39 protein-coding genes and 1 tRNA gene (1 of these 40 running past the window's edge) are annotated in these 46,009 nt (G+C 68.0%); 21 read left to right on the forward strand and 19 right to left on the reverse strand.

Annotated elements, in window-relative coordinates; all coding sequences use genetic code 11:
* Positions 1-428, reverse strand: partial view of a MaoC family dehydratase gene (locus PGN37_RS21305; protein ID WP_335332988.1) — the 5' portion only. It extends 25 nt beyond the left edge of the window; the window shows 428 of its 453 coding nt (coding positions 1-428); the start codon lies at positions 426-428; its stop codon lies beyond the left edge, outside the window.
* 1,189 nt (positions 429-1,617) lie between these two features.
* On the opposite strand from PGN37_RS21305, the gene PGN37_RS27365 reads away from it, so the two are divergent.
* The 3 genes from PGN37_RS27365 (at position 1,618) to PGN37_RS21320 (ending at position 6,089) form a co-directional block, all read left to right on the forward strand.
* Positions 1,618-2,016 carry a hypothetical protein gene (locus PGN37_RS27365; protein ID WP_442932982.1) on the forward strand — a complete coding sequence of 133 codons (399 nt, stop codon included), beginning with the start codon at positions 1,618-1,620 and terminating at the stop codon, positions 2,014-2,016.
* A gap of 26 nt (positions 2,017-2,042) precedes the next feature.
* On the forward strand, positions 2,043-4,238 hold the full coding sequence (locus PGN37_RS21315; protein ID WP_335332990.1) for an Rv1355c family protein: 2,196 nt from the start codon (positions 2,043-2,045) through the stop codon (positions 4,236-4,238).
* 69 nt (positions 4,239-4,307) lie between these two features.
* Entirely contained in the window at positions 4,308-6,089 is a 1,782-nt protein-coding gene (locus PGN37_RS21320) for a putative bifunctional diguanylate cyclase/phosphodiesterase (RefSeq protein WP_442932986.1), read from the forward strand.
* Between the two features lie 9 nt (positions 6,090-6,098).
* Here PGN37_RS21320 and PGN37_RS21325 read toward each other — a convergent pair whose 3' ends face one another.
* Positions 6,099-6,854 carry a hypothetical protein gene (locus PGN37_RS21325; RefSeq protein ID WP_335332992.1) on the reverse strand — a complete coding sequence of 252 codons (756 nt, stop codon included), beginning with the start codon at positions 6,852-6,854 and terminating at the stop codon, positions 6,099-6,101.
* 204 nt (positions 6,855-7,058) lie between these two features.
* On the opposite strand from PGN37_RS21325, the gene PGN37_RS21330 reads away from it, so the two are divergent.
* A complete protein-coding gene (locus PGN37_RS21330) occupies positions 7,059-8,291 on the forward strand; it encodes an acyl-CoA dehydrogenase family protein (protein WP_335332993.1) in 1,233 nt (410 codons plus the stop codon).
* A gap of 17 nt (positions 8,292-8,308) precedes the next feature.
* The gene (locus tag PGN37_RS21335) at positions 8,309-9,454 is read left to right on the forward strand and encodes an acyl-CoA dehydrogenase family protein (protein ID WP_335332994.1); all 1,146 of its coding nucleotides are present in this window, start codon (positions 8,309-8,311) and stop codon (positions 9,452-9,454) included.
* On the opposite strand, the gene PGN37_RS21340 is transcribed toward PGN37_RS21335, so the two are convergent.
* Both PGN37_RS21340 and PGN37_RS21345 read right to left on the reverse strand, forming a co-directional pair.
* Positions 9,451-10,332 carry a universal stress protein gene (locus PGN37_RS21340; RefSeq protein ID WP_335332995.1) on the reverse strand — a complete coding sequence of 294 codons (882 nt, stop codon included), beginning with the start codon at positions 10,330-10,332 and terminating at the stop codon, positions 9,451-9,453. The genes PGN37_RS21335 and PGN37_RS21340 overlap by 4 nt on opposite strands.
* Before the next feature lie 118 nt (positions 10,333-10,450).
* Complete coding sequence (locus PGN37_RS21345; protein ID WP_335332996.1) at positions 10,451-11,215, reverse strand: endonuclease/exonuclease/phosphatase family protein; 765 nt, start codon at positions 11,213-11,215, stop codon at positions 10,451-10,453.
* A gap of 46 nt (positions 11,216-11,261) precedes the next feature.
* On the opposite strand from PGN37_RS21345, the gene PGN37_RS21350 reads away from it, so the two are divergent.
* Together PGN37_RS21350 and PGN37_RS21355 are read left to right on the forward strand one after the other, a co-directional pair.
* Positions 11,262-11,846, forward strand: coding sequence for a hypothetical protein (locus PGN37_RS21350; RefSeq protein ID WP_335332997.1), 585 nt, complete (start codon positions 11,262-11,264; stop codon positions 11,844-11,846).
* 77 nt (positions 11,847-11,923) lie between these two features.
* Positions 11,924-12,706: a PE-PPE domain-containing protein gene (locus PGN37_RS21355; RefSeq protein ID WP_335332998.1), complete on the forward strand. Its 783-nt coding sequence runs from the start codon at positions 11,924-11,926 to the stop codon at positions 12,704-12,706.
* A gap of 1 nt (position 12,707) precedes the next feature.
* Here the strand turns inward: PGN37_RS21355 and PGN37_RS21360 are convergent, their stop codons facing one another.
* Positions 12,708-13,316: a TetR/AcrR family transcriptional regulator gene (locus PGN37_RS21360; protein ID WP_335332999.1), complete on the reverse strand. Its 609-nt coding sequence runs from the start codon at positions 13,314-13,316 to the stop codon at positions 12,708-12,710.
* Positions 13,317-13,428: 112 nt separating this feature from the next.
* On the opposite strand from PGN37_RS21360, the gene PGN37_RS21365 reads away from it, so the two are divergent.
* The gene (locus PGN37_RS21365; RefSeq protein WP_335333000.1) at positions 13,429-14,529 is read left to right on the forward strand and encodes a DmpA family aminopeptidase; all 1,101 of its coding nucleotides are present in this window, start codon (positions 13,429-13,431) and stop codon (positions 14,527-14,529) included.
* A complete protein-coding gene (locus PGN37_RS21370; RefSeq protein WP_335333001.1) occupies positions 14,526-15,932 on the forward strand; it encodes an APC family permease in 1,407 nt (468 codons plus the stop codon). The genes PGN37_RS21365 and PGN37_RS21370 overlap by 4 nt, the downstream gene beginning before the upstream one ends.
* On the opposite strand, the gene PGN37_RS21375 is transcribed toward PGN37_RS21370, so the two are convergent.
* Positions 15,921-17,519 carry a PucR family transcriptional regulator gene (locus PGN37_RS21375; RefSeq protein ID WP_335333002.1) on the reverse strand — a complete coding sequence of 533 codons (1,599 nt, stop codon included), beginning with the start codon at positions 17,517-17,519 and terminating at the stop codon, positions 15,921-15,923. The genes PGN37_RS21370 and PGN37_RS21375 overlap by 12 nt on opposite strands.
* 80 nt (positions 17,520-17,599) lie before the next feature.
* On the opposite strand from PGN37_RS21375, the gene PGN37_RS21380 reads away from it, so the two are divergent.
* Entirely contained in the window at positions 17,600-19,090 is a 1,491-nt protein-coding gene (locus tag PGN37_RS21380; RefSeq protein WP_335333003.1) for a CoA-acylating methylmalonate-semialdehyde dehydrogenase, read from the forward strand.
* 88 nt (positions 19,091-19,178) lie between these two features.
* The gene (locus PGN37_RS21385) at positions 19,179-20,558 is read left to right on the forward strand and encodes an aspartate aminotransferase family protein (RefSeq protein WP_335333004.1); all 1,380 of its coding nucleotides are present in this window, start codon (positions 19,179-19,181) and stop codon (positions 20,556-20,558) included.
* A gap of 9 nt (positions 20,559-20,567) precedes the next feature.
* On the opposite strand, the gene PGN37_RS21390 is transcribed toward PGN37_RS21385, so the two are convergent.
* The gene (locus PGN37_RS21390; RefSeq protein ID WP_335333005.1) at positions 20,568-22,109 is read right to left on the reverse strand and encodes a hypothetical protein; all 1,542 of its coding nucleotides are present in this window, start codon (positions 22,107-22,109) and stop codon (positions 20,568-20,570) included.
* A 458-nt stretch (positions 22,110-22,567) separates the two neighbouring features.
* Between PGN37_RS21390 and PGN37_RS21395 the strand changes: the two genes are divergently transcribed.
* Positions 22,568-24,064: an HNH endonuclease signature motif containing protein gene (locus PGN37_RS21395; RefSeq protein WP_335333006.1), complete on the forward strand. Its 1,497-nt coding sequence runs from the start codon at positions 22,568-22,570 to the stop codon at positions 24,062-24,064.
* A gap of 196 nt (positions 24,065-24,260) precedes the next feature.
* Positions 24,261-24,911, forward strand: a complete 651-nt coding sequence (locus tag PGN37_RS21400) for a hypothetical protein (RefSeq protein WP_335333007.1) — start codon at positions 24,261-24,263, stop codon at positions 24,909-24,911.
* Between the two features lie 8 nt (positions 24,912-24,919).
* Here PGN37_RS21400 and PGN37_RS21405 read toward each other — a convergent pair whose 3' ends face one another.
* The 5 genes from PGN37_RS21405 to pgm form a co-directional block, all read right to left on the reverse strand.
* Positions 24,920-26,935 carry a heavy metal translocating P-type ATPase gene (locus PGN37_RS21405; RefSeq protein ID WP_335333008.1) on the reverse strand — a complete coding sequence of 672 codons (2,016 nt, stop codon included), beginning with the start codon at positions 26,933-26,935 and terminating at the stop codon, positions 24,920-24,922.
* Between the two features lie 83 nt (positions 26,936-27,018).
* Positions 27,019-27,276: a DUF3297 family protein gene (locus PGN37_RS21410; RefSeq protein WP_335333009.1), complete on the reverse strand. Its 258-nt coding sequence runs from the start codon at positions 27,274-27,276 to the stop codon at positions 27,019-27,021.
* A 100-nt stretch (positions 27,277-27,376) separates the two neighbouring features.
* Positions 27,377-27,449: transfer RNA gene (locus PGN37_RS21415), tRNA-Ala, on the reverse strand.
* A gap of 56 nt (positions 27,450-27,505) precedes the next feature.
* Positions 27,506-28,768: an MFS transporter gene (locus PGN37_RS21420; RefSeq protein WP_335333010.1), complete on the reverse strand. Its 1,263-nt coding sequence runs from the start codon at positions 28,766-28,768 to the stop codon at positions 27,506-27,508.
* Positions 28,765-30,399 (reverse strand): phosphoglucomutase (alpha-D-glucose-1,6-bisphosphate-dependent), encoded by a 1,635-nt coding sequence (gene pgm, locus PGN37_RS21425; RefSeq protein WP_335333011.1) that lies wholly within the window; start codon positions 30,397-30,399, stop codon positions 28,765-28,767. The genes PGN37_RS21420 and pgm overlap by 4 nt, the downstream gene beginning before the upstream one ends.
* A gap of 71 nt (positions 30,400-30,470) precedes the next feature.
* Between pgm and crcB (PGN37_RS21430) the strand changes: the two genes are divergently transcribed.
* Genes crcB (PGN37_RS21430) through PGN37_RS21440 form a run of 3 tightly spaced genes read left to right on the forward strand, consistent with a single transcriptional unit; the run spans position 30,471 to position 32,181 of the window.
* Positions 30,471-30,866 (forward strand): fluoride efflux transporter CrcB, encoded by a 396-nt coding sequence (gene crcB / locus PGN37_RS21430; RefSeq protein ID WP_335333012.1) that lies wholly within the window; start codon positions 30,471-30,473, stop codon positions 30,864-30,866.
* Positions 30,863-31,228, forward strand: coding sequence for a fluoride efflux transporter CrcB (gene crcB, locus PGN37_RS21435; RefSeq protein WP_335333013.1), 366 nt, complete (start codon positions 30,863-30,865; stop codon positions 31,226-31,228). The genes crcB (PGN37_RS21430) and crcB (PGN37_RS21435) overlap by 4 nt, the downstream gene beginning before the upstream one ends.
* Positions 31,225-32,181, forward strand: coding sequence for a DUF190 domain-containing protein (locus PGN37_RS21440; RefSeq protein ID WP_335333014.1), 957 nt, complete (start codon positions 31,225-31,227; stop codon positions 32,179-32,181). Before crcB (PGN37_RS21435) ends, PGN37_RS21440 begins: the two co-directional genes overlap by 4 nt.
* A 64-nt stretch (positions 32,182-32,245) precedes the next feature.
* On the opposite strand, the gene PGN37_RS21445 is transcribed toward PGN37_RS21440, so the two are convergent.
* Positions 32,246-32,671 (reverse strand): hypothetical protein, encoded by a 426-nt coding sequence (locus PGN37_RS21445; RefSeq protein WP_335333028.1) that lies wholly within the window; start codon positions 32,669-32,671, stop codon positions 32,246-32,248.
* Between the two features lie 33 nt (positions 32,672-32,704).
* On the opposite strand from PGN37_RS21445, the gene PGN37_RS21450 reads away from it, so the two are divergent.
* Positions 32,705-32,893 carry a hypothetical protein gene (locus PGN37_RS21450; protein WP_335333015.1) on the forward strand — a complete coding sequence of 63 codons (189 nt, stop codon included), beginning with the start codon at positions 32,705-32,707 and terminating at the stop codon, positions 32,891-32,893.
* Positions 32,894-32,897: 4 nt separating this feature from the next.
* Here the strand turns inward: PGN37_RS21450 and PGN37_RS21455 are convergent, their stop codons facing one another.
* Entirely contained in the window at positions 32,898-33,836 is a 939-nt protein-coding gene (locus PGN37_RS21455) for a DUF808 domain-containing protein (protein ID WP_335333016.1), read from the reverse strand.
* A gap of 179 nt (positions 33,837-34,015) precedes the next feature.
* Here PGN37_RS21455 and PGN37_RS21460 point away from each other — a divergent pair, with 179 nt between their 5' ends.
* The 3 genes from PGN37_RS21460 (at position 34,016) to PGN37_RS21470 (ending at position 36,213) form a co-directional block, all read left to right on the forward strand.
* On the forward strand, positions 34,016-34,984 hold the full coding sequence (locus tag PGN37_RS21460) for a hypothetical protein (RefSeq protein ID WP_335333017.1): 969 nt from the start codon (positions 34,016-34,018) through the stop codon (positions 34,982-34,984).
* A 66-nt stretch (positions 34,985-35,050) separates the two neighbouring features.
* Positions 35,051-35,521, forward strand: a complete 471-nt coding sequence (locus PGN37_RS21465; RefSeq protein WP_335333018.1) for a hypothetical protein — start codon at positions 35,051-35,053, stop codon at positions 35,519-35,521.
* Positions 35,522-35,529: 8 nt separating this feature from the next.
* Complete coding sequence (locus tag PGN37_RS21470; protein WP_335333019.1) at positions 35,530-36,213, forward strand: HAD family hydrolase; 684 nt, start codon at positions 35,530-35,532, stop codon at positions 36,211-36,213.
* Here the strand turns inward: PGN37_RS21470 and PGN37_RS21475 are convergent.
* On the reverse strand, positions 36,203-39,025 hold the full coding sequence (locus tag PGN37_RS21475; protein WP_335333020.1) for an MMPL/RND family transporter: 2,823 nt from the start codon (positions 39,023-39,025) through the stop codon (positions 36,203-36,205). The genes PGN37_RS21470 and PGN37_RS21475 overlap by 11 nt on opposite strands.
* Positions 39,026-39,278: 253 nt before the next feature.
* Between PGN37_RS21475 and PGN37_RS21480 the strand changes: the two genes are divergently transcribed.
* Positions 39,279-40,244, forward strand: coding sequence for a DNA polymerase domain-containing protein (locus PGN37_RS21480; RefSeq protein ID WP_442932983.1), 966 nt, complete (start codon positions 39,279-39,281; stop codon positions 40,242-40,244).
* An 18-nt stretch (positions 40,245-40,262) separates the two neighbouring features.
* Here the strand turns inward: PGN37_RS21480 and PGN37_RS21485 are convergent, their stop codons facing one another.
* From PGN37_RS21485 to PGN37_RS21500, 4 genes are all read right to left on the reverse strand, one after another.
* Positions 40,263-40,580, reverse strand: coding sequence for an STAS domain-containing protein (locus PGN37_RS21485; protein ID WP_335333021.1), 318 nt, complete (start codon positions 40,578-40,580; stop codon positions 40,263-40,265).
* Complete coding sequence (locus tag PGN37_RS21490) at positions 40,580-43,852, reverse strand: SpoIIE family protein phosphatase (RefSeq protein ID WP_442932987.1); 3,273 nt, start codon at positions 43,850-43,852, stop codon at positions 40,580-40,582. Before PGN37_RS21490 ends, PGN37_RS21485 begins: the two co-directional genes overlap by 1 nt.
* Before the next feature lie 854 nt (positions 43,853-44,706).
* Positions 44,707-45,072 (reverse strand): STAS domain-containing protein, encoded by a 366-nt coding sequence (locus PGN37_RS21495; RefSeq protein WP_335333023.1) that lies wholly within the window; start codon positions 45,070-45,072, stop codon positions 44,707-44,709.
* 42 nt (positions 45,073-45,114) lie between these two features.
* Positions 45,115-45,813: a PAS and ANTAR domain-containing protein gene (locus PGN37_RS21500; RefSeq protein WP_335333024.1), complete on the reverse strand. Its 699-nt coding sequence runs from the start codon at positions 45,811-45,813 to the stop codon at positions 45,115-45,117.
* Positions 45,814-46,009 lie beyond the last annotated feature (196 nt).

Consider the following 46,009-nt stretch of genomic DNA (forward strand, 5'->3'; position numbering starts at 1 on the left):
TCGGCGATCGCCGCGGGCTTCTCGGACCCGTCGATCTCCACCGTGACCGCGAGTGTCGCCTGAACGGCGTTGTCGAGTCGACTGATCGTCGAGATCTGCGCGCGTGCCCGTAACCGCGCACCGACCCGCACCGGGGTGATGAACCGGACCTTGTTGTAGCCGTAGTTGATGGCCATCGCGACGTTGTCGACGGTGTAGAGCTGGTGGGTGAAGTACGGCAGCAGTGACAGCGTGAGCAGCCCGTGCGCGATCGTGCCGCCGAACGGACCGGTGGCCGCCCGCTCGGGGTCGACGTGGATCCACTGATGGTCGTCGGTCGCATCGGCGAAAAGATTCACCCGGTCCTGCGTGATCTCCAGCCAGCCGGTCGGCCCGAGCTGCGAACCCTCCGCGTCGACGAACTCGGCCAGATCCTTGAACTTCTTCACCTGCGTCTCCTTTGACTCACAGCCCTGACACCGTTCCCAACAGTGCCATAACGGGGTGCCACGAAACGTCGCGGGACGGATGCCCAAAAATTGTGTCAGCGAGTGCCGAAATATTCTCAGCGTGCGCCATGAGGCGAATTGGGGTGTATTCGTAATTCGTTTTCTGGATTATTTAAGTGCGACAACAAAGTGCGCCCTCGCACCGGCATTATTTCTATCGCAAGGGTCAATAACATGTGCGGCGCCGATGCGCCGATATCGCGATTTGCGAGTTTGGCAAACACCGCCGAGCTGCGGAATCAGGGCCGCATCCGCGTGTCGTCGCGCCCGTGCGGCACCACCGGCACGTGGGCGCGTCGTTCACGCAACGCTGACCCCCTACACCGGCAGCGGATGGCGAGCCGCGTTGCCACCCCCGGGGTCGGTGGCCTCGAAACAGGGTCGTTACTGGACGGTAACCGCACTGACGGTGCCGTCAGCGCGCCGATGTGCAGCGAGGATTCGTCCCTGAGTCTGCAAAAAGAGCAAAGGACTCAGGAGGGCCACCCGGCGCCTCTTGCGATCGAAACCATCTGGGGCTGAATCTTCGCCACGGCTACGTCGTGGCCGTCTGAGCTGCGCCGACTCCGATCCTGGCAATTGCCACGAACACGCGTGTCGCGATCGTGACCTGATCGTGACCTTTACCGGATTCAGATTTAGTGCGTGACTTCTTCCGGCTAGCTGGAATTTGACTGTGCTTGAGCGAGATACTCGAGAATGAACGTGTTTTTCCGCGTTCTGCGCACTACCCGCCCCCACCATTGCGCCGCCGGACGAATGGATCGAAATGACGCGACCCGACTTTGCCTTTGCTGACCTAGATGTCGACAGGCTGAGCGCCAGTCCGCGATATTGGGACCCCGTCACTGAATGCACCGTCGTCTACGCGCGGCCGTCGACGGAACCCGAGTTGTGGTCCGACTTCGTCACAGGAGCGTCACACAGCTATCAACAACATGGCATCGGTGCGGCGATCGACACAGACGCCTTACACCGCGGTGACGACACCGCCTTATTCGCCGCATGCGTCAATCAGCGCGGTCGAGTTGTCGGTGGACTGCGCGCAAAGGGGCCCTATAGGTCGATAGCCGAATGCCACGCGATCGAGGAATGGGCGGGACAGGATGGCGAGGACGCCGTCCGAAAGATGGTTGCTGACCGTCTGCCGTTCGGCGTGGCGGAGATGAAGACGGCGTGGGTCGCCGACGACCCCGAGTTGAGCCGCCGACTGACCACGAGCATCGCTCGTACACCTCTGCACGCCATGGACTTGCTGGGCATCCAGTTCGTCGTCGCGACCGCTGCGTCCTATGTGCTGAAAAGGTGGCTGACCTCGGGTGGAGTGCTCGCTGCGAAGATCCCGCCGACGCCGTATCCCGACGTGCGGTACCAGACCAGGATCGCCTGGTGGGACCGCCTCACGTTCGCCAATCACGCCCAGCCGCGCCAGCTCGCCGCATTCCTGGCCGACAAGCGCGCCATGACGCCAGGGGCGGACTTCGCCGTAGACGCAGCTGTCGCGGCCGCGCCGCGCCGGCTGGGATGAACGCGGCTCGAATAAACTCGGCCGGAATGAACGCGGCTGGAAAGAACGACGCTCAAGAGAACCATCCTGTCGATCCGCCCCACGCCGCATCGGTGCTCGACCCCGACGATCCCGGGGACGCGCAGCGATGGGCAGCTCTGCGCGACGATCCCCTCATCGAGGTGGTCGACACGGTGTCTGCGCAGCGTGCGGAGCTGGCCGCAGTCCGCCCGGCCGTACCGGCCGACATCTTGGACGAGCCTGACCGCTGGGCGTACTACCCGTGGCGTCGCGTGCTGGCCCGTGTGCTGGGCCCCCGCGGGTACCGCCGGTTGCGATTGGACCGCAATCGCAATCTGATCTCCGGCGACGAGATGGCGACGCTGGGGCGGCTTCGAATCGGCGTGGTGGGGCTCAGCGTCGGGCACGCGATCGCCCACACCCTGGCCACCCAGGGGCTGTGCGGTGAAGTCCGACTCGCCGACTTCGATGCGATCGACGTGTCGAATCTGAATCGGGTGCCCGCCACCCTTCTCGACGTCGGGGTGAACAAGGCGGTGGTGTGCGCGCGGCGGCTCGCCGAACTCGACCCCTACCTCCCCGTCGTCGTGCAGCGCGACGGGTTGACGCCCGACACGGTCGACGCATTCCTCGACGGGCTCGACGTTCTGGTGGAGGAGTGCGATTCGTTGGACGCCAAGGTGCTCGTCCGCGCGGCGGCACGAGCCCGGGGCATCCCGGTGCTGATGGCCACGAGCAGCGGCGGACTGTTGGACGTCGAACGCTTCGACACCGAACGCGACCGACCACTGCTGCACGGGATGCTGGGCGACCTCGCAGAGATGGACGCCGCTGCGCTGGCCGGCCTCAGCACCAAGGAGAAGGTGCCGCGGGTTCTTCGCATCATCGAGGCCTCTGGTCTCCCGTCGCGGATGGCGGCCTCGCTACTCGAGGTCGGCGCCACCCTGACGACGTGGCCGCAGCTGTCCTCCGAAGTGGCCGTCGGCGCCGCGTCGGTGGCCGAGGCGGTCCGGCGGATCGGGCTGGGCGAACCGCTGGCCTCGGGCCGGGTCAAGGTGGACGTGCCCGCGTTGCTCGACCAGATGCGTGAACCGAGCCCGGGGTTCGACGTCGGCGGTTCGGACGAACGGCCGCAGGGTGAGACAGCGGTCGAGCCGGCCGGGGAGGTCATCGACGTGGTCGCCGCGGCGGCTGCGCGGGCGCCGTCGGGCGGCAACACCCAACCGTGGATCATCGAGAAGCGGATCGAAGCGCCGGGCGGCAGCCTGTCCATCCATCTCGACCCGGACCTCACCTCGGCCATGGACGTCGGTTTCCGCGGGAGCGCGGTGGCCGTCGGCGCAGCCACGTTCAACGCGCGCGTAGCCGCCGCGGCCCGGGGATTCGGGGCGCGCGTCGACTTCCGAGTCGGCGATGAACGGTTCCCGCTCAGTGCCGTGGTGCACCTCGGCGGCACCGAACCTGATGGCGCGCTGGCCGAGCTCTATCCCGCGATGATGCGGCGGGAGACCAATCGTCGGCAGGGCACGCGCGTCGAGCTCGATGATGCACTCGTCCGCGAGCTGAGTGAGGCGGCCGATCTGGAGGGCGCGCGGCTGTGTCTGCTGACCGATCCGTCGGACCTCGAACGCGCCGCCGCGATCCTGGCCACAGCAGACCGGATCCGTTACCTGACACCGCGTTTGCACGCACAGATGATCGATGAACTGCGATGGCCCGGGCATCCCTCGCCGGACACCGGGATCGAGGTGCGCAGCCTCGATCTCGACGACGCCGATGTGGTCCTGCTCGACATCCTGCGTCGCGGTGACGTCATGGCTCATCTCGCGGCGTGGGACGCCGGTACCGCCCTCGGCGATGACAGCCGGACCAAGGTGTCGGCGGCCGCCGGTGTGGCGATCGTCACGGTCGCGGGCCACACGCTCGTCGACTACGCCCGCGCCGGAGCGGCGGTGGAGTCGGTGTGGATATGCGCCCAGCAGCATGGATTAGCCGTGCAACCGGTGTCGCCGGCATTTCTGTACGCCGCCGACGGGGACGACTTTGCCGCGCTGTCGCCGCGCTTCGCCAATACGTTGGCTGAGCTGCAATACACTTTCCGGACGTTGGTATCCGCGAATCCCGCTGAGTCACTGGCGTTGGTGCTGAGGCTGTCCCGAGCGCCGAAGCCGTCGGTCATCAGCCGGCGTCGCGGCCGGGGAGACAGCTCGTCGCCGAACTGACGCGGATACGGAGAGGGTCGCTTGCCCGAGAGCCTGGACCTGGTGGTGACATCGGTCGCGACGCAACTCATGGGTGCGACGTCCGCGACGGCAAAAGACCTCTACCAGAACGTGTTGGCCGACCTGGTGGCGTACTTCGGCGTCGACGTCAGCTTCCTCCGGCGCAACGATCACACGGTTCGGGCGTCGGTGTTGGTGGCCGAGTGGCCGGTGCGGCCGGGCATCCCCGATCCGGATCCGCTCGCCGTCGTGTACTTCCAAGACGCCGATCCCGTCTTCGCCATGGCCGAGCACCAGAAGGAACCGGTGGTCTTTCGGCCCGAGCCGGCCACCGACGACTACCAGCGCACCATCAACGAGGGCCGGCAGGTGGCGGCGACCTCCATGGCGTGCGTGCCGCTGCTCTCCGGCGAGGTGACCTCCGGGGTGCTGGGTTTCGTGAAGTTCGGGGACCGCGATTGGACCGGTGCCGAGCTCAACGCGCTCAAAGCCATCGCCTCCCTGCTGGCGCAGGTGCAAGCGCGCGTAGACGCCGAAGAACAGTTGCGCTATCTCGCGGACCACGACGACCTCACGGGTCTCTTCAACCGGCGCGCGCTGCTCAGCCATCTGGACGCGCGCCTGACCGATGGCCAACCCGGGCCGGTGTCGGCGCTCTTCTTCGATCTCGACCGGCTCAAGGCGATCAACGACTATCTGGGCCACACGGCCGGCGACTGGTTCATCAGGGTGCTCGCCGAACGGCTCCGCCGCAGCGCCGACGGCCCCACTCTGATCGCGCGGCTCGGCGGAGACGAGTTCGTGGTGGTGCCTGCCACTCCGATGGACGCCGAGTCGGCGGAGGCGCTGGCGCTGCGCTTGCAGGCGGCCCTGCGCGAGCGGGTGTCCATCGACGGGGAGATGCTGACGCGCACCGTGAGCATCGGGGTGGCGTTGGGCGCGCCCGGCCATGACAGCACCTCCGATCTGCTGCGCAAGGCCGACCAGGCCGTACTGACCGCCAAGAACTCCGGCGGCAATCAGGTGACGGTGTTCACCGAGGACATGTCGCTGGAGAACGAGTTCCGCAACGACATCGAGCTGCATCTTCAGACCGTGGTCGAAAGTGGCGCACTGCTGCTGCACTACCTGCCCGAGGTCGACATGCGGACCGGCGACATCGTCGCCATGGAAGCACTGGTGCGGTGGCAACACCCCACGCGAGGCCTGCTGACCCCGGACTCGTTCATCGGCGTCGCCGAGTCGATCAACATGGCCGGCGAGCTGGGTCGGTGGGTGCTGCGCACCGCATGCGCGGAGTTCGCCGCCTGGCGGTCCCGCGGCCACGGCAACGACTCCGTGATGCGGATCAACGTGTCGCCGGTCCAGTTGGTCACCGAGGGCTTCGTGGAGAGCGTCAAAGGTGCGATGGCGGACAACGGCCTGCCCCCGGGTTCGGTGTGTCTGGAGATCACCGAGACGGTCGTGGTCCAGGACATCGAGACCACACGCATCACGCTCGCCGGCCTGAAGGAGGCCGGTGTGCTGGTCGCCATCGACGACTTCGGCACCGGGTACAGCGCCCTGTCGCAGTTGAAGTCGCTGCCGGTGGACACCCTCAAGATCGACCGCAGCTTCGTGACCGAATTAGGTTCTGATCCAGGCGATCTGGCGATCGTGCGAGCCATCATCGCGCTGGCCGAGGCGTTCGGCCTCGAATTGGTCGCCGAGGGTGTGGAGACCACGGCCGCCGCGCTGACGCTTCTGCGCCACGGGTGCCACCGCGCTCAGGGCTTCCTGCTGTCGCGGCCCATTGCCGCCGGGCCGATGGAGTCACTGCTGGCCAAGGGTCGCATCGACGTCGACTTCTGAGCCGGCGCCTCAGCCGTCGGTCAGGAGTTCGACCCGGCCGAAACGACTGGCCGACCTGCCGACCAGTGCCACCTTCCCGGTACGCGCCGGCGCCTGCAGCGCGACGCCGGGCTGACCGCACAGCAGCACACCGTGGCGCGCGCGGACGGCCAGTGGTCCGTCTGCGGTGGCGAAGACCACCCCGACCACCGTGGAGTCGTCGAACACCAACCGGTCGATGGCGTCGACAGGTTCGGCCACGAGGCGATGTTCTCGGGCCTGCGCGGTCAACCACGCATCCAGTCCCCCGGGTTCGCCGATCGCGCTCGCGGGAACGTCGGCGGTCATCACCTCCACGATGTCCCCGTCGGCGGACTGCACCTGCGACGACGGCCAGGGGGTGACCCGGGTGTAGAGGTAACCCATCGGGGAGGCGAGACACTCCCCTGTCCAGCGTCGGAGCCGGCCACCGTCGAACGGCGGAACCATCCGCCGTTTGCGGCCGGCAGGCGCGGCCTCGACGGGTTTCACGGCACGGACGGGAAGGGCATCGGGGTGGTCGGGCAGCTTCTTGACGTCGATGTCGTCGATCAGCGCGGAGGCGTATCCCGTGGTGGCGGTATCACCGCGCAGCGTGTCGAACCAGGTTCGGGTGTGGCGCGGTTGCGCGGCCACCAGCACGGCGCCGCCCCGGGTCGATGCCGCGAGAGCGCACAACAGACCCGCAGGACCGACATCGGTACACACGACGTCGACTTCGTCCTGCCACACCACGTCGGGGTACACCGTTGTCTGCCTCTGATTTGCCGAATGTGTCAGCCAGTTCGCATAGTCCTGTCAGCGAGATCGCGACAAGCCCATCCGGGCGTTGCTGAAGTTTGCCATGACTGGACGTGGCAACACAGTCAACCTACCACCGGCACTGACGGGGTCCGCGCCGCAGACACCCGGGTGGTTTTCCACTTAACTAACTAGGTTTACTCTCTTGGCATGAACCTGACGTGGTCGCCTGCCGATCTCGCTTTCCGCGACGAAGTGCGTTCCTTTCTCGACGAGCACCTCACTCCGCAGCTGCGGCGCGCCGGCAAGTTGATGACCAGCGTGTATGCCGACCACGACGCCAGCATGGAGTGGCAGCGCATCCTGCACGAGAAGGGCTGGGCCGCGCCGGCCTGGCCCGTCGCCCACGGAGGCTGCGACTGGTCGTTGACTCAGCACTACATCTTCACCAGGGAGTCGACGCTGGCCGGTGCGCCGTCGCTGTCACCGATGGGCATCCGCATGGTCGCGCACGCGATCATCGAGTTCGGTACGGATGCCCAGAAGGACTACTTCCTGCCCGGAATCCTCACCGGTGAGGTGTTCTTCTGCCAGGGCTACTCGGAGCCGGAAGCGGGTTCGGATCTGGCCGCGCTGTCGATGGCCGCCCGTGACGACGGCGACCACCTGGTGTGCACGGGCAGCAAGATCTGGACGACCCACGCCCGGGAAGCCAACTGGATGTTCGCACTGGTGCGCACCACGCGGTCGGACAAGAAGCAGCGGGGAATCACGTTCGTGCTGATCGATCTGTCGTCGCCGGGCATCGAGATCCGCCCGCTGGTGATGACCTCCGGTGAGGAGGTGCAGAACCAGGTGTTCTTCGACGAGGTGCGCGTCCCGAAGTCCAACGTCATCGGGCAGATCGACGACGGGTGGACGGTGGCCAAGTACCTGCTCGAGTTCGAGCGGGGCGGCGGGGCGGCGGCGCCCGGCCTGCAGGTGATGGTCGAGGACATCGCCGCGGCCGCCGCCGAGCAACCCGGTCCGGCGGGTGGGCGACTCTCCGAGCACCCGGCCTTCGCCCGTAAGCTCGCCGACGTGCGAATCCGCACGGAGGTGCTGGAGATCCTCGAGTACCAGGTGCTCGCGGTGGTGTCCGCGGGCGGGAACCCCGGCGCCAAGTCGTCGATGCTCAAGGTGCTCGGCACCGAGTTGAGCCAGCACATCACCGAATTGGCCATGGAGGCCGCCGGGCCGCGGGGTCGCGCCTACCAACCGCACGCCACGTGTCCAGGTGGCCCGATCGCCCACTTCGAGCCGCCCGCAGACGGTTACGTCAGCGGCGAGCCGTGGCAGGCGGCGGCCCCCCTGCGGTACCTCAACGATCGCGCGGGCTCGATCTACGCCGGCAGCAACGAGATTCAACGCAACATCCTGGCCAAAGCGGCATTGGGACTCTAGAGGGGCTGTAGAGGGACATGGACTTCACGTTCGACGACGAGCAGGATCTGTTGCGCGCCGGGTTGACCCGGTTCCTGGCAACTCGGTATGACCTCGAGAAGAGCCGCGCCGCAGCGAAATCCGGAGCAGGCTGGCAGCCCGAGATCTGGCGCGCATTCGCCGAGGAGCTGGGCATCCTGGGTGCGACGCTGCCCGAAGAACTCGGCGGGATCGGCGGGGGTCCGGTCGAGATGATGCTGATCTGCGAGGCGCTCGGCCATGCACTGGTCGTCGAGCCCTATGTCGACACCGCGGTGGTCGCGGCCGGGTTGCTGCGTCGGGCCGGGGGCCCGCTGGCCGCGACACTGCTCGACGGAATCGTCTCGGGGGCAACGGTGGTGACGGTGGCGGCCACTGAACCCACCTCGGGTGAGAACTGGCAGGACGTGACGACCGCGGCCGAACGCGACGGTGACGGGTGGGTCCTGACGGGAACCAAGATCGTCTCGGCGAGCACACCGCTGGCTGACCACGTGCTCGTCGTCGCCCGGACCTCGGGCGCCCGCGCGGACAGCGACGGCATCTCCCTGTTCGCCATCGAGATCAGTTCGGCCATCGCCGCCGCGCCCGCGGGATTGGAGATGCATCACTACCACACCATCGACGACAGGCTCGCCTCGGACATCACGCTGACACGGGTGCCGGCAACGCTTCTGGGCGACGAGGGCCGCGCCTGGTCGTCGGTCTCCCGTGCCCGCGACGAGGGAGCCGCAGCGGTGTGCGCAGAAGCGGTCGGCGCTATGCGCAAGGTCCTCGCCGACACCGTCGATTACGCCAAGCAGCGCAAGCAATTCGGGCAGCCGATCGGCGCTTTCCAGGTGCTGCAGCACCGCATGGTCGACATGTACATGGAGGTCGAACAGGCCGCCGCAGCCGTCTATCTGGCGGTGCTGCACCTCGACGACGATGACGATGTCTCTCGCGCCAAGGCGGTGTCAGCAGCCAAGGCGACCGTCGGCCGGGCCGCCCGCTTCGTGGGCCAGCAGGCAGTCCAATTGCATGGCGGGATGGGAATGACCGAGGAATTGGCGATAGGCCACTATTTCAAGAGGCTCACCGCCCTGCAGTACGAGTTCGGCTCCACCGACTTCCACGTCGACCGGTACGCGGCCCTGACGACCTAGCGGCGGGCGACGATCACCGGCGTGCGCGCCGACTGGACCACCTGGGTGCTGACCGACCCGAGCAGCATGCCCGCGAAGCCACCGCGACCGTGACTTCCGACGACCACCAACTGAGCCGTCGCCGCCTCGTCGAGCAACCGGCGGGCGGGCTGGTCGCGGCAGACCACCCTGCGCACCGTGACGTCGGGGTAGCGCTCCTGCCAGCCGGCGAGCCGCTCGGCCAGCAGCATGTTCTCCTCCGGCTGCACCTCGGTCCAGGGCTCGCTGGGCAATTCGTATCCCGCGTCGCTCCAGGTGTGCACCGCCACGAGGTCGACTCCGCGCCGTGACGCCTCGTCGAAGGCGATCGCCGTGGCGTGCTCGCTGGCCGGGGACCCGTCGATGCCCACCACCACGGGCGCCTGATCCGGATGCGCGATGAGGGGATCTTCGTCGCGGATCACGGCGACCGGACATCTGGCGTGATGCACGAGACCCGTGCTGACCGAGCCCAGGAGTCGCCGTTCCCACGTGCCGAGACCCCGGCTGCCGACGACGATCATGTCGGCATCGGCGCTCAGGTCGGCCAGGGCCGCGACGGGCTGACCGGAGAGGATCTTCTGGCCGAGCCCGCCCAGGTTCTCGCCGGCGGCCGCCCGGGCGACCCCGGCCGCGTTGTCGAGGATCTCGCGTGCCGCGTCCTGCTCGTCCTGCAGGAACGCCGGCGGGAGTGGCACCTGGACCCATGACTGCATGCCGGCCGAGGGCAGCACGTGAGCCAGGGTCAGAGTCTTGCGCCGACGCGCCGCGGTCCGCGCGGCCCAGTCGACGGCGACCCGGGATGCCGGGGAACCGTCGACGCAGACGACGATGCCCAGCGATGCGGCTGGTTCGCTCATGAGGTTCGCCTCCTGACCGGGCAGCGTCGTTGCCGCCCACCTCGACGCTACCCCCGCCGATCCCGCAGGTCAGGGGTCTGCAGACACCCCGGCGCGAGGACCAAAGTCCTTCCTCGGATCACCCGCGATGCAGATCGACCACGAGCGGGCGGTGATCGGAGATGGCGACTGCCGGCGTCCGGCACGCACGCGCCTGCAGGCCCGGATCGTCGGTCAGGACATGGTCGAGTTGCTGGGTGGGCACGTCGGCGGGGAAGGTGGCCGCCGACGCGAGCGCGCGCAGACCCGTGTGGCGGCGCACCGCTGCAGGCGACATGTTCAGGTCACCGGTCACGATGCGCGGTCCCGGCATCCCGTCGACGTCGCGCAACAACCGGCGCAGCTGTAGCCGGTTCCACCCCGGCACGAAGGACAGATGCGTGTTCGCCACGGTCAGGCCGCCGAGAGGGGTGTCGAAATGTCCGATCACCGCAGCCCTGGGCTCCTCGTGGATGATCTGCACCCCTCCGGGCGAGCCGAAGTACATGGGGAATCGGACCGGAATCCGAGGCAGCCGAACCACCTGCCAGTTGGCCGCCGGGTACCGCGAGAGCAGGGCCACGCCGTAGGCGGCGGTGCCCGGCTGCTCCTCCCCCGTCGCGGCCATCCACGTGGCGCCCGGCGTTCCGGAGATCGCAGCGACGAACCTGTGGCTACGGGCGCCCATGGCCTCGGCGGCCAGTGCTGTCAGGTCGGCCATGCCGGACCGCTGCTGGACCGAGTCCACTTCCTGCAGCGCGAGGATGTCGGCGTCCAACCCCTCGATGCAATCGGCGAAGCGGTCGAGATCAACATCGCCACCCACGGTGCGCCCATGGAGGATGTTGAAGGTCACCAACTTCATGGGTATTGCACTACCCACCCTGCAGTCGAAACCCACGGCGGTGCGCATGTCCCCTGAAGATCTGCCCGAGGCGTTGCGCCGGGCGGCGTCGGCGCTCAAAGCCGACGGCCCGCCGTTTGCGCTGGCCGGAAGTTTCGCGCTCTGGGCGTACGGCGCGCCAGAACCTACCCATGACGTGGATTTCGTCGTCGCGGAGCCGGACGTGGAGGCGGCGGCCGCAACGCTGTCCAAAGCAGGCTTCGACATCCGACGCCCGCCGGAGGACTGGCTGTTCAAAGCGGCGCTCTCCGTCGACGGGCCGGCAGTCATCGATGTGCTGCATCAGATCAACAGGGTGCCGGTCGATCCCGCGATGATCGCCGGCGCACCGGTCCTCGACGTTCTCGCGTTGTCGATGCCGGTGCTGACGCCCGGCGAAGTGATCCTGCAGAAATTGCACTCGCTGCACGAGCACCACTGCGATTTCGCGAAACTGCTTCCGGTGGTGCGGGGGGTCCGCGAACAGCTCGACTGGGCGGCCCTGCGCGCAGAGACCAGCGGCAATCACTTCGCGACGACGTTCCTCGATCTGTGTGCCCGATTGGGCATCGACATGGAGTGCGCGGCGGACTCACAGCCGGCGTCCAGCTGAGAACTGTTGTGCCAGAGGTATCCTCGCGGAGGCCCGGTGGCGGAACGGACGAAAGCGGGGCTTCTGTGAATCGTCATGTGAAACGACGCGCTGTCCTCGTGATCGTCCTTGCGCTGCTCTGCTCGGGATGCCTCGGGCACCGGTTCGCGGCTCGCCAGGACGGCTCTGCGACGACCGGCCTGTCGGCCGCGGCCGCCACCCGGCTGGGCATCCCCTCGGCGGGCACCGTTCTCGCGCTGCCCGGGGCGGATCTCCACGTCCGCGACACCATGGCCGAGGAGTTCCGCGGGGTGTTCAGCACGGGGCCCTACACGATGAGAGTCGTCGACTACCCGCGTGATCTGGCGCTGGATTCGATTCCGACCGGGGTCGCAAATCTCGACGCCGCGATACGCGACACGCAGGGCCCCATCATCGTGCTGGCGTACAGCCAAGGGGCCCAGGTGGCCTCGGAATGGATGCGCCAGCACGCGCAGGACCCGACGGCGCCGGGACCCGACCGCATGACGTTCGTGCTGTTCGGCAATCCGTTGCGCGCCTCGGGAGGCGCGAAGGTCGGCGATCCCACCGCGCGCACCACCGGGCTCGCCACCCCGACCGACACCCCGTGGCACATCGTGGACGTCGCCCGCCGCTACGACGGCTGGGCCGATTCACCGACCGACAAGAGCAACGCCGATGCGGTGCGCAACGCCGATCTGGGCAAGCTGTTCATCCACCCGCACTACGAGGGTGTGGATCTTGACGACCCCTCGCTCACAGTATGGCAGCGCGGGAACACCACGTTCGTCCTGACGAACGAGCCGCCGTTGCTGCGCAACAACGCCGCTCAGATCGAATCCGCTTACCGCCGAACGTGATTCACAGCTCTGGAAGAGTTGCTGCCGTGGCAGATTGCGCGTACTGCCGCATGAGACGCAGCGCCGTCGCGCGATCCATCTCCGGATCGCGCGCCACGATGCGGTAGCCGAGGTAGTCCTCCATCGCCATCAGCGTCATCGCGATGTCGCGCGCCGGCGCGGAGAGGGTGAACACGCCCGCGTCGGCACCGGCGGTCAGCAGATCCCGGTACAGGCCGACCTGGCGGTGATAGATCCCTTGGACGTCGCGACGCTGGTCGAGCTCGAACCCCGCGGCGAGCACAGCCCGCCAGATGGCCCGCCACTCGGCGTCTTCGGCCCCGGTGGGCAGGCCCGCCGCGATCGTCATCGCCAGCTGCTGCGAGAGGTCGTCGGTCCGCTCCCCGAGACGGCGGCGTTCTTCGTAGAAGCGCACGTCCGAACGGAGCGCCAGCTGGGAAAGCAGCTCGGCCATGTCCTTGAAGTAGTAGCGCACCGCGTTCGCGGTCAGACCGAGCTCGGCGGCCACGTCGGCGAGCTTGAGAGTGGCCAGGTCGTGGCGTTCGATGAGGCCGATCGCCGCATCCATGATGTCGGCGCGTCGCTGCGCCTGGGTGTTCGGCCGACCCATCTGTCTGCACCCCCCTCTCCGGTGTCGTGAGATTGATTCTGCCTTTCCGGTTGCGTGATCCACGACACGGGCGCATAGTTCTTTTCCAATCCGGAAAACAATGGAGCGTGTCATGAGGGCAAGAGACCTCGGCGTCATCATCGGCGACCACCCCACCGGTGCGCACAACGCCATCACCGATGTGCCCGGGGTGCGCGTCGGGCACGTCACCTTGAACGCCGAGGGGCCACCCGCGGTGCACACCGGCGTCACGATGGTCGTGCCACACGACGACATCTGGACCGAGCCCGTGTTCGCCGGTGCGCACCGCCTCAACGGCAGCGGCGAGCTCACCGGTCTGGAATGGATCCGCGAATCCGGCGAGCTGACATCGGTCATCGGGCTGACCAACACCCACAGCGTCGGCGTCGTGCGCGACGAGTTGGTCGCCGCGCAGGTGCGCGCCCGCGGAGACGGCGTCTACTGGTCACTGCCTGTGGTCGGCGAAACCTACGACGGGCTGCTCAACGACATCAACGGTTTTCACGTCCGGCCCGAACACGCCCGCGCCGCGCTGGAGAACGCGTCGGCGCAGCCACCCGCCGAAGGCAACGTGGGCGGCGGCACCGGGATGATCTGCCACGGCTTCAAAGGCGGCATCGGGACGTCGTCACGTGTCACCGAGACCGCAACAGGTCGCTACACGGTCGGCGTCCTCGTTCAAGCGAATCACGGTCGCCGGGAACGCCTGCGCATCAACGGAGTTCACGTCGGCGAGCTCATCGGACCGCAGGCTGTACCGCTGCCCGACCTGCCGCCGCGGTACGAACCCGGATCGGGCTCGATCATCGTCGTCGTCGCGACCGATGCGCCCCTGCTCCCCCACCAGTGCACTCGCCTGGCGCAGCGTGCGGCTCTGGCCGTCGGCCGGCTCGGCGGCACCGGCGAACAGTACAGCGGCGATCTCATGCTGGCGTTCTCGACCGGAAACCGCGGCATCCCCCCGTATGCGTGGGACGAGGACGTGAACACCGCTGCACCGGAGATCGGCGTCCGCATGGTGGCGCCGCAGCTGATGACCCGACTCTTCGACCTGACTATCGACGCCACCGAGGAGGCCATCGTCAACGCGATGGTCGCCGCCACCACGATGACCGGCCGCCACGGCTTCACCGCCCACGCGATCGACCACGACCTGCTCCGCACCGCATTTTCCCTCGAGGAGACCCGATGACCGCCACGACCACTACCGAATCTCGGCGCCTGACAGGACAACTCGGACCCGTCGGAATCGTCTTCATGGTGGTGGCCGCGGCCGCCCCACTGACGGTGATCGGCGGCAACATGCCGTTGGCGATGGGCCTGGGCAACGGTGCGGGCGCACCCGTCGGGTTCGTGATCGCCGCGCTCGTGCTGCTGGTCTTCAGCATCGGATTCGTGACGATGACTCCCCACGTGCCCGAGGCCGGCGCCTTCTTCTCCTACGTCACCGTCGGCCTCGGCGAACGGATGGGCAAGGGCATCGCGGTGGTGGCCCTGATCGCCTACACCGCGATCCAGATCGGCATCTACGGCTACATCGGCTGGGCCATCGCCGACACCGTCGCGCACTATAACGGGCCGGCAATCCCCTGGCCCGCTTACTCTTTCGCCATCCTGGCGATCGTCGCCGTCCTCGGCTACCGGCACATCGACCTGAGCGCCAAGGTCCTCGGCGTCGCGCTGGCGCTCGAGATCGGCATCGTGGTGGTCCTCGACGTCGTGATGGTCGCCACACCCGGGCCGGCCGGCATCACGTTCACCTCGTTCGCCCCGTCGACGTTCACCCAGGGCACCATCGGGATCGCGATCCTGTTCGCGCTGACCGGGTTCATCGGATTCGAGGCCACGGCGGTGTTCCGGGACGAGGCTCGCAACCCCGAGCGGACGATCCCGCGCGCCACGTACGCGGCGGTCATCATCATCGGCGCGTTCTACGCGATCACCGTGTGGGCGTTCGTGGTGGCGCTGGGGCCCGATCAGGTGACCGGCGTGGCACAGAAGACCCTCGACGGCGACGGCAACATGCTGCTGGACACCACCGGCGACATGCTCGGGACCGTGGGCCGCGACATTATCAACGTCCTGCTGCTGAGCAGCCTGTTCGCCTGCGTGCTGTCGTTCCACAACGTGATCGCGCGCTATCAGTTCGTCCTGGCCGGCAAGGGATTGCTGCCGTCGCGACTGGCCACAGTGCACGACGACCATGCATCCCCGTCGTTCTCGTCGCTCGTCCAGACCGTGACAGCAGCGGTCATCGTCGCGGTCCTCGCGCTGCTCGGCATCGACCCGCTGGTCGGCGTGTTCGGTTCGATGGCGGGCGTCGCGACGGTCGGCATGGTGGTGCTGATGTTGACGACGTCTGTTGCGGTGCTGGTGTTCTTCCTTCGTCATCGCGAGCACGGCGGCCTGTGGACGACCCGGATCGCGCCCGCCCTGGCGGTGCTCGGACTGTTGGCAAGCCTGTGGCTGGTGCTGTCGAACTTCACGCTGGTGACCGGAGGCAGCGTCACGCTGAGCACCGTGCTGGCCGCGATCCCGTTCGTCGGCCTCGCGGTCGGCTTCCTGGCGTGGCGGCCGTCGCGATCACTCGCGTGACCCGGTGGCCCCGTCGACGATCATCAGCGCGACGTGCAGGGACGTCATCGATTCCCCGTCGTCGAGGTCGACGCCCACGGCGGCACGGATAGCGGCCAGCCGTTTGTACAGGGCCGGTCTGCTCATGTGCAGACGTTCTGCGAGCGCCGCCTTGTTGCCCGCGAGCCGCAGGTACTCCCGCAGCACCGTCAGGTTGGTGGGCGTGTTCGGGAGGTCCTCGGAGAGCAGGCTTTTGAGTTCGGTCTCGGCGAACTGCTGGACACGCCGATCGTCACGCAGCAGGGACAGCAGGCCGCGTAGCCGGACGTCGGCGGCCCGAAAGTAGGGGCGGTGCCGATCCCCCTGCGCCAGAGCCACTTCGGCAATGTGCGCCGCCTCGGCCAACCCGGATACCGCGTCGGCGATCTGCTCGGCCGGCGGCCCCAGCGCGAGCACCGACGCCGTCGCACCGTCGACTCGTCGCACCTCCTCCCGTAGGCGGGCACCCAAAGCCGCGAGTGCAGCGTCTGTGGCACGAGAGTCCTTGAGGGCGAGGATCATGACGACTTCCGAATCACCCCGCAGCGCGAACAGGCCGGTGTGCCCGGAAGCGTTGACGGTGTGGGCGACAGCCTCGAGGAACGCGATGGCTCGCCGGTGACCGGCCACGGGATCCGATGACGGGGACGGCCGTTCCGCGCGCACCGTGGCCGGAAGATATCGGGAGACCCGCCGCAGCCCCAACGCCTGGGCGCGCGCCGCCAATTCGCGCTCATCGGTGAGGCGCCCGCGCAGAACGTCGTCGATGAGCCCGCTCTGCGCCTGATGCTGCAGGCCCGTTCGGTCCTGCTCGATCATCCGGTGCATGGCCAATGCCGCGGCGGCCCGTTCGAGCACCATCTTCGCGCGGTGCTCGTCGGCTGGTGCGCGCGGCACGACCAGCCGCCCCCACTGCTGGGTGCGAGGTCCGACACCGGTGACCGCCCAGGGCTCCGCTTGCCCGGTGCGTCCCGGACTGCGGCGGGAGCGCCGCTCCCAGTTGTCGAGCAGGTCTGCGGGTATTCCGGCCGATACAGCGAGTGCCTGGTGCGAAAGATCCTCCAGCACAACGGGCTCGGCGAGGATCTGTGCTGCCGCATCGACGATTCCGCCCAGCGAGGCGCGCTTCATGGACAGCTCGGTGAAGGTCTCGTGCACGCGGCGGTCGAAGGCCACCTCGTCGTACTGTTCGGCGACGATGCGGCGGTGCACGGCTTCGGTGATCTCCACGAACCGGACAGTGCGATGCAGGACGACCAGGGCGAGTGCGAGTTCTTCGGCGATGGCGCCGACGCCGGCCGGCAGGGCGGGCACCTGCGTGCCCACCTCCACGATGACGCCGAGTGCACCCGCGTCGGCGAGGCCGCGCAGGTACTTTCGCGGATGGCGGGCCAGCGCCTTACCCGTGGTCAGTACCAGTTCTCCGCCCTGAAGCAGGCTGGAGAGGTCGGCCAGATCGCTGCCGTGGACCCAGCGGATGGTCTCGGCCCACCGCTGATCGCTGAGCACCTCGGGATCGCCCTGCTGCACCACAGGTAGAGCGACGACCTCACTCACGGTCAACGGCATTGACACAGTGTATTCCGGCGGTGCCATTTGGTGACAGTGTGTATCTGCTCTGACCTCGTTCCGCGCGCGAGACTCTCGGTATGGCTGCGCAGATTTCGCATTGGGTCAACGGTGAGGTGTTCGAGGGTGCGTCGGGTGCGTCGGCGCCGGTGACGAATCCGGCGACGGGTGAGGTGACCGGTCAGGTCGCGTTGGCCTCGGTCGCCGACGCCCGCACCGTCATCGACGCCGCCGCCGCGGCGTTCCCCGCCTGGCGCGACACGTCGCTGGCCAAACGCACCCAGGTGCTGTTCCGGTTCCGCGAACTCCTCAACGAGCGCAAAGGCGAACTCGCCGAAATCATCACCAGCGAGCACGGCAAAGTCGTCTCCGACGCCCTCGGCGAAGTCGCCCGCGGCCAGGAAGTCGTCGAGTTCGCCTGCGGTATCCCCCACCTCCTCAAAGGCGGCTTCACCGAAAACGCCTCGACCAACATCGACGTCCACTCCATCCGCCAGCCCCTCGGACCCGTCGGCATCATCTCCCCCTTCAACTTCCCCGCCATGGTCCCCATGTGGTTCTTCCCGCTGGCCATCGCCTGCGGGAACACCGTCGTCCTCAAACCCTCCGAGAAAGACCCCTCAGCAGCACTGTGGCTGGCCCGCCTCTGGGCCGAGGCTGGCCTACCCGCCGGAGTGTTCAACGTCCTCCACGGCGACAAGACCGCCGTCGACGAACTCCTCACCAACCCCAAGATCAAGAGTGTGTCGTTCGTCGGGTCCACCCCGATCGCCCAATACGTCTACGCCACCGGCACCGCCGCCGGCAAACGCGTCCAAGCCCTCGGCGGCGCCAAGAACCACGCCGTGATCCTGCCCGACGCCGACCTCGACCTCGCCGCCGACGCGATGGTCAACGCCGGCTTCGGCTCCGCCGGGGAACGCTGCATGGCCATCTCCGCGGCCGTCGCCGTCGGACCCATCGCCGACGACCTCGTCGCCAAGATCGCCGAACGCGCCGCCACCATCAAAACCGGCGACGGCACCAAAGACTCCGACATGGGGCCCCTGGTCACCCAAGCCCACCGCGACAAAGTCGCGTCCTACATCGACGCCGGCGAAAGTGCCGGAGCGAAGGTCGTCCTCGACGGCCGCACCGTCACCCCTGACGGTGGGCAGGACGGGTTCTGGCTCGGGCCGACCCTGCTCGACAACGTCACCCCCGACATGACCGTCTACACCGACGAGATCTTCGGTCCCGTCCTGTCCGTCGTGCGCGTCGACACCTACGACCAAGCCCTCGACCTCATCAACTCGAACCCCTACGGCAACGGCACCGCGATCTTCACCAACGACGGCGGCGCCGCCCGCCGCTTCCAGAACGAGGTGGAGGTCGGCATGGTCGGCATCAACGTCCCCATCCCCGTCCCCATGGCCTACTACAGCTTCGGCGGCTGGAAAGCCTCCCTCTTCGGTGACAGCCACGCCCACGGCCTCGACGGCGTGCAGTTCTTCACCCGCCAAAAAGCCATCACCACCCGCTGGCTCGACCCATCACACGGCGGCATCAACCTCGGCTTCCCCACCAACTAGCCCCCTCCCCGCGAGCGCGCGTGTCTGCACACGACACACCGGTGTCATACGTGCATTCGCGCGCGCTCGCCACGATCGAAAGAACGCAATGACGTCAACAGTGAGCGCCCTGCCCACCGGCGAAGACCTCGACACGGCTATCGCCCGCGGGCAGCGTGCCTATGATCTGGACCGCCAGCACGTCTTCCACTCGTGGTCGGCGCAGGCTCAGATCAAGCCGATGACCGTGCTCGCGGCGCAGGGTTCCTACGTGTGGGACGGCGAGGGCAACCGCCTCCTCGACTTCTCGTCGCAGCTGGTGAACACGAACATCGGCCACCAGCACCCGAAAGTCGTTGCGGCCATTGCTGAGCAGGCGGCCAAGCTGTGCACGATCGCGCCTCAGCACGTCAACGACGCGCGCTCGGAGGCGGCCCGGTTGGTCGCCGAGCGTACTCCGGGCGACTTGAACCGCATCTTCTTCACCAACGGCGGCGCCGACGCCGTCGAGCACGCGGTGCGCATGGCCCGCCTGCACACCGGTCGCTACAAGGTGCTCTCGCGCTATCGCTCGTACCACGGCGGGACCGAGACGGCGATCAACCTGACGGGCGACCCGCGCCGCTGGCCCAACGACCACGGCAACGCCGGCATCGTGCACTTCGACGGACCGTTCCTGTACCGCTCGACGTTCCACGCCGAGACCGAGGAGCAGGAGACTCAGCGCGCGCTCGAGCACCTCGACCGACTGGTCCGTATGGAGGGCCCGTCGACCATCGCCGCGATCATCCTGGAATCGGTGCCGGGCACCGCGGGCATCATGGTGCCCCCGCCGGGGTACATGGCCGGTGTGCGCGAGATCTGCGATCGCCACGGCATCGTGTTCATCGCCGACGAGGTGATGGCCGGTTTCGGTCGGACCGGACGTTGGTTCGCGATCGAGAACTTCGACGTCGTCCCGGATCTGATCACGTTCGCCAAAGGTGTTACCTCAGGCTATGTTCCGCTCGGCGGCGTGGCGATCAACGACGCGATCTACGCGACGTTCGCCGACCGCGCCTACCCGGGCGGCCTCACGTACTCGGGCCATCCGCTGGCGACCGCTTGCGCCGTCGCGACCATCACCGCGATGGAGGACGAGGGCATGGTGGCCAATGCCGCGCGCATCGGCTCCGACGTGCTCGGCCCCGGCCTGCGTGAGCTAGCCGCTCGGCACCGCAGCGTCGGCGAGGTCCGCGGGCTCGGCGTGTTCTGGGCGATCGAGTTGGTGGCAGACCAGCAGACCCGCGAACCGCTGGCCCCCTATGGCGGTTCCAGCCCGGCAATGAACGCCGTGATCGCGGCGTGCAAGTCCGGTGGGTTGCTGCCGTTCGCGAACTTCAACCGCATCCATGCGGTGCCGCCGTGCAACGTGACCGACGACGAGATCGCCGAGGGATTGCGCATTCTCGACGCCGCGCTGGACGTCGCCGACGAGCACGCGCGCTGAGGGTCGTTCTCAGACAGTCACCGTCGCGTAGGAGACGTCGACGCGATCAGGCACCCACGTGCGGGCCCGGAACACCGGGATGTTGCCCAGCGGCGTGGTGATCCATGATCGCTTGACGTCGACTCTGCCGTCGGGCATGACGAACTGCGTTGTGCCGAATCGGCTGTCGCCCAGCGTCACGATGTTGATGACGGAGCCGACGAGCGGGACGTCACCCTTGGCGGTTCCGCCGTCACCGTCGACGATGTTGGTGACGAGCACCGCCTCGCTGCGGATTCCGTACAGGTCGTCTTGCGTCATCACGTCGGCGTCGACACGACCAATGCGAGTGCCCTTGGCGTCGTAGACGTCGAACTGCTGATAGCCCTGGTACTGGATCTCCCTGGGCGGCAGACCGTTCACGCCGACGGGTTGCAATGCCGAGACCGGAACCAGCGTCAGGCCGCGTGACACCTTCAGCGGTTGCGTCGACGGTGGCTCCGATGCGTCGATGAAGGTCTTGGTGCTCGTCTGCACCCCGCTCGGGCCGACCTGTTGGACGATGACCACGTCACCCGCCGGCGACGGAAGGGATTGGTAGAGAACGTAGTTGTCATCGTTGCCCGCATAGACGACGTTGTAGACCGAACCCACCGGAGGAATCTGGCCGTCGCCGGTGCCGACGTCGACACCGTCGTTGGCGGTGACCAGGATCGCCTGGGTGTACGTGCCCAGGATGTCCGAGGTGGTCGTGAAGACGCCCTCGAAGGTCCCGACCTGGGTGCCCGTCGAATCGAAGATCCCGAAGACCTGTCGGCCTTGGATGCTGGTGAACAGCGGCTGAATTCCGCTTGTGCCCGTGATGGTTTCACCGTCGGGATCAGCGGGTGCGATGCTGTAACCGTTGGTCAGCTTCACAGGTCTGTTGTCGAAAGTGTGGTCGGCGATGCCGGCGGCGCCGTCGAACGTCAGAGGCAGCGGGATGCTGCCGAACGGGGTGACGATCTTGAAGGAGATCACGTCTCCGGTTGCCGTCGGCATCGACGAATAGGCCCATCCGACGGGACCGACCGTGAACGTGGCGATCAGCGATCCGACCGGTGGGACCTGCCCCGGCCCGGTTCCGACGTTCGCTCCCCCGTTGTCGGTGACGAGCAGCGAGGTGTAGTTGTAGCCCAGCCCGCGCCCGACCAGCGCGTCGAATTCACCGACCGATTCTTTGGTGCGCGGATCGACGATGTCGAACTTCTGTTGGCCCTGAACGAGACTCGGCGCGCCGGGCAGGTAGGTCCAGCGGCCGTAGAACGATGTGATGTCCTCCGTGGAGTCGGGCAGCAGGCTGTAGCCGTTCAACTTCAATCGCGGTGGCGCGGCAGTGGGGCTCGGCATGCCGATGTTGAGCACCGACACCGCGACCGCGAGGCCGACCTCGAGCACCGATGTGAGCGCAAGGCTCACCACACCAGGCGGCACATCGCCTGCTGCGCGCATCTCCGCTCGCTTGACCAGCGGTGTGGATGCGACGGTGACGGTCTCCGTCTCGGCCTTCCAGCGGGGTTGGCGAGCCGTCATCGGACGGCTTGTATCATTTCGCCTTTCGCTCAATGCTGGCCGCGGTTGACGCTCCGTGGCGGGCATCCGCGTGCGCGGTGCGGCGTCGCCCGCCGGCGTATCAGCCGCGTCGTCGGCGGCGCTCTGGCGCGCCTCCCGGCGAGCTGCCAGACTGCTGCGCCGAGGCTGGTGCGACTCGGCCTTGTCGTCACCGCGCTCCCGCAGCGGTCGCGCGCCACCGGATCGTGGCGCTTCTTTGGCAGCCGTCTGCGAGGAGTCGGCCGACGACGAATCCGGCGCCGCAGATGCCATGGGACAACTCGTCATCACCGCGGCGCCCATCCCGAAGAAGACCGCCAGCGCGCCCACCCGTCCGATAACCCGCGAAGCATTCATCGCGTCGAAAGTAACCGGTGATTAGCTGGTCCGCGCGGTTTCTCGCCGCGGCATTCCAGCGGCCCGGAAATGTCGGTGGTCGAATGTATGTTCGAGTCATGTCGGAGGTGCGGGAGGCGGTGGCGGTCCTACGGTCCGCGGTCGATGGCGTGCTCGCTGCCGATCTGGACCTCGCGACCGCCGCGGACGTGGTGGAGCTGCTCGACGAGATCGAAGCGGCCGGGTGTCGGCTGCCGGCGGCCCGCAATCGTGGGTTGGCGCGGCTGCAGGCCGAGACGACTCCGCAGAAGATGGGCGCCAAGAACTGGAAAGACGTCCTGGCTGTGCGCTACCGGATCAGCGGTCCGGAAGCGAATCGCCGGTTGACCGAGGCCGCGCTGCTCGCCCCGCGGCAGTCGATGACCGGAGCGCTCCTGCCCCCGGTGCTGGAGGCGACCGCGGCCGCGCAAGCCGAGGGCCGGATCACCCCCGAACACGTGGAGGTGATCCGTAAAGCGGTCAAGAAACTGCCCGGGTTCGTCGACGCCGCGACGCGGGAGCAGTTCGAGGCTGATGTAGCGCGTATCGCCTGTGGTGCCGGCCCGAAGGCCACCGACGATGCCGCGGAGTTGGAGTTGTTCCTGCTCGATCAGGACGGCCCCGAACCCGACGACACCGAACGCACCCGCAAACGGAGTCTCAAGAAATCTCGGCAGGGTCGCGAAGGGATGACGGCGTGGCAGGGAGATCTGACCCCGGAAGCCGCCGCGGTGTGGGAAGCGATCTTCGCCCGCTACGCCGCCCCCGGCATGTGCAACCCCGACGACCCCGAACCCTGCATCTCCGGCACCCCCACCCAAGAGCAGATCGACAACGATCACCGCAGCCTCGCCCAACGCCAACACGACGCCCTGCTGGCGGTGGGGCGCATCGCGTTGATGAGCGGCGAGTTGGGTCAGCTCAACGGATTACCGGTGACCGTGATCGTGCGCACCACCCTCCAAGACCTCGAATCCCGCGCCGGGATCGGCGTGACCGGTGGCGGCACCCGCCTGCCCATCAAAGATGTGATCCGGATGGGCGCGCACGCGAGCCACTATCTGGCAATTTTCGACCGCGCCACCGGCGCGGCGCTGGACCTGTTCCGGGCGCGGCGAACGGCATCAGCGGCGCAGCGGATCATGCTGATCGGCCGCGAGGGCGGCTGCACCAAACCCGGCTGCCCTGTCGGTGCGTACGGCTGCCAGGTCCACCACGTCACACAGGATTGGGCCGATGGCGGGCTCACCAACATCGACGACCTCGGCCTGGCCTGCCCACCCGACAACCGCTCCGTCACACCCGGCGGCTGGACCACATCCATGAACGCCCGCCACGAAGTCGAATGGACCCCACCACCCGAGCTCGACACCGGACAAACCCGCATCAACACCCACCACACCCCCGAACGCCTCCTCCGCCCTGACGAGGTGGACGAGCCCGAAACGTCCACCGCGAAACCAGCCGATCCGGTCGCCGATATGGAGGCTTACCCATCGACCCCATCAGGCGACCCCGCAGAACCCGGCGGACCCGCACCACCCGACAACCAAGTGGCCTGAGGGTCGGGCATGAACAACCGACGCGTCCCATGGCGCGGAGCGGTTCTCGAGGAATGCCCTACGGCTTGCTCGAATCCGACGGCGACACCGCCAAGGTGACGGGGCCGTCTCGTTCGGGTGGCGAAGTGGTGTCACAGAGTTTCTGACGGGTCCGCCTGCTGACATCATCGGACGAGTGGCGCCGTACACCGTCAGGATGACGGACAGCAGACTGGCAGTTCGCCTTGCGGCGTTGGCGTCGCTGGGCGCTGCCATCATTCACATCGCAGTCGTTCCCACGCACTGGCAGGAGTGGGCTCCTTCCGGCGCGTTCTTCTTCCTGCTGGCCCTCTTCCAAGTGATCTGGGCTCGATCGGTTCTGGTGCACACCACCATTTCGGTACTGACGGCCGGAGTTCTGATCAACGCCGGCGCACTTGTCTTGTGGGCGGTTTCCCGCACCGCGGGAGCTCCCTTCGGCCCGAATGCCGGACACGTCGAACTGATTGCCGGCGCTGACGTGTGCGCCGCGCTGCTCCAGATATATGTCGTGATGGGCGCGGGCTGGGTGTGGTACCGCGGCCTGCGCGGAGCGCCCGTGCCGGCGTTCGCCGGCGCCGCGATCCTCGTCGGCGCCGTCGGCGTTGTCGCGATGGCATCGACAGTGGGCGCGGCCTCCGGCCTCCAGCACGGCAGTCATCACACCGGCGACCATGGACCGGCCGGTCACACCGACGGCGGTGGCGCTCCCGAGGCAGCGACTCCCCCGCCGGCCCTGCGCCCCGTCCAGTCACCCTCGGCCACAACCGAACCGATCCCCTCGGCGGTACCCCTGAGCGGTCACGCGGCTCACAACCACGCGCACTGACCGGCCGGTCACCCGGTACTGAGAACGGCGCGCGTGCTGGACTCCGGGCGCAGGTCGAGTCGACGCAGCAGCTGCGCGTTCAACGCCACCACGACCGTCGACAACGACATCAGGACCGCGCCGACCGACATGGGCAGGACGAACCCGACGGGCGCCAGCACCCCAGCAGCCAACGGCACTGCGATGAGGTTGTATCCCGCTCCCCACCAAAGGTTCTGCTTCATCTTGCGGTAGCTCGCGCGGGACAGCTCGATCACCGACAGCACCGAGCGTGGGTCGGAGCTGGCCAGGATCACCCCTGCCGAGGCGATCGCCACGTCGGTGCCGGCCCCGATCGCGATGCCGACGTCGGCAGCGGCCAGCGCGGGTGCGTCGTTGACCCCGTCGCCGACCATGGCAACGCTTCTGGCTTCACGCTGCAGGTCAGAAACCCTGGCGGCCTTGTCTTCTGGACGCACACCCGCGAACACCCGGTCGATACCGAGCTCCCGCCCGACGGCCTCCGCAACGGCTTCGGCATCCCCGGTGATCATCACCACTTCGATCCCGAGCTGGTGGAGAGCGTCGACGGCATCGCGGGATTCCGGCCGGATGTCGTCAGCGAGGCGAAGGCCGCCGATCACCACGCCGTCGCGAACCACGTGCAGGATGATCGCGCCGTCGACACGCCACGTGGTGGCGGCGGCGATCTCCGTGGCACCGACCTCGTCGAGCAAGCGAGGCCCACCTACACGGATTTCGCGACCGTCGACGGTCGCCGTGACCCCGACTGCAGGAGATGACGAAAACGCAACCGCCGAGGGCACTTCGAGGCCGCGATCGCGAGCAGCCCGCACGATGGCCTTTGCCAGGGGATGCTCGCTGTCAGCCTCGGCCGCGGCAGCCAGCGCGAGCACCGTATCGTCATCGAGACCGGCCTCGGAGTCGATGGCGGTCACCGTGGGCTCGCCCGTGGTGAGGGTGCCCGTCTTGTCGAACAGCACCGCGTCGACGGTGCGCATCCCTTCCAATGCCAGCCGGTCCTTGACGAGGACACCGCCACGCGCAGCCCGCTCGGTGGCGATCGACACCACCAGGGGAATCGCCAATCCCAACGCGTGCGGGCAGGCGATGACGAGCACGGTGATCGCTCGCACCACCGATGCATCCGGATCCCCGACAAGTGCCCACACGACTGCCGTGACAGCAGCGGTCAGCAAGGCGAACCAGAACAACCAACCGGCGGCTCTGTCGGCGAGGCGCTGGGCGCGCGACGACGAATTCTGCGCCTCGGCGACCAGGCGCTGGATACCTGCCAGGGCGGTGTCGTCGCCGGTGGCGGTGACCTCGACGCGCAGGCCGGAATCGGTGGCGACGGTGCCCGCCGTGACCGCGTCACCCACGGCGCGGGTGACGGGACGCGATTCACCGGTCACCATCGACTCGTCCATGTCCGCTCGTCCGTCGACGATCACGCCATCCGCGGGGACGCTGCCACCGGGTCGGACGACGACCACATCGCCGACCTGCAGGTCTGCCGGTGCGACGGTCACCGTCCGGTCGCCGTCGACTCTCTCCGCCTCGTCGGGAAGTAAGGCGGCAAGCGAGTCCAGAGCAGAGGTCGTCTGGGCGAGCGAGCGCATCTCCACCCAGTGCCCGAGCAGCATGATGACGATGAGCAACGCCAGTTCCCACCAGAACTCGAGTTCGTGGTGCAGCAGGCCCAGACTCGCGCCCCACGACGCAGTGAATGCGACGGTGATCGCGAGGCCGATCAACAGCATCATTCCGGGCTTGCGTGAACGGATTTCGCTGACGGCACCGGTGAGGAAAGGACGCCCACCGATGACGTACATCACCGTGCCGATCAGCGGTGCGATCCACTGTGCGCCGGGGAAGCTGGGCACGTCGTAGCCGACGAGCATGGCGAACATGGCCGAGAACGCGACGACGGGAATCGCCAGAATCAGATTGACCGAGAACAGCTTTCGGAACTGAGCTGCGTGGTCAGCGCCGTGACCGGCATGCTCGTGCGTCACCGTCATGGTCGTCCTCCGCGTTCATCGCATACCCCCACGGGGTATACGAACAGCTGCGTCCCGGAAGACATTCCCCGACGGGCGGAGCGCTACTGCGATTCGCGAAAATACGGCTCGACGGTGCCGCTGAGCTTCACGACCATCGGATTGCCGCGGCGGTCCCTGGCAGTAGGGACTTCGACGCGCACCCAACCCTCGGCCACGTCGTACTCGTGGACATTCGTCCTTTCGACGCCGTTAAAGCGGATGCCCACGTCGCGGGTGAGTACCTCTTCGTCGTAGAAGGGGCTGCGCGGATCGATGGAGAGGTGATCCGGCGGAACGTCTGGGGTCTGATCCTCTGCCATGGCCCAAGAACCTACGCGATCGGGTGGGGGCGGGCCGAAATCAGACCCTTCGAACAGCAAGAAACCCGCCGGGACCGAGGTCCGAGCGGGTTTCTCGTTGTGGAGCTAAGGGGATTCGAACCCCTGACCCCCACACTGCCAGTGTGGTGCGCTACCAACTGCGCCATAGCCCCGGATTGTTGTGCTCATCGAAGCTACACCACGACCTGGTTCCGCTCAAAATCGCAGGTCACGGGCATTCCCCGCCGGCTTCGGGACCGAGCGGCCGCACCTCGGTCCGCTCGCGCACGACCCGGGGCCGGGTTTCCGGCGCGAACACCCAGCCGATGCAGGCCACGCCCAGGATGACGCCACTGACCAGGAACGCCAGCCCGTAGGACGTGTACTGCGCGATCAGCCCGACCAGCAGCGACCCGCCGATCGATCCGAAATCGGCCATCATCTGGAACGTCGCGATCGCCGTCCCGCCGCGCGACTTGCTGCCCACCACGTCGGCGACCGCGGCCTGCTGCGGCGAGACGAACACCCCGGTGGCCGCTCCAGCGACGTAGGCCGCCGCCAGGAACACCGGCAGCGACGTGGTGAACCCCACCAGCGCCGTCGACACCGCCGCCAGGCTCAGCCCGAAGATCAACAGCTTGCGCCGTCCCAGCCGATCCGACAGGTATCCGCTCGGGATCACCACCGAGATGTTGCCGACCGCGAACGCGGTCAACGCCACTCCTGCCGCACCCGGCCCGCGTCCGAGCACCTCCACCACGAACAGCGGCACGAGCGCGATCCGCAGCCCGAACGACGCCCACCCGGTCGCGAAGTTCGACAGCAGCGCCGCCCGGTAGGCCCGATGCCGGAACACGGTCCGGAACGGCAACGGCTCCTCGACGTCGTCGTCCGACTGCGTGATGACCGTCGAGTTGCGCAGACTCACGAACACCACCGCCGCCGCGACCAGCAGCGCCGCGCCGTAGATCAGGAACGGCGCCGACAACCCCAGTCCCGCGGTCAGACTCCCCAGGATCGGCCCGCCCACCGAACCGACCATGAACCCCGACGAGAACAGCCCGGCCACCCGGCCCCGCGCGTCCGGTGGTGAAATGCGGATCAGCAATCCCAGCGACGACACCGTGAACATCGCCGATCCGATACCGCCCAGAGCGCGGAAAACCAATAGCTGCCAATAGGTTTCGGCGAACGCACACGCGGCCGTGGACACCGCGACGATCAACAGTCCGCTGATGTAGACGCGCCGCTCCCCCAGCCGTTGCACCAGCATCCCCGCGGGCGGCGCGCCCACGAGCCGCAGCACCGCGAACGCCGTGATGACGAACGTGGCGGCACTGATGCTCACGCCGAAGTGCCGGGCGTACTGCGGCAGCACAGGGGCCACCACGCCGTAGCCCAGCGCCACCACCACGTTGGCGGCAACGAGCACCCACACCTCGCGCGGTAGACGCGGGGTCGTGCGACTGTCGCCGTCGGCGACAGAACTCACGAAATGACCGCCGACACCACTTCTCGCGCCGCCTCCTGCACCTCGGCGAGATGGTCAGGGCCGCGGAACGATTCGGCGTAGATCTTGTACACGTCCTCGGTGCCCGACGGCCGCGCCGCGAACCACGCGTTCTCCGTCGTCACCTTCAGTCCGCCCAGCGGTGCCCCGTTACCCGGCGCACTCGTCAGCTTCGCGGTGATCGGCTCGCCCGCCAACTCGGTCGCGCTCACCTGCTCGGGCGACAGCTTGCCCAACCGCGCCTTCTGCTCGCGGTTGGCCGGTGCATCGATACGCGCATACGTTGGCGCACCATATTTTTCAGACAGTTCCCGGTAGCGCTGCGACGGCGTGGAGCCGGTCACCGCGAGGATCTCGGACGCCAGCAGCGCCAGGATGATGCCGTCCTTGTCGGTGGTCCACACCGACCCGTCCCGGCGCAGGAACGACGCGCCGGCACTCTCCTCGCCACCGAACCCGATCGTCCCGCCGACGAGCCCGTCGACGAACCACTTGAAGCCCACCGGCACCTCGACGAGCGTGCGCCCCAGACCGGCGACCACACGATCGATGATCGACGAGCTCACCGCCGTCTTGCCGACCGCCGTCTCGGCCGCCCACTCCGCCCGGTGCGTGAAGAGATAGTCGATCGCCACGGCGAGGTAGTGGTTCGGGTTGAGCAGACCCCCGTCGGGGGTGACGATGCCGTGCCGGTCGGAGTCCGCGTCGTTGCCGGTGGCGATCTGGTAGCTGTCGCGATTCGCAATGAGTGACGCCATCGCGTTCGGGGAGCTGCAGTCCATCCGGATCTTGCCGTCGGTGTCGAGCGTCATGAACCGCCACGTCGCATCGACCAGCGGGTTGACCACGGTGAGCGCCAGGTTGTGCCGCTCGGCGATCGCTCCCCAGTAGTCCACGCTGGCGCCACCCAGCGGGTCGGCGCCGATGCGGATGCCCTCGGCGGAGATGACGTGCATGTCGACCACGTTCGGCAGGTCGGCGACGTATGCCTCGAGATAGTCGTGACGTTGCACGGTGGTCAGCGCCCGCGCCAGCGGTATGCGCTTGACACCCTTCAACCCGTCGCGCAGCAACTCGTTCGCGCGACGCGCGATCACTCCGGTCGCGTCGGTGTCCGCGGGGCCGCCGTTGGGCGGGTTGTACTTGAAGCCGCCGTCGCGCGGCGGGTTGTGCGACGGCGTCACGACGATGCCGTCGGCGAGCGCGCTGTCGCGGCCCCGGTTGTAGGCCAGGATCGCGTGGCTGACCGCCGGCGTCGGGGTGTAGCGATCGGCCGAATCGATCATCGTGACAACGTCATTGGCGGCCAGCACCTCCAGCGCCGACACCCAGGCCGGCTCGGACAGCGCATGGGTGTCCCGCCCGATGAACAGCGGACCCGTGGTGCCCTGGGCCGCGCGGTACTCGACGATCGCCTGCGTGGTCGCCAGGATGTGCGCCTCGTTGAAGGCCGCATCCAGGCTCGAGCCGCGATGCCCCGACGTGCCGAAGGCGACCTGCTGATCGACGTCGTCGGGATCGGGGACGACGGAGTAGTAGGCCGTCACCACCGCAGCGATGTCGATGAGGTCCTCGGGTTGCGCCGGCTGGCCGGCACGTGGGTTCGCAGCCATGGAATCGATTCTGCTACGCCACGCGCCCCCGCAACACCGGGGACCGGTGACAAGTCGCGATACTGTGCGCCATGGCCACAGACCGGCGCGAATTGGCCGCGGTGTTCGCCGGCGGCGCCGTCGGCACCCTGGCCCGCGCGGGCCTGGAGGAACTCGCGGCCGGTGACCCGGCGCGCTGGCCGTGGCCCACGTTCACGGTCAACATCGTCGGCGCATTCCTGCTCGGACTGTTCGTCACCCGCCTGCTCGAACGTCTGCCAGTGTCAAGCTACCGGCGACCGTTCCTGGGCACCGGGATCTGCGGAGGGCTCACGACGTTCTCCACCATGCAGGTCGAGACCATCAAGATGCTCGAGCACGGCCACTACGGGTTGGCCCTCTCCTACACCGCGGCCAGCGTGACCGCCGGCCTGGTGGCGGTCTACCTCGCGACGGCGCTGGTCCGCCGGGTGCGGACACGTCGATGACCGCGCTGGTGTGGTTCGGCGTCGCCCTGCTCGGCGGCCTGGGCGCGGTCGCCCGCCTCGCCGTCGACAAGGCCGTGTCGCGGCGCATCAGCCGGCCGTTCCCGTTCGGGACGCTCGTCGTCAACATCAGCGGCGCGTTCCTGCTCGGCGCGTTCGCCGGGTTGGCACTGCGTCCTCACGTGGCGCTGCTGGTCGGCACGGCCTTCGTCGGCTCGTACACGACCTTTTCCACGTGGATGCTGGAGACGCAGCGGCTGGCCGAGGAACGTCAGCTGGTCTCGGCGCTGGCCAACATCGGGGTCAGCATGGTCATGGGTCTGCTCGCCGCGTGGCTCGGGCAGCGACTGGGAGCCGCGCTGTGACCGAGATACACACGCTCACAGCCTATTTCGCCGAACGACAACGGACAGACGGCCGCTTCGTTGCCGACGCGCTGGCCGAGCTCTTCGCCCGGGACAACGTCGCGGCCAGCATCTGCCTGCGCGGCATCGCGGGATTCGGCACCACGCACGTGCTGCGCACGGACCGCTCGTTGACGCTGTCCGAAGACCCTCCGGTGACGGTGACGGTTGCCGACCGCCCAGAGCGGATCCGGGCGCTTTCCGACGGGGTCGTCACACTGGCCCAACGCGGACTAATCACTCTCGAGCGGTCGTGGCTGGCACCGGAGGTCCCGACCGGCGACGAGCCGGTGCGGCTGTCCCTTCTCCTCGGGCGAAAGCAGCCGGCCGCCGGCGCACCGGGCTATGTGGCGGTGTGCGAGGTCCTGCACCGACGCGACTTCGTCACCGCCGACGTCTTCCTCGGCGTCGACGGCACCGTCTCAGGTCAGCGCCGCCGGGCGCGGTTCTTCAGCAGCAACACCGATGTTCCCGTGCTCGTCACCGGCGTCGGTCCACGCGCGCAGGCGTCGGCCGCGCTCGACGAACTCACGGCCCTGCTGGGCACCGCACTGATCAGCATCGCCCCGGTCGTGGTCTGCAAGGTCGACGGCCGCACGGTCGCCGAGCCCCCCGGCCACTGGCGCTCGCGCAAGATCACGGTGCACACCAACGAGGACACCCGATACGGGGGCCGCCCCGTGCACCGCGAGCTCATGACGCGACTGCGTGCGACCGAGCACGCCGGCGGTGCCACCACGCTGCGCGGGCTGTGGGGATTCCGTGGCGATCAGCGCCCACACGGCGACCACTTCCTGCAGCTGGGGCGCCATGTGCCGGTGACGACCACGCTGCTCAGCAGCGGCGGCGCGGCCGCCGCCGACTACGCCGTCGTCGACCAGGTGACCGCGGAGCACGGGCGTGGTCACCTGTGAACCGATCGCCGCGCTGATCGCCGTGCACGACGGCCACCGGCGGGGCAGCCTCACACCCGGGTGATCAACCCGCCAGCAGCGCCACTCCCCCGATCGCCAACGCGATCACCTTGACCGCCTCCAGCCCGACGTACCCGAGATGCGCGCGAGACCGCGGACCGTCCTCCCCGGCCAGCACGCGATCAGAGCGGCGGGTGAGCGCCGGGCGGACCAGCAGCACCTGAACGGCCAGCATCACGACCGCCGTCACCGCCGCGGTCAGCGCCACACCGGTCACGTGGGCGGTCAGGACGCCGGCAATCACCGCCACCGCGAGCACGACCTCGCAGGCGTTGAGGGCACGGAAGACCAAGCGGCCGATCCCGAGCCCCACGGGCAGTGTGACGCCCGGCGCGCGGAACTTCAGCGGGGCTTCGAGGAAGGAAATCGCCAGCACCATGCCCAACCAGGTGAACGTCGCCGCCACCGCGACAGCCGAACCAGCGTGCACATCGGCGAGCTTAGGAGGTGGCACGCTGAGGCGATGGACCGTGTCGCCGAACTCCAGCGCTGGGCCGATTCAGGGGCCGTCTGGGAGGTGATCGGCCGCTCCCCGGACGCCGTCACCGTGGCGCTGCTGCGTTGCGACGGGGGTGAGGAGGCGGCGCGCTTCACCAGTTCCGATCCGGAGCTGTTGGCCTATCTGGCCGACCGCGACCGCAGTGATGGGTGAGAGGTCAGGCGTGGGATTTCTTCTTGCCGAACGGTAGAACCGACACGATCCCGACGACCAGCGCACCGACGATCAGTCCGATCACCGCCGAGGCCGCGGTGTTGACCAGCCAGGCCAGCACCGCACCGACCCCACCCACGTGGTGCACGGCCTCCTCGGCGTGGTGCACCAGGGAGTAGGGGCCGTGCCAGCCGAGGGTGTCGGTGCCGACGAGCAGGATGTGCCCGCCCACCCACAGCATCGCCGCCGTTCCGACGACGGACAGGAAGCTGAGCAGCTTCGGCATGCCGGCCACCAGCCCACGCCCGATGCGCTGGACGAAGCTACTTGACCGCTGAGTGAAGTGGAGCCCGACGTCGTCCATCTTGACGATGCCGGCGACCACGCCGTAGACCGCCACCGTGATCACCACCGCGACGACGAGCAGAATGATGAGCCTCGGCCAAAACGATTCGGAGGCAACTTCGTTCAGCGCGATAACCATGATCTCGGCGGAGAGGATGAAGTCGGTGCGGATCGCGCCCGCCACCATCTGCTTCTCGGCGTCCGGCCCCTGCGCGGAGGCGGTCCCGTGGTGGCCGCCGTGGCCCAGCAGCTTGCCGAACACCTTCTCGGCGCCCTCGTAACACAGGTACGTCGCGCCGAGCATAAGGATCGGCGTGAGCAGCCAGGGCGCGAACTGACTGAGCAGGAGCGCCGCCGGCAGGATGAAGACGATCTTGTTGCGCAGCGAGCCGACGGCGATGCGCTTGATGATGGGCAGTTCGCGCTCGGCGGTGACACCATGCACGTACTGCGGCGTCACCGCCGTGTCGTCGATGACGACCCCGGCAGCCTTGGCGGTCGCTCGCCCCGCGGCTGCGCCGACATCGTCGACGGACGCGGCCGCCAGTCGGGCCAGTGCCGCGACATCGTCGAGCAGGGCGAACAGCCCCCCGCTCACCGGACGCTCCTGATCGCACCTGCGGTCATGGCGGGAAGAGTACCCCCAGCAACCAGTCAGGAGTTTCCCAGCGCCCAACGCACCGGATAAGCGCTCGCCGGTTGTCGGAGCAGCGTGCTACTTTGCGCTGAGATCGTCGGGGGGCAGCGCAATGGTTCGCCGACACAGGGGGGTGCCACATGCGCAAGGCCATCCGCCCGTGGCTGACAGTGGGGGTGGCCGCCGTCGGCGCGGGCACCATCGTCGTCGCACCATCTCCGGTATCGGACGACCAAGTGCGCGTTGAGAATTCAGCCGTGGTTCAGCATGTCACGCAGAGTCCGCTGCAGTACTACCCCGAGGTGCTGTCGCGCTCGCTGACCAACGCCGGGCGTCTCGTCGACGAGTACCTCGAGGACCCTCTGCCCGTTGTTCGGGCGATCGCCGACAACCAGCATCATGGAATCGTCGAGATACTCCGCGCCGCCGCCGAACTGGACCCCGAGGCGTTCGCTCACGCCGTCCTCGCTGCGGCCAACCAACCGGTCGCCAGCCTCGGCCGCGTGGTCGGCAGCGGCGAGCCGTTCCGCACAGCCAACAGCCTGCTGGTCAGACTGACCATGCCCGCAGCCAGTGGCGTGCTGGCCGGCGGTGCCGGCGCGGCCGAGGTCGTCGGCGCGGCGACCGATCTGGACCCTGTACGTGCCGTCGGCGCGTTGGCCAACATCCCGGCACGCACTGTTGACGGACTGCTCAACGGCCGCGTCGACGGCCAGCGCGACGAGTACTTCGGCCTGCTCGGCTCCGTCGTGGAAGCTCCTGTCACTGACCAGATCTCGGGGCCTGTCGACTATCTGATCCATTCCTTGCGCGACATGGGCGAGACGATCGCCGCCCCGCCGTCGACTGCCGACACGCTGGCCGATCCGGCCGCGGCGCCCGTCCTGGACACCCCGACATCGACGGTGCGCGAGGACGGCGACGCCGATGACGACGGCTCGGCCGCCGCGGAGGGGTCTGCCGCGGCGGAGGGCTCTAACACCGCTCCCGCGCGGGGCCGGGCGACGCACAGACGCCACGGCGCGACACCGCGCCACGCGGCGGAATCATCGGTCCCCCGCCACGCACGCGGAACCGATGCTTCAGCGGACGACGGCCCCTCGGCGTAGCGCGGGGAGTTTCGGGTCGCGGAGGCTCGGGTATCTGCGGGGCACCCTTCGACAGATTGGTGGCCCATGAAATCCCATCCGAGGACTCGACTGGCTGTGTTCGGCGGCGCGACGCTGCTCGTGTTCGCCGTCGGCTGCGGCGGCGGTGACAGCGGCGATTCGAGCAGCACCTCGTCGACCACCGAGAGCAGCACCACGAGCACCACGACACCGGCTAGCAGCACCGCGCCGTCGATGAGCACGAGCCCGGCACCCGGCGGTGCGACCGGAGGCGGCGACGCCAACGGTGGCGGCGGTTCGGTTCCCGGCGGAGCGACCGGCGGCGGCGACGCCAACGGTGGCGGCGGTTCGATCCCGGGCGGCCCGACCGGCAGCGGCGGCCCCGGCGGTGGCGGCGGCTCCATCCCAGGCGGCCCGACCGGCAGCGGCGGCCCCGGCGGTGGCGGCGGCTCCATCCCAGGTGGCCCGACCGGCAGCGGCGGCCCCGGCGGTGGCAGCGGCTGCGTGCCCGGCGTCGGCTGCGTGACAGTCCCCTGAGTTCGTCCATGGCATCGTCTCGTCCCGCCGTGTTGTTCGACGTCGACGGCACCCTAGTCGACTCAAACTACCTGCACATCTACGCCTGGATTCGCGCCTTCGATGCAGAAGGCGTGGGTGTCGAGGCGTGGCGGATCCACCGGTGCATCGGCATGGACGGCACGACGCTCGTGAAGACCCTGGCCGGTGACGACACCGGCCAGGGTCAGCTCGATGAACTCAAGAACAAGCACAGCGAGTTCTACCGGGAGAGTGCGCATCTGCTCACTCCCCTTCCCGGCGCGCGCGACCTGCTGCGGCGCATCGCCGACCTCGGCCTACAGGTGGTGCTCGCGACCTCTGCACCCGACGACGAATTGAGCACGCTGCGTGAGGTTCTCGACTGCGACGACGTGGTGTCGGAGGTGACGTCGTCCGAGGACGTCGACACGGCCAAGCCGCAACCCGACATCGTCGAGGTCGCACTGGACCGGGCCGGCGTCACCGCGGCCGAGGCGGTGTTCGTCGGCGACGCGGTCTGGGACTGTGAGGCGGCCCGCCGAGTGGACCTGACCTCGGTCGGCGTCCTGTCCGGCGGTGTGTCGAGGGGCGAACTGTCCGAGTCGGGCGCGGCTGCCGTGTTCGAGAACGCCGCTGACCTGTTGGCGCACCTCGACGCGACGCCGATCGGAAAGCTCGCCGCTAGCTCCTGAGCGCGGCCAGTCTGCGTCGTGACGCCGGGCTGGGCACGTGCTGCGGCCACCAGAACCACCGGCCGAGCATCGTGGCCATCGCCGGGGTCATGAAGGAGCGCACGATCAGGGTGTCGAACAGCAGACCCAACGCGATCGTGGTGCCGACCTGGGCCATCACCGCCAGGTCACTGAAGGCGAACGAGGCCATCGTGAACGCGAACACCAGCCCCGCCGACGTGACCACCGATCCGGTGCCCGCCATCGCGCGGATGATGCCCGTCTTCAACCCGCCTTCCTTCTCCTCTTTGAACCGTGAGACGAGCAGCAGGTTGTAGTCCGAGCCGACGGCGAGCAGCAGGATCACCGACATCGGTAGCACCATCCAGTGCAGCTCGAGACCGATGAGGTGCTGCCAGAGCAGAATCGACAGACCAAAGGACGCACCGAGGGACAGCAGCACCGTGCCGACGATCACCGCCGCGGCGATCGCGGCGCGGGTGATGATCAGCATGATGACGAAAATCAAGGTGACGGCGGCGATTCCGGCGATCAGCAGGTCGTAGTGCGAGCCGTCCTTCATGTCCTTGTACGTGGCTGCGGTGCCCGCGAGGAAGACCTTCGACCCCTCCAGCGGAGTGCCCTTGATCGCCTCCTTGGCCGCCGTCTTGATCGGGTCCACCTTGTCGAGGCCCTCGATGGTCGCCGGGTCACCCTCGTGGCTGATGATGAACCGCACCGATTTGCCGTCGGGTGAGATGAACTGCGCGATGCCGCGCTGAAAGGCCTTGTTGGTGAACACTTCCGGCGGCAGATAGAACGAATCGTCGTTGCGGGAGTCGTCGAAGGCGTCCCCCATCGCCGACGCGTTGTCCTGCTGCGCCGCCATCTGGTCCTGCATGCCCTTCTGGGACTGGTACATCGTCAGCATCATCGACTTCATCGACCGCATGGTCTCGATCTGAGAAGGCAGCAGCTCCACCAGCTGGGGCATCAGCGTGTCGAGGCGTTCCAGGTCGGGGACGATATTGGCGATGTCGTCGCTCATCGTGTTGATGCCGTCGAGGGTGTCGAACACCGAGCGGATGGCCCAGCACACGGGGATGTTGTAGCAGTGCGGTTCCCAGTAGAAGTAGCTGCGCAGCGGACGGATGAAATCGTCGAAGTTGGCGATGTTGTCCCGCAGCGTCGCGACGTCGACGGCAGTGTCTTTGGTCTTGAGCACCAACTGGTGCGTGGTGTCACGCATCTGCTGGGTGATGCCGTACATCTTCTGCATCGTGTCGATGGTCTTCTGGATCTCGTCGGCCTGGGTGAGCATGTCACCCATCCGGTCCTGCTGATACTTCTGGTTCAGCTGCATGAGCGTGCCCTGCATGCTCATCTGGAACGGAATGGTGCTGTGCTTGATCGGCTTTCCGTCGGGCCGGGTGATCGTCTGCACGCGGGCGACACCGGGCACCCGGAACAGGGCCTTGGCGATCTTGTCGATGACGAGGAAGTCCGCCGGATTGCGGAGATCGTGGTCGCTCTGCACCATCAGCAGTTCGGGATTCATCCGCGCCGTGCCGAAGTGGCGATCCGCGGCGGCGTATCCGACGTTGGCCGGGATGTCCGACGGCAGGTAATTGCGCGCGTCGTAGTTGGTCTTGTAGCCGGGAAGGGTGACCAGCCCGACGAGTGCGAGCGCCAGGGTCCCCGCCAGCACCGGCCCGGGCCAGCGCACCACCACCGTGCCGATGCGGCGCCAGCCGCGGGAGCTGATCGCGCGCTTCGGTGTGAACGCGCCGAATCGGCTCGCCACGACCACCACGGCGGGGCCGAGCGTCATCGCCGCCAGCACCGCCACCAGGGTGCCGACAGCGCACGGCACGCCGAGCGAATTGAAGTACGGCAACCGCGTGAAGCTCAGGCACGACATGGCGCCCGCGATCGTCAGACCCGAACCGAGGATGACGTGCGCGGTGCCGTTGAACATCGTGTAGAACGCCGACACCCGGTCCTGACCCGCGCCGAGTGCCTCCTGATAGCGGCCGATCGCGAAGATCGCGTAGTCGGTGCCCGCAGCGATGACCATCAGCACCAGGAGGTTGACCGCGAACGTGGACAGGCCGATGACGTTGTTGATCGCCAGGAACGACACGATTCCGCGGGCCGCGCCGAGCTCGATGAACACCATGAACAGGATCAGCAGCATCGTGACGATGGAGCGGTAGACGAGCAGCAGCATGATCGCGATGACGCCGATGGTGATCAGCGTGACGCGGAAGATGCTCCTGTCGCCGGCGTGCGCCTGGTCGGCGATCAGCGGCGCCGGCCCGGTGAGGTAGGTCGTCATGCCCGGCGGCGCGGGGGTGGAGTCGATGAGTTCGCGCACCGCGGCGACCGACTCGTTGGCCAGGGGTTCGCCCTGGTTGCCGTGCAGATTGATCTGGACGTACGCGGCTTTGCCGTCCGCGCTCTGGGCACCCGAGGCGGTCAGCGGGTCGCCCCAGAAGTCGGCGACGTGCTGGACATGGGCCTTGTCGGCCTCGAGCTTGTCGACGAGCGTGTCGTAGTAGCGGTGCGCTTCGTCGCCGAGCGGGTGGTCCCCCTCGAGAACGATCATCGCGGTGCTGTCGGAATCGAACTCCTCGAAGTTCGCCCCGATCTGCTTCATCGAGATGTATGCGGGCCCGTCCTTGGCGGCCAGACCGACGGTGCGGTCCTCTCCGACCTTCTCCAGCGACGGCAGGAGCACGTTGGTCCCGACGGTCAGCAGGATCCAGCCCAGCAGAATGGGCACGGCGAGCGCGCGGACTACCCGCGCCACTCCCGAGTGCTCACTCGCCATCGTGCATCGTCCCCATCAAGCGTGACCTCGCCCATTCCAGACCCACGTCGTGGAGCCGCCCGCGCATCACCCGGCGCGTCGAAGATACATACAACTAGCTCATCAAATCTTTCGCTGTCGATCCGGGCAGACGTTACCGGTTCGCCACCATGTCGTCGGCCCTGTGGCCGCGAACGTCACTGTTGCGTTGCTCCGTAGGCTGGCGGGGTGCCGTCGGAGCTGTGCGACTGATGTATTCGGAGCTGTGCGACTGATGTCGTCAGAGGAGCGTGCCGGGGTCGACCTCACCAACCTCGACCAGCCTCTCGACGGGGATGGCGGCGCGACCAAACGCGACCTCGTCGACTATCTGGACGCCGTCTCTGACCGGATACTGCCGGTGTTGGCCGATCGCCCAGTGACCGTCCTGCGTGTGCTGCGCGGCCGTGCCCCGTTCATGCAGAAGAACGTGCCGACCTACACCCCGGACTGGGTGCCGACCGTGCAGATGTGGGCCGAGGCGTCGCACCGCGACGTTCGCTACGCGCTCTGCAACGACCGGCGCACGCTGCTGTGGCTAGCCAACCAGCGGGCCGTCGAATACCACCCGGCGCTGGGCCTGGCCCCCGACGTCCACCGGCCGACCCATCTGATCCTCGACCTCGACCCACCGGACGGCGCGGACTTCGCAGCGGTCGTCGCGGTCGCCCGGCTCGTCCGCCGGGCCTTGCAGGACGCCGGGTTGACGGGTGCGGTGAAGACCAGCGGGTCGAGGGGTGTGCACATCTTCGTCCCGCTCGACCTGGGCGGGCTGCAGTCGCCCGGTGAGGACGTAGCCGCGGCCACCCGCGCGCTCGTGGCGCGCACAGAGGCGCTCGATCCGACGATCGCGACGACGGCGTTCATCGTCTCCGACCGCGCCGGCAAGGTGTTCGTCGACGCCACCCGATCCGGCGGGGCGACCGTCGCCGCGGCGTACAGCCCCCGGCTACGCCCCGGGACGCCGGTGTCGTTTCCGGTGGCCTGGTCCGAGCTCGACAGCGTGCACCCGACGGACTTCACGATCACCACGGCGGTGGGGCTGCTCGGTGGACGGGACCCGTGGGCCGAGGCGATGCCGGTGCCGCAACGGCTGCCCGTCGAGCTGATCGAGCACGGACGGACGATCCCGGTCGCGCGGGTGGCGGCGATGCACGAGGGCAAACGACGCGCCCGCGCCCGCCGGCAAGCCGACACCTGAACTACTGGGGTGCCTGCACTACTGCGGCGGCGCGGCCTCGACCTTCGTGACCTTGTCCAGGCCGCTGACCGTCAGGACCGACAAGAGGATCGGGTTGACGAGCACATCGATGGCGTCGGCATGGTCGAACAGGACGTTGATGGCGCCACTGTCCAGGTATTCGATCCGGGTCAGATCGACGCGCACCGGGGCGGTGACGTCGCGGCCGGTGCGCACCGCGGCGCCGAGTGCCTCGGAGAACACGGCGACATTGCTCAGGTCGAGTTCGCCGACAGCCGCCACCACGGTGGTGCCGTCGTCGCGGCGATCGGTGTGCACCTCCAACGGCGTGGCCATCACGCGATCCTCGCCTGCATGTGCACCGTGGTGCCGGTCGTCTGGGAGTCGATGGAGACATCCTGCATCAGGGCCTGCATCAGCCCGAGGCCGCGTCCCCGATGGACCGCCGGCGTCTCGGCTTGCGGTTTCCAGCTGCCGGTGTCGCGGATGGTCACCCAGAGGTGGTCGGCGTACGCGCTGGCGTGCAGGCTGACGGTCCCGCCGGGGTCGTCGCGATGCCCGTGCTCGATCGCGTTGGCCACTGCCTCGCCGACCGCGATCAGCACGTCGAGCGTCTGCTCCTGGCTGACGCCCGCGCTCCCGAGCCACGTCCGCAGAGCTGCGCGACTCGGCGCCAATTCAGCCACGTCGGCGGTGATGTCGATGTCCAGCGGCCCGGGCTGCCGGTAGAGCAGCAGCGCCACGTCGTCCTCGTAACCACTGTGGGGCGCCAGCCCGGTCATGATCACGTCGGCGAGTTCGTCCAGCGCGGTGCCGCGATGGGCACCGACCACGCCGGTGGCGCGGGCGATGCCGTCGTCGATCGATTCCCTGCGGCGCTCGACCAGGCCGTCGGTGTAGAGCAGCAGGGTGGCGCGCGGCGACATCGTGACACGCGTCTCGGGACGCGGTTGCCCGTATCGGACGGCCAGCGGTGTGGAGCGGGCGTCGTCGAGGAGTTCGGTCGTCTGGTCGGCGAGCACGAGGATGGGCGGCGGGTGCCCGGCACAGGAGTAGATCAACTCGCCGGTCCCGGGGGTGAGGACCGCGCAGAACGCCGTGGTGCACCGCGCCCCGGGCAGGCGAGCAGCGAATCGGTCGAGGGCCGACAGCGTGGCCGCCGGACTGGGATGCTCGAGGAGCAGCGCCCGGCACGCGCTGCGCAGCTGACCCATCACGGTCGCGGCCGCCAGTCCGTGCCCGACACAATCACCGACGATCAACCCGATCCGGCCGTCGTCGAGGTCGACGACGTCGTACCAGTCCCCGCCGACCTGCAGCGGCCGGGTCGCCGGTTGGTAGCGCACCGCGAACCCCGTCGAGAGGGCCGGTCCGAGGATGGCGTGCTGCAAGGCCAGCGCGGTCTCACGCTGCTGGTCGATCTGGTGGACCCGCTGCAACCCCTGACCGAGGCGGCCGGCGAGCACGGTGAGCAGGGTGTGGTCTTCAGTGGTGAACCGGCGCTGTTCGAAGAGCTCGATGTACATGACCAGGATCCCGCGGGGGTGTTGCAGGGCCACACCGGCCGACCCGGGTTCCGAGGTCACCGGGTCCAGCAGATCGCCGTCGCGCAGCGCGGTGATCGCTGTCCGGGCACCTTCGGAGAGGCCGCCCCAGCCCGCGAGAGCCTCCCCCGCACTCACGACAGTCGGTGTATCCGAACGTGATTCGGGGCCGCCCGTCGGGAACGTCACGGCGGCGACCCGACGCGCATGCCAGACTTCGCGCAGCTGTTCGGCGGCGGCGCGCACTGCGTCGCCGAGCGTATCCGCCTGTGCCAGAGCATCGCTCAGCGAGGCAAGGGCGGACTCACGCTGCACCAGGTAGTGCTCGGCGGTGACGTCGCGCATGGTGCCGACCACCACCTTGCTGCCGCTGTCGGGGTCCTCGGCGTGGGTGAACGTCGCGGTGACCCAGAGCCGGTGCCCGTCGCGGTGGGTGACGGGCACGTGATCGATGGTGCCGTGCGGTTGGTCCATCAGGCTGCCGAACGCCTCGGCGACCTCGCGGTGAGCGTCGGCGTCCGTGTCGGCCGACGGCCACCAGGGATACGTCGGTGCGTAGGGCAGACCGGAGGTGTCGAATCCGAGGATGTCGGTGAACGCGCCGTTGATCTCGATGACCGCGCCGTCCTCGTCGCACAGGAAGAACGCTTCCTGCAGCGAGTCGACCAGCGCGGTGCGCCACCGTGCGTGATGGTCACGGAGGCGGGCGAGTTCGACATTGGTGCGCACCCGGGCCAGCAGCTCGGCCGCGGCGAACGGCTTGACCATGTAGTCGTCCGCCCCGGCCTGCAGGCCGCTGATGGACGCCTCCTGCCCGGCACGGGCCGACAGCAGCAGCACCGGGACCGCTGCGGTGCGCCGGTCGGCGCGCAGCGCCGACACCAAGGCGAGCCCGTCGAGCCCCGGCATCATCACATCGCTGATCACCATGTCCGGGGGGTTGGCACGCACCGATTCCAGAGCGCGCACACCATCGGTGACCGCCTGGACGACATAGCCGTCGGACCGCAACAACCGCGTCAGATAGTCCCGCATGTCGGCGTTGTCGTCGGCGACCAGCACCCGCACCGCCGCACCGAATGACGGATCTCGCGTCGTGACCGTCCCTAAAGGCGTTGCGGCGGAATCGTTGTCGGTATCCTCACCGCCCTGCCAGCGCATCGCCTCTTCGACGAACGCATCCGCCGAGGAGCCGAGGCGGCGGACCGATTCCGCAGCGATCGCGTCGGCAGGCAGATGATCGGTACCGAACGGCAGCCGGATGTCGAAGGTGGTGCCCACTCCGTGGGTACTGGCCACATCGATGGTGCCGCCGTGCAATTCGACGAGTTCCTTGACCAACGCGAGCCCGATGCCGCTGCCCTCGTGCGACCGGGCCGCGACGTTCTCGATGCGGTGGAACCGCTCGAACAGCCGCGGAATCTCCTCGGCCGGCACCCCGGTCCCGGTGTCCGACACGGTGATCAGCGCCCGGTCGCCGTCCTGACGGACAGCGACCGAGATCGTGCCCTCGAAGGTGAACTTGAGGGCATTCGAGAGCAGGTTGAAGACGACCTTCTCCCACATGTCGGTGTCGACATAGACCTGCTCGTTGAGCGCCTCACACTCCACCGAGTACGTCAGTCCCGCCCGTTCCACAGCGGACCGGAACACGCTGGCCAGTTCCGCTGTCGCCGCAGCCAGGTCGACGGGCACATACGTTGCCTGCGCCCGGCCGGCTTCGATGCGCGAGAAGTCGAGCAGCGTGTTCACCAGCTTGGTCAGCCGTAACCCGTTGCGCCACACCACGTCGAGCTCTTCCCGCGCGGCGCTGTCGACGTCCTCGCGACGGCGCAGTTCCGCGACAGGATCCAGGATCAGGGTCAGCGGCGTGCGGAACTCATGGCTGATGTTGGAGAAGAAGGTGGTCTTCGCCCGGTCGAGTTCGGCGAGTTCCTCGGCCCTGCGCTGTTGTGCGCGGTAGCTGCGAGCCAGGCTCACGCCCGCGGCGATGTGGCCGGCCACCAGCGTGACAAATCCGCGGTATCCATCGTCGAGCGGCCGATAGCGGTTCAGTCCGGCCACCAGGAACCCGACCGGCGCGCCGCCTTGCTGCAGCAGCGGCGCGACCAACGCCTGGGTCGGCGGGTCGCGCCAATCCCCGGTGGGCATCGGCGGGAAGTCGTCGAGATCGACGACGACCGTCTCGCCGATCGCGGTCCGCGCCGCCGGCCAGATATCTCCGTCCGACGCGACGACGGCCGGCGCCGCGGGATGATCGACCCCGATTCCGCTCATACCCGCAAGGTGCGCCGTCCCGTCGGCATCGAACAGGTACGTCAGCGTGAACGGCAGGTCGCGCAGGTTGTGGCTCAACTGCCGGTCGGCGAACGCGAGGATCTCGGTCTCGGTGCGGGCGACGCTGGGATCGGAACCCAGATCGCGCAGCGTGGCCATCCGACGTTCACCGATCACCTGCACGGTGTCCTCACTGACCACACAGAGCAGACCGACCACCGTGCCGTCGTCGTCGCGCAGCGGGCTGTAGGAGAACGTGTGGTAGCTCTCCTCCGGGTAGCCGGAGCGTTCCAGGAACAGCAGCAGCGCGGCGTCCCAGGTCGCGTCGCCGGTGGACATCACGTGCTCTATGCGCGGATAGATGTCGTCCCAGATCTCCGCCCAGACCTCGCTCGCAGGCCGACCGAGCGCCCAGGGGTACTTGCGCGCCAACGTGTCTCGGCGGTACGCCTCGTTGCAGAAGAAGGTCAGCTCCGGACCCCACGCCATCCACATCGAGAACCGCGAGGACAGCAGGATGCTGACCGCGGTCTGCAGACTCTGGGCCCACCGCTCCGGCGGGCCCAACGGGGTGGCGGCCCAGTCCACCCGAGCGAGGTCCCGGCCGACCTCGCCGCCATCGGTGAACGGGCCGGGAGTCGTCACAGCGAACCGGCGTCCGTTGCCAACGCTTCCGCGACAGAGGGATAGGGCCGTAGCACGGTGTCCAGCTTGGTCACCTCGATGGGCCGGATCACCTCCGGATTGTCGGCGACCACACGAACCGCGACACCGTCGTCGCGGCCCCGCTCATAACAGCTCAGTACGGCGTTCAACCCTGCGCTGCCGAAATACGTCACCCGTGTCAGATCGATGATCAACACCCTCGCCGGAGCCGCCGCGCCGCTGGACAGACCGCCGTCGAGCGCATCGGCGAGCGCACCGACCGAGCTCGAATCGACGTCACCGCGGACGCACACCACCACAACGCCACCGTCAACACCTTCTACGACGTCCAGCTGCCCCACACACCTTCGTCTTCACCGTCACCGGCCCCACCTTCGACCACATCATCGGCGCTCGGCGTTCGAGCCGACGCGCTCGTGCACCGTGAGCATCAGATGGTCGACCTGGCGGCGCACGCCTGCGCTGTCGACCGTAACCGCACTCAGCTCGGACACCAGCTGCGCCGCCAGCGCCCGCAGCTTGGTGTTGGTCTGCTGCGACCTCCACATCAACAGCTTGAACGCCTGATCGGCGTCGACACCGTAGACGAGCATCAGTGCGCCCTTGGCCTGTTCGATCGCGGCCCGGGCTTCGAAGAGATCGGGTAACGACTCGTCGAGGGCCGCCCGTCGTTCCCTGTCGAGCGTTTCGGTCAGATCGACGTAATAGCCCTCGGTGCCGACCACTGCGCCCTCGTCGTCATAGATCCGATCGGCGATCACGATCACGTCGTGCTCGACGCCGCCGGTGTCGACGAAGCGGTGCTTGCTGTTGAACGAGCCGCCGAAGTGCAGAGCGTGATCGAGCAGTTCCTGCACGTGCCGCCGATCCTCGGGATGTTTGTGGGAGAGCAACAGTTCGGTGGTGGGCTCGATGGTGCCGGGTTCGTAGCCGTGCATCCGCGCGACCTCGGCGGACCATTCCCAGCGCTGCCCGACGAACCAGAAGCGGAATCCGCCGGCCGGCAGCTGACTCGCTGATGACCCCAACCCAGCCGACGACGGCCCGGACGGCGAGGCGGAGGCGCTGGCGGATTCCGGCATGGAGTCATTATCCCATCACCCGTCGGACTGATCGGCCTTCTACCCAGAAGTCACGGTCCGACAACACATGTGACGGCTGGATCGGCGCCGTGACCGCGGGGCGTCAGTCGCCGGCGTCCGTGCGCGAGGTGGCCGCCTGTCGCCGCGTCACCCGCGCGCGAGGACGTACAGCACCACGCCGACCGCCAACAGGATT

The sequence above is a fragment of the Mycobacterium kyogaense genome (genome assembly GCF_036946525.1).
In the GTDB taxonomy this organism is placed as follows: domain Bacteria; phylum Actinomycetota; class Actinomycetes; order Mycobacteriales; family Mycobacteriaceae; genus Mycobacterium; species Mycobacterium kyogaense_A.

Excerpts from the sequence above, each read along its gene's own strand:
- PGN37_RS21475 (WP_335333020.1), bottom strand. The coding sequence starts at position 39,025 with ATGGCGAGTGAGCACTCGGGAGTGGCGCGGGTAGTCCGCGCGCTCGCC.
- PGN37_RS21315 (WP_335332990.1), top strand. The coding sequence starts at position 2,043 with ATGAACGCGGCTGGAAAGAACGACGCTCAAGAGAACCATCCTGTCGAT.
- PGN37_RS21360 (WP_335332999.1), bottom strand. The coding sequence starts at position 13,316 with ATGGGTCGGCCGAACACCCAGGCGCAGCGACGCGCCGACATCATGGAT.
- PGN37_RS21335 (WP_335332994.1), top strand. The coding sequence starts at position 8,309 with ATGGACTTCACGTTCGACGACGAGCAGGATCTGTTGCGCGCCGGGTTG.
- PGN37_RS21480 (WP_442932983.1), top strand. The coding sequence starts at position 39,279 with ATGTCGTCAGAGGAGCGTGCCGGGGTCGACCTCACCAACCTCGACCAG.
- PGN37_RS21330 (WP_335332993.1), top strand. The coding sequence starts at position 7,059 with ATGAACCTGACGTGGTCGCCTGCCGATCTCGCTTTCCGCGACGAAGTG.
- PGN37_RS21385 (WP_335333004.1), top strand. The coding sequence starts at position 19,179 with ATGACGTCAACAGTGAGCGCCCTGCCCACCGGCGAAGACCTCGACACG.
- PGN37_RS21365 (WP_335333000.1), top strand. The coding sequence starts at position 13,429 with ATGAGGGCAAGAGACCTCGGCGTCATCATCGGCGACCACCCCACCGGT.
- PGN37_RS21380 (WP_335333003.1), top strand. The coding sequence starts at position 17,600 with ATGGCTGCGCAGATTTCGCATTGGGTCAACGGTGAGGTGTTCGAGGGT.
- PGN37_RS21375 (WP_335333002.1), bottom strand. The coding sequence starts at position 17,519 with ATGCCGTTGACCGTGAGTGAGGTCGTCGCTCTACCTGTGGTGCAGCAG.
- PGN37_RS21340 (WP_335332995.1), bottom strand. The coding sequence starts at position 10,332 with ATGAGCGAACCAGCCGCATCGCTGGGCATCGTCGTCTGCGTCGACGGT.
- PGN37_RS21450 (WP_335333015.1), top strand. The coding sequence starts at position 32,705 with ATGGACCGTGTCGCCGAACTCCAGCGCTGGGCCGATTCAGGGGCCGTC.
- PGN37_RS21390 (WP_335333005.1), bottom strand. The coding sequence starts at position 22,109 with ATGACGGCTCGCCAACCCCGCTGGAAGGCCGAGACGGAGACCGTCACC.
- PGN37_RS21405 (WP_335333008.1), bottom strand. The coding sequence starts at position 26,935 with ATGACGGTGACGCACGAGCATGCCGGTCACGGCGCTGACCACGCAGCT.
- PGN37_RS21320 (WP_442932986.1), top strand. The coding sequence starts at position 4,308 with ATGGGTGCGACGTCCGCGACGGCAAAAGACCTCTACCAGAACGTGTTG.
- PGN37_RS21485 (WP_335333021.1), bottom strand. The coding sequence starts at position 40,580 with ATGGCCACGCCGTTGGAGGTGCACACCGATCGCCGCGACGACGGCACC.
- PGN37_RS21465 (WP_335333018.1), top strand. The coding sequence starts at position 35,051 with ATGAAATCCCATCCGAGGACTCGACTGGCTGTGTTCGGCGGCGCGACG.
- PGN37_RS21345 (WP_335332996.1), bottom strand. The coding sequence starts at position 11,215 with ATGAAGTTGGTGACCTTCAACATCCTCCATGGGCGCACCGTGGGTGGC.
- crcB (WP_335333013.1), top strand. The coding sequence starts at position 30,863 with ATGACCGCGCTGGTGTGGTTCGGCGTCGCCCTGCTCGGCGGCCTGGGC.
- PGN37_RS21460 (WP_335333017.1), top strand. The coding sequence starts at position 34,016 with ATGCGCAAGGCCATCCGCCCGTGGCTGACAGTGGGGGTGGCCGCCGTC.
- pgm (WP_335333011.1), bottom strand. The coding sequence starts at position 30,399 with ATGGCTGCGAACCCACGTGCCGGCCAGCCGGCGCAACCCGAGGACCTC.
- PGN37_RS21400 (WP_335333007.1), top strand. The coding sequence starts at position 24,261 with ATGACGGACAGCAGACTGGCAGTTCGCCTTGCGGCGTTGGCGTCGCTG.
- PGN37_RS21370 (WP_335333001.1), top strand. The coding sequence starts at position 14,526 with ATGACCGCCACGACCACTACCGAATCTCGGCGCCTGACAGGACAACTC.
- crcB (WP_335333012.1), top strand. The coding sequence starts at position 30,471 with ATGGCCACAGACCGGCGCGAATTGGCCGCGGTGTTCGCCGGCGGCGCC.
- PGN37_RS21395 (WP_335333006.1), top strand. The coding sequence starts at position 22,568 with ATGTATGTTCGAGTCATGTCGGAGGTGCGGGAGGCGGTGGCGGTCCTA.
- PGN37_RS27365 (WP_442932982.1), top strand. The coding sequence starts at position 1,618 with ATGGTTGCTGACCGTCTGCCGTTCGGCGTGGCGGAGATGAAGACGGCG.
- PGN37_RS21410 (WP_335333009.1), bottom strand. The coding sequence starts at position 27,276 with ATGGCAGAGGATCAGACCCCAGACGTTCCGCCGGATCACCTCTCCATC.
- PGN37_RS21500 (WP_335333024.1), bottom strand. The coding sequence starts at position 45,813 with ATGCCGGAATCCGCCAGCGCCTCCGCCTCGCCGTCCGGGCCGTCGTCG.
- PGN37_RS21470 (WP_335333019.1), top strand. The coding sequence starts at position 35,530 with ATGGCATCGTCTCGTCCCGCCGTGTTGTTCGACGTCGACGGCACCCTA.
- PGN37_RS21350 (WP_335332997.1), top strand. The coding sequence starts at position 11,262 with ATGTCCCCTGAAGATCTGCCCGAGGCGTTGCGCCGGGCGGCGTCGGCG.